The sequence below is a fragment of the Sphaerisporangium sp. NPDC004334 genome, assembly GCF_053602655.1.
On the sequence record NZ_JBSGDZ010000034.1, the window covers coordinates 1 to 57,671 of the forward strand.

Consider the following 57,671-nt stretch of genomic DNA (forward strand, 5'->3'; position numbering starts at 1 on the left):
CCGCGGCTCTGCCGCCCGCGGGACCGGGGCCGTGGCTCTGCCGCCCGCGGGACCAGGGCCGTGGGCGTGCGCGTTCACCCGTCCGTCGTGGCGGCGGCCATCGGCTTGACCTCGCGGTAGTAGCGGACGGCGCCGGGGTGCAGCGGAGCGGGCGCGGTGTAGACGGCGGTGCGCTGGTGCAGGTGCCGTGCCTCGGCGTGCGCCGCGGCGAACTCCACGCGCGCCTCGAACAGCACGCGGGTCAGCCAGTACGCGTCCGCCTGGGGCATGCGGTCGTTGACGACCAGCAGGTTGTGGATCCCGGCGGTGGGGACGCTGCCCTGGCTGAGGTGGTAGGTCACCGACGGGATCGTCTTGCGGACGTAGACGCCCTGGTAGCGCCGTTGCAGGATCTCGACGTGGTCGCCGAGCGGGATGATGTGGATGGGCCGCAGGTCGGCCAGCCCGGCGATGGCCGGCGTGGGCAGGCCGCCGGAGAAGAAGAACGCCTGGATCTGCCCGCCCAGCAGCGCCTGCACCGAGTCGGCGACGCCCAGACGGGCCAGGCTCGGGCGCGGGAAGCCGCCGACGGCCAGCACCCGCTCGGCGACCAGCTCGGTCCCCGAGCCCGGGGCCCCGGCGCTGACATGGTGCCCGGCCAGGTCGGAAAGGTGGTCGACGGAGGTGCCGCGCAGGCTGATGAGCTGCACGTAGTCGTCGTAGATCTGCGCGAGCGCGGAGATCTTCATCGGCCGCTGGAACGGCGGCAGCCCGAGGAGCGCGAGGGCGACCGAGTCCAGGCTGGCGAAGGCGACGTCGGCCGCGCCGTCGGCGACCAGCCGCAGGTTCTCCACCGACGCGGCGGTGGCGCGGACCTCGGTCTGGCAGCCCCACTGGTCGTGCAGGTGGTGCGCCAGCGCCCGGCCCAGTTCGTAGTACACGCCGCCCTGGCCGCCGGTCGCCACCACGACCCGCCGCAGCGGTGGCCTCCCGTCGGAGCAGCCGTAGAGCGGCAGGACCAGCGGCAGCGCCAGGGCGCTGCGCCGGGCTAGAAGCGGGGTGAGCCGCATGGCCTCTCCTCAGGAAGACGCGTCGCCGCTCGGCAGCGGCAGGCGGACGCGGGCGTCGACGCCGGACGGCTCCGCCCCGCGCAGCTCGAACCGTCCTCCCATGCGGGAGACCAGCGTGGCGCAGATGGCGAGGCCGAGACCGGAGCCGGGCCTGCTCTCGCTGCCGGGTCCCCGCCAGAAGGGGTCGGTGGCGCGGGTGATCGCCTCGGGCGGCATGCCCTCGCCGTCGTCAGTGACCCGGATGACCACCCACCCCCGCTCGCCCGCCTCGGCGCCGCCTCCGCACGGCCCGCGTTCCACCGAGCCGCCGGGGTCGGCGGGCTCCGCCGTCGGCTCGAGGTCCACCTGAACGGTCACGGTCGTCCCGTGCCCGCAGAACTTGATGGCGTTCTCGATGAGCGCGTCCAGGACGTGGATGAGCATGCCGCTGCTGGACACCGCCCGCGCCGACGGCTCTCCGGTGCGGCGCAGGCGCACGCACCGCCGCGCCGCCACCGCCTCCCAGGTGACCACGCGCTCGGTGGCGATCGCGCCCACGTCCTCCACGCAGGTGGTGACCGTGTCGGACTCGGCCCGGCCGAGCGCGAGCAGGCCGTCGCAGATGCCGGTCAGCCGGTCCACCTCCTCCAGCGTCTCCACCAGGCGCGCCTCGCGGGAGGAGTACTCCTCGCACAGGCCCTCGAGCTGGAGCCGCAGCACCGCCAGCGGGGTGCGCAACTGGTGGCTGGTGTAGGAGATGAAGGCGCGCTGCTTGTCGATGAGCAGCTCGATCGTCTTGGCCATCGTGTTGAACGACGTGGCCAGGTTGCGCAGCTCCGGCGGCCCGGTGGAGGCGTCGGTGCGGCGGGTCAGCTCCCCGGCGGTGATCGCGTTCGCCGCCTGGTCGAGCTGGCTGACCGGGCGCAGGATCCAGCGGACCATGGGCTCCACGACCAGCCGCGCCAGCCCGAGCAGCACCAGCCCGCCCATGAGCAGGAGCGTCCACCAGCTCAGCGTCTCCATGCGGGCGTGGCCGGTGGGGGAGATCGTGGCGGCCGCGCCGACGGTCTCGCCGTCCACGACGATGGGCACGGCGACGACCAGGGAGGACACGTCCCAGGGCCAGATGAGCTGGGGTGAGCTGGCCCGCTCGCCCGACAGGGCCGTCTCGATGTCGTCGCGCACGTCGTCTCCGAGCCCGGTGCCGCGCCGGGTGTCGGCCTCGATGCGGTTCTCCCTGGAGACCAGCACCGCGCGCACGCCGTACAGCAACTGGTAGCGGTCCAGGTCGGCGGTGATGTCGGTCATCGGCCGGGTGGCGGAGGCCGGCTGGGCGAGGTGGGCGAAGCGCTCGGTGTCGCTCTGCCTGTCCAGCACCATGGTCTGGGTGTCGGTCTGGGCCGTCATCATCGCCGCCGGGATCTCCAGGCAGAACAACGTGAGCACGATGCAGGAGAGGAAGATCACCACCAGGCGTTTTCGCACGGCTCGCCCGATCTCGAATCCTTGGCCGCGCGCGTGGGCTCGGGAACGGAGGGCACGATGACGCGGTAGCCCACCCCGCGGACGGTCTGGATCACGTTGGGCGCGCCCAGCTTGGCGCGCAGGTTGGTGATGTGCACGTCCAGGGTCCGCCGCGCCGCCTGGCCGGTGTCGTTCCAGATCTCCCGCAGCAGGTGGTCGCGGCTGACGATCTCGCCGGGGCTCGCGATCAGGCGGGAGAGCACCGCGAACTCCTTGCGGGTGAGGGCCACCGGGTGCCCGGCGCGGTGGACGGCGTGCGCGACGTGGTCCACCGCGACGTCACCGACCGTGACGGCGCCGACCATGCCGGTCCTCGGCCTGCGCATGACCGCCTGCATCCGGGCCTCGAGTTCGGCCATGCTGAAGGGCTTCACCAGGTAGTCGTCGGCCCCGGTGCGCAGGCCGAGGATCCGGTCGTGCTCGGTGCCGCGGGCCGAGAGCATGATGATCGGCACATCGCTGAACTCGCGGATGGAACGGCACACCTCTAGGCCGTCCTCATCGGGAAGACCCAGGTCGAGGAGCATCAGGTCGTACCCGAACGCCTGCCGCGCCGCCGCGCCGGACGCGGCGTGCACGACTTCGTGGCTATGGTTCCTCAACAACGAGCCGAGGGCTTTTGCCATGCGTTCGTCGTCCTCAATCAGAAGAACCCGCATGTCGCCCCCAGTTATGAATGCGAACTCATCATCCCATACTGGTATATGTTCCTGTCCAAGACCATGATCTTACGCCTTAACTGATCGTCAGATCACAACGTCAACCGAATGGTCTTCGGTTGAAGGGCGCGCCGCCCGTACGCCCGATGCCGCCCCCGGTCGCGAAGTACCTGGCCAGCGGTCCGGCGGCCGGCTCGCCGCCACCGGCCCGCGCGCGCCGCCGCACTCTGGGGTGCGCGGCCCGTACCGGCCGGTCGTCAAGACGGCGTCAGATCACCGTTGTCCGTTTTGTCGGCCAGCAGATATACGAGGCGCGCTCAAAATACCGCCGCTTCCAGGCGCGCGTGACACGGCCGTGACCAACCAGTCCACATATCTGGAAAGGTCGGTATATCGGATGCCACACACCGTTAAACCACCGCCACCGATCACACATGACGTCCCCCGTGCAATACCTCTCGGCGAGATGAGGCGAATCAAAAAGATTGTCGGTGACCGCGCGAAGCGATCGCTGCACGTTTCATCGGGCACGACGGCACGGGCACGCCCGAAGCAGCGCGTCCGCCGTCCGCGACGTCCCGCCCGGCGAACCGGCGTTGACCATCCGGCGACGCGCGGTGACAATCAGGCGCCACCCCGCACCGCACCCACCCGCCGTCCCCCGCGAGTTTCCGTATCCGGCACCTCCACCCCGGCGACCTCGCACCTGGGTCGGCGCAGGAACCGGATCCCCATGACACGGCGCTCCGTTACATCGCACCCGTGACACGCGCCCCGTGACACCGCAATCCGCGACACGCACACCGCACCTCGGTGACACCGCACCTCTGTGATCGACCATCGCTCTCGCACTGGAGGTCCACCATGCAGGCCGAAACGCAGGCCCGTTCCGTTCCGACGCGCCGCCGACGCCGGGAGGTCCTCCTGGCCCTCGCGCTCGCCGCGTCCGGTGTCACCGCCACGACCCTGACCGCGACAGGACCGGCCTCCGCCGCGGCCGGATGCCGGGTCGACTACATCGTCGCCAACCAGTGGCGCGGCGGGTTCACCGCGAACGTCACGATCACCAACCTGGGTGACGCCCTGACGAGCTGGCGGCTGACCTGGTCCTTCACCGCCGGGCAGACCATCGCCTACAAGTGGAACGCCGTCTACACCCAGACCGGCGGCGATGTGACCGCCTCCAATGTCTCCTACAACGGCTCGCTCGCCACGGGCGCGAGCACCTTGATCGGCTTCATCGCCGACTCGCCCGGCGCCAACCCTGTGCCGTCCTCCTTCTCCCTCAACGGCGTGGTGTGCGCCGGCCCGCCCGTGCCCACCCCGTCGCCGACCGGCGACCCGGTCCCGCCCCTCCCCACGCCTTCGCGCACCCCCATCGGCGACCCGGTGCCGCCCACTCCGCGGGGTCTCGCGTGACCACGACCGACGTCATCGTGGTCCGGCGCGGAACGCCCGGCGGTAGGCGCCGGGCGTCGTGCCAAGGGTGGTGAGGAACCGCCTGCGCAGATTGGTGGCCGAAGAGAGGCCGACGCGGCGGGCGATGGCCTCCACAGCCAGGTCGGAGGACTCCAGCAGGTCGCGTGCCGCGGCGATGCGCCGCGCGAGCAGCCACCGTCCCGGGCTTTCGCCGAGCTGATCGGCGAACCGCCGGGCGAGGGTGCGCGTCGAGACGCCCGCGTGCGCGGCCATGCTCTCGATGGTCAGCGGTTCGCCGAGTCGCCCGGTGATCCACTCCAGCAGCGGCGCGAGCGTGCCGTCGATCTGCGCGGGGTGTGGCGGCGCCGCGTACTGCGACTGCCCGCCCTCGCGGTGGGGCGGCATGACCATGGTGCGTGCGATATGGGCGGCGTACCGGGCGCCCTGGTCGCCGCGGACCAGGTGCATGCACAGGTCGAAGCCGGCCCCGGCGCCGGCGCTGGTGGCCACGTCACCGTGGTCGACGTACAGAACGCCGGGGTCGACCCGGACCCGCGGGAACCGCGCGGACAACTCCGCCGCCAGCGCCCAGTGGGTGGTCGCCCGCCGCCCGTCCAGCAGACCGGCGTGCGCCAGCGCGAAGGCGCCGGAGCAGATGCTCGCCACCCGCGCTCCACGGGAGTGCGCGCGGCGCAGCGCCCGGACGACCTCGGCCGAGGGCGGCTCATCGGCGGGCAGCCAGCCCGGGACGACCACGGTGTCCGCCCGGTCGAGCGCCTCCAGCCCATCGGTGACGAGCATGTCGTACCCGGCGCAGGTCGCGACCGGGCCGGGGTGCTCGGTGCACATGCCGAAGGCGTACCGCACCGGCAGCCCCGGCCGGTCGATCCCGAACACCTGGGCCGCGCACGCGAGTTCGAAGGTGGACTGCGGTGCGCGGACGAGCGCCACCACGCGATGCATGGCAGGAAAGTACCGCAGGATGTCTTTCCTGACACTCGGCAGGGACGGCCGCCCGCCGCCAGGCTGGCGGCATGACGACAGAACGGAACACACCCGGCTACGTGTGGTCGGCCGTCCAGGACGCCCCGGTCCGCGAACTGTTCCCCGGCATCCGCGCGCGTCCGCTGTGGACCGGGGACGACGGCGCGAAGGCCGCCGTGCTGGAGATGGACGCCGGCACCTGCTGGCGCGGGGTGGACGTCCACGAACCGGGTCCCGAGGAGGTCTTCGTGGTCTCAGGCGTCTTCAACGACGGCGACCGGGACTACCCGGCCGGTTCCTTCATCCACGCCCCCGCGGGTTCCGCGCACGTCCCGCAGACGAGGACAGGCTGCACCCTGTTCCTCTTCTACCCGGAAGGGTAGATCATCCGACCATTCGCGAACCAGAGCACGCCCCCCGGCGGCGGCCACGTCGAATCCCACTCCGCACCTGCCGGAGCATCGAGGCCGCGGCGCCGCGCGACCGGGCCGCCGGCCCGGCACCGACTTCGGGCCGCCGCCGCGCGGGGACGGGGCTCAGCGCGGGAGGGAGCGGGCGAGGCGGAAGCCGACGTCGTCGATGCGCAGCGTCGGGTGGCTGCGGCGCCGCACCGAGGCGCGGCAGCTCCAGTGCTCGTCGAACCATCCGCCCCCGCGCAGCACCCGGTAGGTGCCGTAGACCTCGGGGTCATAGAGATCCCAGCACCACTCCCAGACGTTGCCCAGCATGTCGTGCAGGCCCCACGCGTTGGGACGCCTGCCGCCCACGTCGTGCGGTCGCTCGCCGGAGTTGCCGCGATGCCAGGCGATCTCGTCCAGCGTCCCGTACCGGGCGCCCGTCGTGCCGGCACGGCACGCGTGCTCCCACTCGGCCTCGGTCGCGAGCCGGTAACCTCCGGCGGACGGCTCCCACTCGGCGCCCTCCTCATCGCCATGGAGGCGGTAGGGCGGCGCCAGTCCCTCGCTCTCGGACAGGGCGTTGCAGAACCGGAGCGCGTCCCACCACGACACGCTCTCGACGGGCGACCGGTCGCCTCGCGCGGCGCCCGGCCGCCGGCCGGTGACCCGCGCGTACAGCGCCTGGGTGACCGGGACCGCCGCGAGTTCGAAGGGCGCCACCTCGACCGTCCAGTCGCGCCGCGTGCGCCGGTCCGACAGGGTGACCCGCCCCGGCGGGACGGCGACCATCCCGGTCCGCTCGCTCACGTCCATGGGCCCGCTCTCCCGTCACCGCCGGCCCCCGGCGGCGTGCGGGAAGGGCGTTCTCCCGGCGCCCGGCCGGGCCGGCGTGCCGGGTTCCGCCGGGGACGGGCGCTCATCCGAGGAACCCGGCGGTGGTCGCCACGAAGCTGCCGGGGTCGTCGAGCCACGGGAAGTGCCCGCTCGCGCGCTGGACGACCAGCGTGGCGCCGGGGAACAGCGCGGCGACCTCGGCCATGGCGGACGGCGGGGCGGCCACGTCCGCCTCCCCCGCGAGCAGCAGGACCGGCGCCTGGAACCCGGCGAGCGCCGCGCGCGTGGCGTCAGGATCGAAGGCGCCCTCGGCGGCGTAGACGCCGGCGGCCTCGTCGTTGCGCTGCCCGTCCTCGGCGGCGTGGTGGTCCTTCGCCTCCGCGTCCCACCTGCCGTACCAGAAGGGCACGATGGCCCCCCAGTCGTCGGCGGTGGCCTTGCCCTCGGTGACCCTTTCCAGGGCCGCGAAGGCCTCGGGGAACCACGGCTCGCCGGCGCGGAGCCGCGCGGCCTCGCGGCGGTCGTGGCCGGTCACGGCGACGCCGACGGCCATGGTGCTCGGGGTGATCAGGGCGAGCCCGCTGACGCGCCCGGGGTGGCGGGCCGCGTAGAGCACCGCGAGGTTGGCGCCGGCGGAGTGGGCGAGCAGGTCCACCTGGTCGAGCCCGAGATGCTCGCGCAGGGCCTCGACGTCGTCGACCAGGCGGTCGCAGCGGTAGGTGGCGGGGTCGGCGGGCGTCGCCGACCCGCCGGTGCCCCGGAGGTTCACCATGACCAGCCGCCGGTGGGCGGACAGGCCGCCGAGGTCGCCAAGGTAGGCCGGGTCCTGCATGGGACCGCCGGGCAGGCAGATCACCGGAGGTCCATCGCCGTGAACCTGGAAGGCGACATCGAGACCGTCGTATGCGGCGAAGGTGAGCATGGCCGAATCCTCCCAGCCCCCGGCGGAAGGATGATCAGGCGGGTGCGCCGGAGGTCAGGGCCCCGGAAGGCGGCCGCCTCTGGCGATCGCGCCGTACACGTGGGCGCTCGGCTTGACCGTGCGGCCGAAGGTGGCCCGGTCCACGGCGATGAGGCCGAAGGTCGGCCGGTGGCCGAGGAGCCATTCGAAGCTGTCCAGCAGGCTCCAGTGGAAGTAGCCGCGGACGTCGGCGCCGTCGTCCATGGCGGCCTTCAGCGCCCGCAGGGCCCGCGTGAGGTGCTCGCGTTCGTGGCAGCCCTCCACGACGCACCGGTAGTGGTCGATGGCCGCCCGGGAGAACCGCCCCTCCTCCGGCTCGACGCGGCTCCATTCGAGGCTGAAGCGGTAGGCGTTGAGCCCGATGCCCGCCAGCAGGCCGACGTCCTCGCGCCAGCGGTGGTACCCGTCGCAGGCGTCGCCGCTCGGCTCGGCGAAGACGGTGCCGGGGGCGTGCTCCATCTCCCAGAAGTCACTGGCGAGGTTGCCGCCCTCGATCTGGTGGCCGACCGACGACGCGCCCCACAGGAAGTCCCGCAGGAAGGCGCTCAGGTTGGGCATACCTGGTGCTTAGACGCGCCCCGGACGGCTGTCACCCCGGAAGCGCCGGCAGTTGGAGGACGGCGCGGCCTTCGGCGGGCTTGCGGGGGCGGCCGGGGCGGCGGTGCCAGCGGGCGGCGAAGGCGGCGATGTCCGCCCGGGCCCACAGCTTGCCGGCGGCCAGGACGCAGAGCGGCGCGGGGAAGTCCGGCCGTTCGGCGAGCTGGTGGACGCGGGCCCGGGAGACGCCGAGGATCTCCCCGGCCTCGACGGCGCCGACGAGGTCGCGGCGGCCCGGGTCGCGGCGGGCCAGCTCGGCGAGCGCCGCCAGGAGCAGTTCGGCGGTCTGCCAGTCGCGGCGGCCGTCCTGGCCGAGTTCGACGGCGAGTTCGGTGACCTCGGCGGCGGTGTGGCCGAGGGCGACGGCGACGGCCCTGGCGGCGATGAGCAGGTCACGGCCGCGCGGTGTGTTCGTGGCGTCCACCCTCGCAGCGTCTCAAAACCATAGAAACATCGCAAGGTTTGATCTCTCGCCGACGGCGGACACAGGGGTGCGGCCTGCCCGGACCCGGGGTTGAGGGCTGGCGCGTCCGGCGCCGGACGCCTCCTCGGGCAGGGGCGCGGGCGGCCCGTTCGGGGTGGGGCGCCGGGGTGTCGTTGACAGGGCCGGGGGCCGGAGACCAGACTTTGGGGCACTATAATGAACATCTGTTCGCCAGGCGAACACGATCATCCGACAGCGCGTCGAGGGGCCGAGGCCGCGCCGACGCGAGGACGAGGGACATTGGCTGACATCCGTACGCTCCCGGAAGCGGTGGCGGAGCTGATCCACGACGGCGACGCGGTCGCGATGGAGGGCTTCACCCACCTCATCCCCTTCGCCGCGGCCCACGAGGTCATCCGGCAGGGGATCACCGACCTGACGCTGATCCGGATGACCCCCGATGTGATCTACGACCAGCTCATCGGCGCCGGGCTCGTCAGGAAACTGGTGTTCTCCTGGGGCGGCAACCCGGGCGTCGGCTCGCTGCACCGGTTCCGGGACGCGGTGGAGAACGGCTGGCCCCGCCCGCTGGAGGTGGACGAGCACAGCCACGCGGGCATGGCCAACCGGTACGTCGCCGGGGCCTCGGGGCTCCCCTTCGCCGTGCTGCGCGGCTACCGCGGCACCGACCTCGCGGGCCGCACCGACACCGTCGCCACCGTGACCTGCCCGTTCACCGGCGAAGAGCTGGCGGCCGTCGCGGCGCTCAACCCCGACGTCACCGTCATCCACGCCCAGCGGGCCGACCGGGAGGGCAACGTCCAGCTCTGGGGGCTCACCGGGGTGCAGAAGGAGGCCGCGCTCGCCGCCCGCCGGGTGCTGGTCACCGTCGAGGAGATCGTCGAGGAGCTGCGGCCGCGCCCCGGCGCCGTCGTCCTGCCCGGCTGGGCGATCACCGCGGTCGCGCCCGCGCCCGGCGGCGCCCACCCCTCCTACGCGGCGGGCTACTCGGTCCGTGACAATGACTTCTACCAGGCGTGGGACCCGATCTCCCGCGACCGCGAGAGGTTCGCCACATGGCTCAGGGAGAACATCACGCACGACGCGCCGGCTCCCGCGAGCCAGGACGCCCCCACCCGATGACGGCCCGCGCGATCTCCGGCGGCACGGCCGCGCGGCGGAGCAGCCCGCGCCCGATGACGGCCCGCACGACCCGGAGCGGCACGGCCGCGCAGAGCGAAGGAGCCCGCGCCCGATGAGCGACTGGACGCCGGACGAGGTGATGACCGTCAACGCTGCCCGTGCCCTGGCCGGGGCGCGCACCTGCTTCGTCGGCATCGGCCTGCCGAGCACGGCCGCCAACCTCGCCCGCCGCACCTGCCGCCCCGACCTCGTCCTGATCTACGAGTCCGGCGCGCTCGGGTCCAAGCCCGGCCGGCTGCCGCTGTCCATCGGGGACGGCGAGCTGGCCGACACGGCCGACGCGGTGGTCTCGGTCCCCGAGGTGTTCAACTACTGGCTGCAGGCGGGGCGCATCGACGTCGGGTTCCTCGGCGCCGCCCAGCTCGACCGGTTCGCCAACATCAACACCACCGTCATCGACCGCGGCCCCGGCCGGCCCGAGGGACGGCTCCCCGGCGCGGGCGGGGCACCGGAGATCGCGGCCAGCTGCCGCGAGGTGTTCATCGTGCTGCGCCACTCGACCCGCAACTTCGTCGACCGGCTCGACTTCACCACCTCGGTGGGCCACGGGAGGGGGCGCGGCGACCGCGAACGGCTCGGCCTGCGCGGCGGGGGGCCGATGGCCGTCATCACCGACCTCGGCGTCCTGCGCCCGGACCCGCGGACCGCCGAGCTGGTCCTGACCGAGCTGCACGCCGGGGTGACGGTCGAGCAGGCCCGCGCCGCCACCGGCTGGCCACTGAAGACGGCCGACCACGTCGCCACCACCCCGCCCCCCACCGACGCCGAGCTCACGGCCCTGCGCACCCTCAAGGCCGCCTGAGATGCCGGCCGCGCCCGGCGCCAGGCGTTCCCGGCCGTCGGTTCCACCCGGCTTCGCAGGAGGGCCGCGCATGAGTCTCTTGACCACCGGCAACAGGACGGTGCACCAGTGAGCGAGGTGTACATCGTCGACGCCGTCCGCACCCCGTTCGGCAAGTACGGCGGCGCGTTGTCGAAGGTCCGCCCCGACGACCTGGCCGCCCACGTCGTCCGGGCGATCGCCGGCCGCAGCCCGGACCTCGACCCCGCCCGCATCGACGATGTGTTCTTCGGCAACGCCAACGGGGCCGGCGAGGAGAACCGCGACGTCGCCCGCATGGCCGTCCTGCTGGCCGGGCTCCCGGTCACCGTCCCGGGCACGACGGTCAACCGGCTGTGCGGCTCGGGGATGGAGGCCGTCGTCCAGGCGGCCCGCGCCGTCGCCGCCGGGGACGCCTCCGTCGTCGTGGCCGGCGGGGTGGAGTCCATGTCGCGCGCGCCCTACGTCCTGCCCAAGCCCGAGCGGGCGTTCCCTGCGGGGCACCAGGAGATGTACTCCACCACGCTCGGCTGGCGCATGGTGAACCCGCGCATGCCCGCCGAGTGGACGGTCGCGCTCGGCGAGGGCGCCGAGCTGATCGCCGGCAAGTACGGGATCAGCCGCGAGCGGCAGGACGCCTTCGCCCTGGCCAGCCACCAGAAGGCGGCCCGCGCCTGGCGGGAGGGCGCCTACGCCGGCGAGGTCGTCCCCGTGGAGGGCGTGGAGCAGCCGCGCGACGAGTCGATCCGCGACGACACCTCGATGGAGTCCCTGGCCAGGCTCGCGCCGGCCTTCCGCCCCGACGGCGGCACCGTCACCGCCGGGAACTCCTCGCCGCTCAACGACGGCGCGGCGGCGCTGCTGCTGTGCGACGAGGAGGGGTTGCGGGCCGTCGGGCGCGAGCCGCTCGCCCGCGTCCGCGCCTCCGCCGTCACCGGCGTCGAGCCGCAGTACTACGGCCTGGGCCCCGTCGAGGCGGTCCGGCGGGCGCTGGCCCGGGCGGGCAAGGGGTTCGGGGACCTGTCGGTCTTCGAGCTCAACGAGGCGTTCGCCGCGCAGGCCCTCGGATGCCTGGCCGAGTGGCCGGGCCTGGACCCGGCCGTCGTCAACCCCCGCGGCGGCGCCATCGCCATCGGCCACCCGCTCGGCGCCTCCGGGGCCCGCCTGGCCGGGGCGGTCGCCCACCAGCTCGCCGCCGCGGGCTCCGGCACCGGGCTCGCGGCGTTGTGCATCGGCGTGGGACAGGGCATCGCCCTGGTCCTGGAAAGGTAGCGACAGACACATGCCCACCACCCCCGAGCCGTCTCCCGCCGTCCCCGCACCGGCCGGCAACGCGCGCGAGGCCGGCCCGCCGGCCGGCGGCGCCGCCGCGCCGGTCACCCAGGAGATCATCAGCGCGGAGATCACGCAGGCGCGGCAGGACTACGTCAAGGCCGTCGAGGGCGGCGCGGCCCGCCGGGACCACCCGGCGCGGGGCTATCCGCCCTACCGCAGCAGCCTGCTGCGTCACCCGCGCCACGACCTGGTGGCGGTCGGCGATCCCGAGGCGGTGGAACTGAGCGGCCCGGTGTTCGGCGTCACCGACGTCACCGACCTGGACGCCGACCTCACCGGTCAGCATCACGGGGAGCCGCTGGGCGAGCGCATCCACCTCACCGGACGGGTGCTCGACGGGGACGGCCGGCCGGTGCGCGGGCAGCTCGTCGAGATCTGGCAGGCCAACGCCTCCGGGCGCTACGCCCACCAGCGCGACCGGCATCCGGCGCCGCTGGACCCGAACTTCACCGGCGTCGGCCGCTGCCTGACCGACGACGAGGGCCGGTACGCCTTCACGACGATCAGGCCGGGCGCCTACCCGTGGCGTAATCACGACAACGCCTGGCGGCCCGCGCACATCCACTTCTCGGTCTTCGGCTCCGCCTTCACGCAGCGGCTGGTCACGCAGATGTACTTCCCGGGCGACCCGCTGTTCGCGTTCGACCCGATCATGCAGTCGGTGACCGACGACGCGGCCCGCGAGCGCCTCGTGGCCCGGTACGACCACGACCTGTCGACCCCGGAATGGTCGCTCGGATACCGCTGGGACATCGTCCTGTCCGGCCCGGCCGCGACCTGGACCGAACCGGCGCGATGACCCGCCCGCACTCGCTCTTCCGCTCAGGCCCCCGCCGTTCACGGCCCGGCGCCCACCTGCCCCCTCTGCCCGCACCCCCGTCCATCGTCCGGCCCATCGAGGAGGCCCCATGACGCGGCAGCCCACCCCGTCGCAGACCGTCGGCCCCTTCTACGGCTACGCTCTGCCGTTCGCCAAGGGCGAGGACATGGCCCCCACCGGGCATCCCGGCACGGTCACCGTCCACGGCCGGGTGTTCGACGGAGCCGGGTCGCCCGTCCCGGACGCGATGCTGGAGTTCTGGCAGCCCGCCGCCGACGGGTCGCGGGCGGGAGCTCCCGGGTCGCTGCGCCGCGACCAGGTCACCGGCGCCGTCATCGGCCGCACCGGGGTCGACTTCACCGGGTTCGGGCGCGTCGCCACCGACGCCGACGGGCACTACGCGGTGCGCACGCTGCCGCCGGGCGGCGTGCCGTACATCTCGGTGTGCGTCTTCGCCCGCGGCCTGCTGCACCACCTGTTCACCCGCGTCTACCTGCCCGACCTCGCCGATCCCGCCACCGAGCCGCTGCTGGCCTCGTTGCCGCCGGAGCGGCGGGCCACGTTGCTCGCCGTGGCCGAACGCGAGAAGGTCTACGGGTTCGACATCCGCCTGCAGCACGACGGTGTCCACGAGGAGACGGTGTTCCTTGCCTTCGACTGACCGGCCAGGCCCGGACGAACCGGCGGCCCGCCCGGCTCCGGGCGCCGCCGCCTCCGCGAAGACACCCGAACCCGCCGACCCGGCCGCTGACCGGCCAGGCCCCGGGGAACCGGCGACCCGCCCGACCCCGGACGCCGCCGCCTCCGCGAAGACCCCGTCCGATCCGGCCGGCCCGTCCGCGACCACCGGGTCCGATTGGGCGGATGTGGGGTTGCTCGCACCGGTCTGGGCGGGTTCGCAGGTCGAGGCGGCGACCGGGGACGCCGCGTTCGTCCGGGGCATGCTGGACGCCGAGGCGGCGCTCGCCCGCGCCCAGGCGACGGTCGGGCTCGCCCCCGCCGCCGCGGCGGCCGCGGTGACGGCCGCGGCGGCCGAGACGGCGCGGTACGACGTCAGGGACCTGGCGTGGCGGGCCCGCTCCGGCGGCAATCCGGTCATCCCGCTGGTGGCAGACCTCACCGCCGCGGTCGCGGCGCGCGACTCGGAGGCCGCCCCGTACGTCCACCGCGGCGCCACCAGCCAGGACATCTGGGACACCGCGCTGATGCTCGTCGCGAGCCGCGCCCTCGAAACGGTGCTGGCCGACCTCGGGCGGACGGTGCGGGCGCTGGCGGAGCTGGCCGCCGCGCACCGCGACACCCCGATGGCGGGCCGCACGCTCACCCAGCACGCGGTGCCGACCACGTTCGGCCTCAAGGCCGCCGGCTGGCTGACCCTGGCCGCCGGCGCCCGCGACCGGCTGGCCACCGTGCGCGCCAGCCTGCCCGCCCAGCTCGGCGGCGCCGCCGGCACCCTGGCCGCCTTCCACGCCTACGCGAGCGGGCGGGCCGGAGCCGCCCATCGGGAGGGTGACGTCGGGATGCGGCTGCTGGCCGCCTTCGCGGCCGAGACCGGGCTGACCGAGCCCGTGCTCCCGTGGCACACCTTGCGGGCGCCGATCGCCGACCTCGCGGGGGCGCTGGCGTTCACCGCGGGCGCGCTCGGCAAGATGGCGGCCGACGTGCTCGTCCTGTCGCGCACCGAGGCCGGCGAGGTGGCGGAGGGCCAGGGCGGCGGGTCCTCGGCGATGCCGCACAAGTCCAACCCGGTGCGCGCGGTGCTCATCGCCGCCGCGGCGCGGCAGGTCCCCGCGCTGACCGGCGTGCTGCACGGCTCGCTGGCCGCCGAGGACGAGCGTCCGGCCGGCGCCTGGCACGCCGAGTGGCAGCCGGCGCGCGAGGCGGTGCGCCTGGTCGGCGGGGCCGCCCGGGAAGCCGCGGAGCTGGCCGAGGGGCTCCGGGTGCATCCCCGGCGCATGAGCGACAACCTCGGCATGACCGGCGGCCTGGTGGCGGCCGAGCACCTGAGCATCGCCCTGGCCGCCTCGATCGGCAGGGACCGCGCGAAGCGGGCGGTGACCCGCGCCTCCCGCCGCGCCGCCGAGGAGGGCATCGACCTGGCCGACGCCCTCGCCGCGGAACCGGACGTGGCCGCCCTCCTGTCCCGCCATGACGCCCTCGCCGCCGAACCGCACGGGGCGGCCGCCCTGTCCCACCAGGACACCGCCGCCTCCGGGCGGGACGCGGCGCCTCCAGGAGATGACACCGGGTCGTCCAAGCAGAACACCGGGGCACCTGGGGAAGACGACGGACCGTCCGACAAGAACACCAGGACACCCGCGGAACACGACGGACCCTCCGGCAAGAACACCGGGGTGTCGTGGGAGGAGTTGCGGGCGCTCGCCGACCCGGCGCGGTACCTGGGCTCCGCCGGGGCCCTGGTCGACCGGGCCCTCCGCACCATCGAGAGGACGTCATGACCGCCGCCGCGCCGCGCCCGCCGGCCCACCGGGTGGACGGGGCGGACTCGGCGCCGCCGCTGGTCCTCGGTCCCTCGCTGGGCACGAGCCTCGCCGTCTGGGACCCGCAGGTGCCGGTGCTGACCCGCCACCACCGGGTCGTGCGCTGGGATCTGCCCGGGCACGGCCGCTCCCCCGCCGATCTGCTGCCCAGCACCGCGCCGGGCGCCACCACCGTCGCCGACCTCGCCCGCCTGGTCCTGGACCTGGCCGACGCGCTCGGCCTGGACGCCTTCGCCTACGCCGGAGTCTCGCTTGGCGGGGCCGTCGGCGCGTGGCTGGCCGTCCACCACCCCGAGCGGGTCACCTCGCTCGCCCTGGTGTGCTCCTCGGCCCGGTTCGGCGAACCGGAGAGCTGGCGCGAACGCGGCGCGCTGGTGCGGGCCGAGGGCACCGGCCCGGTGGCCGACGTCGCCGCCGCGCGGTGGTTCACCCCGGCGTTCGCGCGGGCGCCGGTGGCCCGGGCGCTGACCGAGGACCTTCGCGCCGCCGACCCGGAGGGCTACGCGGCCTGCTGCGACGCGCTGGCCGCCTACGACCTGCGCGCCGATCTGCCGCGCGTGACCGCGCCCACGCTGGTCGTCGCGGGCCGTGACGACCCCGCCACTCCGCCGCGCCACGCCCGCGAGCTGGCCGACGGCATCCCGGGAGCCTCGCTCACGGAGGTGAGCCACGCCGCCCACCTGGCCGGCGTCGAGCGCCCCGGCCCCGTCCTGGCCGCCCTGCTCGCCCACCTGTCCCCCGCCCCTGACACGAATTTCGCCCTGGAAATCGCCTCCGTCCTGGAGACCGCTTCCGCCCCGGCCACCGATTACGCCCCGAAGGTCGCTTCGGCCCCGGAGGTCGCGTCCGCTCCGGACATCGCTTCCGCCCCGGAGGCCGCTTCCGCGCCCGTCCCTGCGACCGCGCCCGCCGGACCCACCGCCCGGAGCGTCGCCGCGCCCGGGGAGCATGCCGGCCCCGCGGACGCCGGGGCGCGGTACGCCGAGGGGATGGCCGCGCGGCGTGCGGTCCTGGGAGACGAGCATGTCGACCGGGCGATCGCCCGCACGACGGACTTCACGTCGCCGTTCCAGGACTTCATCACCCGCTACGCCTGGGGGGAGATCTGGACCCGCCCCGGGCTCGACCGGCGTGCCCGCAGCTGCGTGACGCTCACGGCTCTGGTGGCGCGCGGCCACCTGGAGGAACTGGCCATGCACGTGCGCGCGGCGCTGCGCAACGGCCTCAGCCCCGAGGAGATCCGGGAGGTCCTGCTCCAGACGGCCGTCTACTGCGGCGTCCCCGCCGCCAACAGCGCCTTCGCCGTCGCCGACCGGGTGCTCGGCGAAGAGGCGGGACAGCCTCCGCCTCCCACCGGCTGACCAGGCTGGCCGGCCGGTCCGAGGGAACGCCGGCCCGAGGGTCCGCTCCAAAGTCCACCGAAGGCGTGCGGAGCGGATCCAGGCGCACGCGCCGACCGTACGTCTCGCCGGTCGGCGGCCGGGACCGGTGTCCCGCTGGTCGACGGCCGGGACCGGTGTCCCGCTGGTCGACGGCCGGGATTAGTGTCCCGCCGGTCGAGCGGCACTGGAACAGCTGCCGGGACCGGTGTCCCGCCGGCCGACGGCCGGGACCGGTGTCCCGCTGGTGGGCGGCCGGGACGGGGGTCGTGCGCGGACGTCCCAGTTATGGGGATATAAAGCCCTTCATCCGATATACCGTGCAAATGGCCCGTCGGCGCCATACCCCTTTTGCCGTATTAACCGGCAGTCGCCATAGTTGGCCCCATTAATCATCTGTGTTGCCGCCGCAATATGGGGGTAGTTCAGCTATGTGCCGCCATTATGGTGATACAAAGCGCAATTCGCTGCCTTAACTAATTGGGGGGTAGTTAGGTGATTATCTCACCTGAGAACAGGCGGTCCTTGATGCGAAGGATCAACGGCCGGTCCCTGTCCGTGTACATCGGCGCGGCGATGACGGCCGGGGTGCTCATGGCGCCGGCGCTTCCCGCGCAGGCCGACTCGCACCCCGGCACCTCCGAGGACGGCTCCCAGGTCGACTTCGCGTTCCCGTCGGCGCCCGAGGGCGGAGGCGGAGGCGAGGTTCCCGAGAAGAAGCCCAGAAAGGAAGCCCGCAAGCACTACGTCAAGCGCCCGCACAAGCACTACAAGCATCACGCCTACAAGCCCGAGCACGGCAAGACCGACGTCTACGACGTGTACGGCGGGGGCGGCGGCGGAGGCGGCGGCCGCGGGCACCACGGCCACCACCGGCACTACCACAACGGTCATTTCGCCGATGACATCTACCACACGCGGCACATGCGCCGGTTCCACAGCTTCAACGAGGCCCGCGAGTCACTCCGGCGGGACGCGAGGGACTGGTTCCGCCACAAGCCGGAGAAGGCGCACTCGCACGAGGTCCACGTCAAGCACGAGAAGCCCGTCGCCAAGAAAGACGCCGCGCGGAGGGTCGAATAGGGTCCACAGGGACAAGCCCGGGGACGCGCCCGGCATCCGGGAACCGGCCGGGCCCACGAGGCCCGGCCGGGCCCCGGCCACCGCGCGGCCGAGGGTCCGGGCGCGGGGCACCGTGAGGGTCTCGTCGCCCACGGCCGGGCGGGCGTCACGTCGCGACCGCGTTCACGTCGCGACCGCCTTCATGTCCCGGCCTGCACGTCCCGGCACCGTCCACGTCGCGGCGCCGTCCACGTCGGGCACCGTCCACGTCGCGGCCTTCACGTCCCGGCACCGTTCACGTCCCGGCCGGTCCGCCATGGTGGACCGGCCGCGGGCCGGGCCGGGCGCCGGGGCGTCACGTTCCCATGCCGGGGTCATGGTGACGGCGGCGGGTGACCGGACAGGACATCCGGGTCAGTGACCCAGGTGGGAGATGCGGTCCTTGAACAGGGTCGTGGCGATGGCCGCCTTGTTGGGCTGGCCGCGCAGGAACGCCTGGGCGAACTTCTTGGCCTGCTGGTAGTCCACCTTGCCGGGCATGGGCGGCTCGTTGGGATCGACGTCGACGTCGAGCAGCGCCGGCCCTGGGTGGGCGAGCGCCTCGGCCACCGCGCCGGCGAGCTCGCCGGGGTCGGTGACCTTGCGGCCGTATCCGCCGCACGAGCGCGCCCACCCTGAGAAGTCCGAGGCCGGGGCGCCGAAGCGGACGCCGTGCTCGGGGAACCCAAGAACCATCTGCTCCCACAGGATCTGCCCCAGCGAGCCGTTGTTGTTGACCACGACGGTGATCGGCAGCCCGTACCGCGCGGCGGTGAGGAACTCGGCCATGAGCATCGCGAAGCCGCCGTCGCCCACGAAGGCGATCACCTGCCTGTCCGGGTGGGCGTGCTGCATCGCGATGGCGTACGGCAGCCCGGGGGCCATCGAGGCGAGATTGCCCGACAGGTAGAAGCCGCGGTCGCCGCGAATGGTCCAGTGCCGCGCCGCCCAGGTGGCGATGGTGCCCGAGTCGCAGGTCAGGATGGCGTCGTCGGACGCGGCGCGGTCGACGCACGCCACGAGGTACTGCGGGGCTATCGGGTCGCGGCGGGGGGACTCCAGGTCCGCCATCCGCCGCCGCCAGCCGTCCATGGCTTTCTGGTACTTCTCCAGGTGGCCGCGGTCGTGCTTGCGGGTCAGCAGGGGCAGCAGCGCGGCGAGCCCCTCCTTGGCGTCCCCGATCATCGGCACCTCGGTGGGCAGCCGCGCGCCGGCCCGCGCCGGGTCGGCCTCCAGCTGCACCACGCGCACCTTGCCGGGTTCGGGAAGGTGCTTGGTGTAGGGGAAGTTCGTCCCGACCATGAGCAGGGTGTCGCAGTCCTCGACGAGGTCCTCGCCGGGCCGCGTGCCGAGCAGCCCGATGCCGCCGACCGCGTACGGGGAGTCGTCGGGGATGACGGCCTTGCCGGGCAGGGTTTTGATCACCGGCGCGCCGAGGACGTCGGCGACGGCCAGCACCTCCCGGCGGGCGTGCAGGGCCCCCGCCCCGGCCAGGATCGCCACCCGCTCCCCCGCGTCGAGCACCTCGGCCGCGGCCCGCAGGTCCTCGGCGCGGGGCACGCCCGGAGGGGCGAGGTAGATCGGCGCGGTGCGGGGCGGGGCGCCCGGGCCCATGTGCTGGTAGGGGTCGGCGTCGGCGTCGGCGACCTGGACGTCGTTGGGCACGGTCAGGTGGGCGACCCCGCGCCGGGCGTAGGCGGTGCGGATCGCGAGGTCCACCACCCCTGGGAGCTGGGCGGGGTTGTCGACGACGAGGTTGTACTCGGCGACGTCGGCGAACACCTGGTCCAGGCGCACCTCCTGCTGGTAGGCGGTGCCGAGGACGCTGGTCTCCTGCATGCCGGTGATGGCCAGGACCGGCTGGTGGTCCAGCTTGGCGTCGTACAGTCCGTTGAGCAGGTGGATGCCGCCGGGCCCGGAGGTCGCCAGGCACACCCCGATGCGGCCGGTGGACTTGGCATGGCCGACCGCCATGAACGCGGCCGCCTCCTCGTGGTGGACCAGGACGAACTTGATCCGGTCGGCATGCCGGCGCAGCCCTTCCATGATCCCGTTGATGCCGTCGCCGGGCAGGCCGTACACCGTGTCGACTCCCCAGGCGATCAGCCGTTGGATGAGTACTTCCGAGGCGATCTGCGTCATACCTCGCGGGATGCCCACTATGGGGGCGCTAAACGATGCGGCGCCATTTCATGACCCACGTTTCACCCCGGCGTCAGGGAGAGGTCGAAGGTCACCGGGGTGAGCAGGACTTCGTGCCGGCCGGGGAGCGCGGGGCCGCACGACGCCGAGCCGATGCCCCGCTGTGCCAGGTCGACGTGCAGGTACAGCACGTCCTCCGGCTCCAGGGACCCCTGGTGCGCGGTGCCCGCCAGACGCCGCGGCGAAAAGCGGGTCGCGGTGAACCCGAAGCGCGGCTCTCCCGACACCCGGATCCCGCCCTCGGGGCCGCTGGGCTCCACCCAGGCGACGTCGAGCCGCTGCCCGTTCTCCTGGGGCCGGGCGTAGGGGGTGTGCAGGTCGGCGACCGCGGCGGTGTACCTGCCGAACCGGGAGGCCGCCCGGGTGTCGGCGTACGCCTCGCCGGGCCCGCCGCCGAGCCAGGTCACCGAGTCCAGCGCGGCGGGCAACTCAAAGGTCCAGCCCAGCCGGGCGACCGGGAACGCCCACGCGCCCTGCGGGGCGAGGCTGATCGAGGCGGCGAGCGTGTCCCCGGCGGCGCGCCACCGGTAGCGGGTCAGGACCCCGTCGCGGAGCCCGGCCGCCGCGGTCCTGACGGTGAAGACGACGCCGCCGGGTTCCTCCTGGGCGGAGACGAGCCGGTGGGTGAGCCGGTGCAGGCCGAGCGCCTCCCACATGGCCGCGGTGGTCACCCCCTCGGGCCGGTGGCCGAGCCGGTCGTTGTCGGTGGGCGCGCGCCACAGCTCCAGCCGGGGGCCGGCGACGGGCATGCCCGCCAGTTCGCGCAGCTCGCCCCGGGTCAGGTCGAAGACGGCGGACCCGAGCCGCAGCAGCCCGCCGGCCTCCCGGACGGGCCGCGCGCCGGCGGGGGTCACGGCGGCCGGGCCGGTGGGGACGGGCTCGGGCGAGGGGGCGGAGGCGGGAAGCGGGATCTGGGCGCGGGCGACCACATGGCCGGCGGGGGCCCAGGAGGTGGCGGCGGACAGCCGGGCGGTCACCGTCAGGAAGCGGTCATCCGAGCCCGCGAGGGCCGCCGCCTCCTCGGGCACGTCGAGTTCGGCGCTCTCCCACGGCGCGAGGTCGGGCACGGCGAGCGTCCCCTTGCCCGCCTCGACGCCGCCGGCCTCGGCCGTCCAGCCGAACTCCAGGTGGGACAGGCCGATGTGGTCCTGGACGTTGCGCACCCGCAGCCGTCCCGGCCCGGCGGCCTCCACGCGCACGGGCTCGATGACCTTGGCGTACTCCACCATGCCCGGCGAGGGCGTCCGGTCGGCGAACATCAGCCCGTCGCACACGAAGTTGCCGTCGTGGGGCGACTCGCCGAAGTCCCCGCCGTAGGCGAAGATCGGCCTCCCCCGGTCGTCGGCGGCGGCCAGGCCGTGGTCGATGTACTCCCACACGAACCCGCCCATGCACCGGTCACTGGACTCCATCAGCTCGCGGTACGAGAGCAGCCCGCCCGGGCCGTTGCCCATGGCGTGCGCGTACTCGCACAACAGGTACGGCTTGCCGCGCCGGGCGGCGTCCTGGGCGGGGTCGGGCAGCGGCGGCTCGGACCGGGCGGCGACGGCGGCGACCGCCTCGGTGGCGGGGTACATCTGCGACCACACGTCGCTGCAGCGGGTCTCCTGGTCCCCCTCGTAGTGGACGGGCCTCGACGGGTCGGCCCGCTTGGCGAAGTCGTACATCGCGGCCAGGCCGGCGCCCGTCCCGGCCTCGTTGCCGAGCGACCACATGACGACGCTCGGGTGGTTCCGGTCGCGGGCCACCATGCGGCGCATGCGGTCGACCAGGGCGTCCCGCCACATCGGCTCGGCCGACGGGTTGCCCTGCCATCCCCCGGCCTCAAAGCCGTGGGTCTCCAGGTCGCACTCGTCGATCACGTACAGCCCGTGGCGGTCGCACAGGTCCAGGAAGTGCGGATGCGGCGGATAGTGCGAGGTGCGCACGGCGTTGACGTTGTGCCTTTTGAGGATGAGCACGTCGTCGAGCATGTCCTGGAAGGTGAGCGCGCGCCCGCGCTCGGGGTGGAACTCGTGCCGGTTGACCCCGCGCAGCAGCACCTCGCGGCCGTTCACCGTGAAGACCCCGCCGTCGACGCCGACGCGGCGGAAGCCGGCCGCGACCGCCACCCGCCCGGTCTCGGTGGCGACCACCGCCTCGTACAGCCGCGGCGCCTCGGCGCTCCACGGTTCGACGGGGCCGGCCGGAAGGTCCTCGCCGGTGCGGCCGGACAGGCCGAGTTCGGCGATCTCCACCGTGGCGGGCACGTCGCACTCCACGCGCAGCAGCCCGTGGCCGGTGCCCGGCTCGTAGTCGGCGTGCACCACGACGTCCGACGGAGCCCCGGCGGGCAGCAGTTCGAGGGCGACCGAGCGGAAGATGCCGGAAAGCCACCACATGTCCTGGTCTTCCAGGTAGCTGGCCGCCGACCACTGGTGCACGCGCACGGCCACGACGTTGTCGCCCTCCCGGACGTGGGCGGTGACGTCGAACTCCGCGGGCAGCCGGGACCCGACGACCAGGCCCAGCGGGCCGCCGTTCAGCCACACCGCGGCCGTGGAGTCGACGCCCTCGAAGCGCAGCACGACCCGCCCGCCGGCGGCGACGGCGCCGAGCCAGTCCGCGCCGAGCCGGAACCGCCGCCGGTAGGAGCCGGTGGGGTTGTCGCCGGGCACGTGCGGCGGGTCCACGGGGAAGGGGTACTGGATGTTGGTGTACCAGGGGCGGCCGTAGCCGTGGAGCTGCCAGTGGGCGGGCACGGGCAACTCGTCCCAGCCGCCGTCGTCGAAACCCGGATCGGCGAACCCGGACGGCGCCTCGCCGGGCCGTGCGGCCCAGTGGAACCGCCAGGGGCCGTCGAGGTCCAGGCGCGGGCCCGGGCAGGCCGGCGCGGTGCGCGGGACCCGGGTGCCGACCGGCGGCCCGGTCCAGGTCAGGTAGGGGGGCGTGCCCTCGGGTGACAGATCATCGGAGATCAGGGCGGGCAGGTCGCTCGTCACTGTTGGTCCTCTGGTCGTCGGTCGTCAGCGTGGATGAACCGGTGCACCACGACGCTAACGCCCCGCCTCTCCCCCGCGACACCACCCCGACGGCATGATCACCCGTCAGCCGGGCTCGGGAGTGAGGTGGGCGAGGGCCGTCTCGGCCTGGCGCAGGAACAGCACCGCGCCCTGGGCGCCGGCCACGACCATCGCCTGGCGCAGCGGCCGCGACGCCTCTTCCACGGGGCGGCCGCAGGCGTGGAGCGCCAGTGCCCGCAGGTGCAGGTTCCTGGCCTGGAAGGCGCGCTCCCCGGTCTCGGCGGCGATCTCCTCGGCCTGGTCGAGCCGCGCCAGCGCGTCGGCGGCACGCCCGCGCCGCAGTTCCTGCTGGGCCAGCATGCCGAGGAAGCAGGGCCGGTTGAGCGCGGTGCCGGTGCGCGACAGCTCGTCCAGGCCGTACTTCAGCCGCGTGATGCCCTCCTCGGCGTCCGCGGGTTCGGCGAGCTCGGCCTCGGCCCAGCCGGCCAGGATGGTCCCCATCACGCTGATCGGGGTGATGGAGTACCGGCTGACCCGGTCGAGGGCGGCGGTGGCGTGCCGCCAGGTCAGGTGGGCGTCCCCGCGCAGCCAGGCGAGCCGCGCGGCGAAGATCGAAGTGAGGCCCTCGGGCACCGGGCTGTCCAGGGCGGCGGCCCGCTCGCGCGCCTCCTGGTCCAGGAGGTCGGCCTCGGCGTCGTCCCCGCGCAGCGCGGCCGACAGCGCGGCGATGGACCGGCCGTGAACGCGCGGGTCGTTGAACCGCAGGACGGCCGCCACCTCCCCCGCGCGGTCGGCCAGGCCGACGCTGGAGGCCAGCAGCTTGCTCGCCAGGTGCTGGTCCCCGCGGAAGAAGGTGATCATGCCCCGGCCGTGCACGGCGGCGAGCGCGGCCAGCGCGTCCTCGGTGTGCTCGGCGAGGCTCAGGGCGACGCGTTCGGCCTCGTCCAGCCGGCCGCCGTTGATCGCCGCCACGCACAGTCCCCAGGCGGCCGGAACCCACTGCGCGCTCGGCAGCGCGCTGCGCGCCGTCAGGTCGCGGGCGCGCAGGAACGCCGCGCGGGCCGGCTCGCTGGCGTACCCGTGCCGCCGGGCGAGCAGCGCACCGAGGCGCACCTGGATGCGCAGTTCCTGGTCGACGCGCTCCTGCTCGCCGGGCAGCGCCCGCGCCAGCAGCAGGGCGCGTTGCAGCAGCGTCTCGGCGTGCTCGTGGGCGAGGGAGCTCTGCGCGCGCCGCGCCGCGGCGAAGACGTGCGGGAGCGCGACCGCGGGGCCGGTCACCGGCCACGCCTCCCACAGGTGGTGGGCGATCTCGTCGACGTCGGCGCCGGACCGCAGCAGCGCGAGCCCGATCTTCTCGTGCAGCCGCGCCCGCCTCACCTGGCCGAGCTCGGCGTACACGGTCTCCCTGACCAGAGGGTGGGCGAAGCGGTAACGGCCGACGGCGGAGGGGTCCTCCACGAGCAGGCCGGTGACGACGGCGCTCTCCAGGCTCTCCAGCAGGCGCTCCTCGTCCAGCCCGGTGACGGTGGCCAGCGGCGCCATGCCGAACTCCTGCCCGGCGACGGCGGCGATCGACAGCGTCTCCCGCGCGGAGTCGGGCAGCCGGTGCCGGCGGCGGCGGATGACGTCCCGCACCCCCGCCGGGATCTCGCGCTCCAGCCGGGTGCGGATGTCCTGGTCGCTGAGGGCGCGTTCGCTCCGCAGCATGCGGGTGAGCTCGGTGACGAAGAACGGGTTGCCGCCGGTGCGCTCGTGCAGGACGGCCGGCAGCTCGGAGGGGACGGCGCCCTCGGTGCAGTTCTTCACCAGCATGGCGACGTCGTCCACGTCCAGCGGGCCGAGCTGCAGCCTGCGCGTGCGCCGCTCCCTGACCAGGGACGCCAGCAGGTCGGCGACCGGCGGGTCGTGCCGGTCGTCGCGCAGCGTGACGACCAGCAGCACCGGCGAGCGCCACAGCTCGGCGGCGAGGTAGGCGGTGAGCTGGATCGAGGGCGGGTCGGCCCAGTGCAGGTCCTCGAACACCAGCGTGAGCGGCCGCAGGGCGGCCAGCCGGACCACGACGCGGGCGATGGCGTCGTAGATGGGGACGCGGATGTGCTCGGCGGAAAGGGCCCGCAGGTGCGGGTCGGCGGGGACGGGCGCCTCCAGCAGCGCCGGGATCAGCGGGGCGAGCAGCGTGGCGTGCGGGCGGGCCGCCTCGGCGAACGCCTCGGGCAGCTCCTCCGCCAGCCGTCTGAGCAGTTGCACCCCCAGCCAGTACGGGGGCGTCGCCGCGTCCTCGACGGCGCGGCTCCACACGACGAGGGATCCGTGGGTGTCCGCCCGTTCGGCGACCGCCTCGGCCAGCCGGGTCTTGCCGATGCCCGGCTCGCCGACCAGCAGCAGCGTGCGCCCCTCCCCGTCGAGCGCGGCCTTGAGGTCGGACTCGGCGAGGCTGAGCTCCAGGCCGCGGCCGATGAGCTGTTCCGCGGGCGGGGCGGGGACGCGTTCGGGCAGGGTCACCGGGGCGAGGACGGGGGCCTCGGGGTCCAGGGAGGCGGACTGGCTGAGGATCTCGTCGAACCGGCGGCGCAGCGCCGGGCCGGGATCGATGCCGAACTGGTCCGCCAACGCCAGCCGCACCTGGTGGAAGGCGTCCAGGGCCTCCGACTGGCGCCCGGCCCGGTAGAGGGCGAGCATGCGCAGGGCCACGAGGCTCTCGCGCAGCGGGTGGTCGGCGGTCAGCCTCTCCAGGGCCTCCAGCACCTCGTGGTGCAGCCCGAGGGCCAGCAGGCTCTCGGCGTGGGTCTCCATCGCGATCAGGCGCAGGTCGCCCAGCCGCTCGCCCTCCTGGCGGGCGAAGGCGTACTCGGCGAGGTTCTCGTACGGCGTGCCCCGCCACAGGGCGAGCGCCCCTTCCAGGACGGTGCGGGCGTCCCAGGGCCGGCTCCTGCCCAGCAGCTTCCTGCCCTGCCTGACGGCGTCCTCGAAGACCAGCGCGTCGACCTGTTCGCGGGCGACGGCCAGCATGTACCCGGGCGGCTGGGTGACGATGACGCGGGGAGGCTCGCGGGGCCCCCTGGACGGCTCGACGATGGTGCGCAGGTTGGACACGTACGCCTGCACGGTGCCGGTCGCGGTCGGAGGCGGCGAGCATTCCCACAGCTCTTCGATGATGCGGTCGAGGGACATCACCTGGCCCGCGCGGGTGAGGAGCACCGCGAGGACGGCCCGCTGTTTCCGGGGGCCGAGCGGCACCGGCCGGCCCTCCTCGGAGACCTCGAGCTGTCCAAGGACACGGAACTCCATCGAACCCCCTTGACCGGCCTTATCCGTTCACGTCATGCATAGGCCGTCCGCGCCGCCGGGACAAGCGGATATACGGTCATCGATCCGGCACGGCTCCGTTCATGGCATCACGGCCTCCATGGCACCACGATCCCGACGAACGGCACTAATCACTTACTAAAAATTTCAAGCGTCCTACAAGGCCCGCCCAGCAGGCTCGGGAGCCGGCGCACCAAGCGCCCCTCGGGGGGAACACGGGGATGACCGACACTACGGAGGAAGGCTGTGAGCGGGGCACAGATGCAGATGACCCGGATCGCGGGGGGCGAACCGGAGTCGTCGCTGCGAGCCGGGGAAAGCTCGTTGCACACCGACGGCGACCTGCGCACCGGCCGCCGATGGTTCGAGGCGGCCTACCGGGCCGCGCAACGCCGCGGCGACGGGGACGCGATGGCCCGCGCCGCGCTCGGGCTCGGCGGCCTCTGGGTGCACGAGCACCGCACGGCCGCCGACGCGGCGAACGTCCGGGTGCGCCAGCGGCACGCGCTGGCGCTCGCCGACCCGGCCTCCTCTCCCGCGCTGCGGCTGCGGGCCAGGCTGACCGGCGAGGACGACTACCGCACCGGCGGGCACGCCGCGATCCTCACCGTCGTCGCGCAGGCCAGGCAGGCGGGCGACCCGGTGGCGCTCGCCGAGGCGCTGAGCCTGGCCCACCACTGCGTCCTCGGCCCCGGCCACGAGGCGCTGCGGCGGCGCCTGGCCCAGGAACTGATCGAGGTCGCCTCGGTCACCGGCCGGCACGGGGACCTGCTGATGGGACTGCTGTGGCGCACGGTCGACGCCTTCGCCGAGGCCGACCCGCACGTCGAGCGCCGCCTGCGGGAGCTGCGGGCCCTGCTCGAACAGCACGACCACCTGGCCGTCTCGTTCGTGGTCAGGGCGATGGAGGTGATGCTGAGCATCCGCGCCGGCCGGTTCGCCGAGGCCGAGACCCTCGCCGCCGCGTGCGCGGCCCGGGGCGCCGAGGCCGGCGACATCGACGCGCTCGGCTGGCACCGGGCGCAGCTCGGCACCATCCGCTGGTACCAGGGCAGGGCGTCCGAGCTGGTCGGGGTGCTGACGGACCTGGCCGGCTCGCCCGAGCTAAGCGCGATGGACAACTCCACGTTCGCGGGCCTCGCGGTCGCGGCCGCCTCGGCGGGCGACCGGCACCTCGCGGCCGCCATGCTCGCCCGCCTGTGCGGCCAGGACCTGGCCGACCTGCCGCGCTCCAGCAGCTGGCTGATGGCCATGTACGGGGTCGTCGAGGCGGCGCACCTGCTCGCCGACACCCGGCTGTCCGCCCAGGCGTACACCCTGCTCGCCCCGTTCGCCCACCTGCCGGTGGTCGTCAGCCTGGGAGCGGCCTGCCTGGGGTCGGTGCACCACTGCCTCGGAGTCGCCTCGCTCACCGTCGGCGACCTCGACCGGGCCGTGGAGCACCTGCGGGCCGCCGTCCAGGGCAACCTGGCCATCGGGCACCGGCCGGCGGTCGTGCTGTCCCGGGCGCGGCTCGGGCAGGCGCTCGCGCTGCGCCACGGGCCCCGTGACGAGGCCGCGCGCCGGCAGCTCGCCCTGGCCGCCCAGGAAGCGGCCGTGCTCGGCATGAGCGTGCCCGGCGGCGGGCCCGGCACGGGCGCCCGTCCCTCCGCCGGCGGGCGGCGCGCGACGGGCGCCGTGTGCCGGCGGCGCGGCGAGCAGTGGCTGGTCGAGCTCGGCGGCCGGACCGCGGTCGTGGACCACGGCGTCGGCATGAGTCACCTGGCCGTCCTGATCGCCAACCCGGGCTACGAGGTCCCCGCCGTCGACCTGGCCGCGGGCCCCCGCTCCCGGGACGCCGGCACGGCCTGGTCGTCCGGCCAGCCGGTGCTGGACGAGGCGGCCAGGCGCACCTACAAGGAGCGCCTGTCACGCCTCGAGGCGGAGATCGAGGAGCACGAGGCGATGAACGACCACGAACGCGCCGCCGCCTCGCGCGCCGAGCGCGACTGGCTGGTCGCCGAGCTCGCCTCCGCGGCCGGCCTGGCCGGCCGCGCCCGCGAGTTCGCCGGCGGCGAGGAACGCGCCCGGATCGCCGTCGGCAAGGCCATCCGCCGCGCCCTCAACCGCATCACCGAGGCCGATCCCGTCCTCGGCGGCCAGCTCCGCGCCACCGTCCACACCGGCCTTCTCTGCTCCTACAACCCCGCATAGCCGGGCGTCCGCGCACGCCACAGGGCCGGTCCCCTCTAGGGACCGGCCCTTTCCCGCGCCTTGCCCCCTCCCCCCGCCCGCCGTCTGGTGGCGGGCGGGGGGACGGGGCGACGGTCAGCGGGTGAGGAGGGCCGAGGGCTCGGCGCGCAGGGAGCGCGGGCCCAGCCGGAGCGCGGCGGTGAACGCCTCGCCCACGGCGCGGGCCGCGGCCGCCGGGACCTGGTCCGGCCGGTGGGCCAGGCGCACCTCGCAGCCGCCGCCGTCGTCCGGCCACACCCCGGTGACCAGGTCGCAGGTGGCGTCCACGGCCTCGGGACGGCGGAACTCCGCGGCGCACCCGGCCAGCCGCAGCCTCGGCTGCCGGTCGTGCAGGCTGAACATGACCCGGTACAGCGGGTTCGACATGCCTTCCCGCACCGGGTTGACCAGGTCCACGACCTCGCTGAACGGCACGTCGGCCGCGGCGAGCGCCGCCCCCGCGGCGTCCCTGGCCTGCCCGATCAGCGCGTCCGCGTCGCCGGCGAGACCGGGACGCAGCCGCACGCAGACCGTGTCGATCAGGCAGGTCAGGGCGTCCTTGAGCACCGGCCCGCCGCGCCGCGCCACCGGGGTGCCGACCGTCAGATCGCCCTCGCCGGTGACCCGGTACAGGACGTCGGCGTACGCGGCGAGCAGCACCGCGAACCTGGTGGTGCCGTGGGCGCGGGCGGCACGGTCCCACACGGCCAGTTCCTCGGCGGTGACCCGCCAGGACAGCCCGCCCGTCGCCGGGCGCTCGTCCGCGAGCAGGTCGAAGGCCACCGGGACCCGCGGCACCGCCGGCCTGGGCAGGCCGCGCAGGGCCGAGCGCCAGTACTCGCGCTGGACGGCCAGGTCCGACTGCCGGAGCTGCCGCCGGTACTCGGTGACCACCTCCGCCAGCGTCGGAGCGGCGCCCAGCCCGCAAGGCCGGTCCACGCCGGACCGCCCGTCCCCGGGCCGGGCGCCCTGAGACGGTTCTACGTCGGCGTGCCCGTTCCGTGAGCGGCCGGCCTCGGACGGGTCCGCGCCGGGCCGTCCGTGCTCGCCGAGCCGGGAGCGGTAGGCGGCCGACAGGTCGGCGCACAGGACCTCCTGCGACCATTCGTCGAAGGCGACGTGGTGCACCGCCAGCCCGAACAGCGTGCGCCCGGAGCCGGCGGCGCGCACCAGCCCCGCGCGCCACACCTCGCCCTCCGCCAGGTCCAGAGGGCGGGAGAGCGCCGCGTCCAGCGCCCGCCAGGCCGCCTCCTCGTACAGCTCGTCGGGCAGCACCCGCCACTCCGTGGAAGCTCCGCCGGTCACGACCGCCACCGCGTCGTCGTCGAAGACGTACCGCGCCCGCAGCGCCTCGTGCCGTGCGGTCACGTCCCGCACCGCGCCCGCGAGCGCCCGCTCGTCCACCGGCCCGTCCAGCCACCACGCCATCCGGCACAGGCCGGACACGTCGCCGGGGTCGATGAGGTGCCTGAGCAGGAAGCCGACCTGCATCGGCATCAGCGGCACGCGCGCCGGGTCCACCGCCTCCTCGGGGACGTCCTCGGCCGCCGCGGCGACGGGCCGCTCCAGCCACCCGGCGAGCGCGTCCACCTCGGGGGTGCGGAACAGCTGCGATATCGGCACGGCCGTGCCGAACCGGGCCTCCACCCGCGTGCACAGCCGCATCGCGTCCAGCGAGTCGCCGCCCAGGGCGAAGAACGGGACGTCCCCCGGCACGTGCGCGACCCCGAGCACCTCGGCGTACACGGCGGCCAGCTCGGCACGCAGGGACCCCTGCCCGGCGACGCCCGCCGCCGCCTCCAGCGCGCCGCCCCCGGCCGGCGGGCCCGGGCGGGGGACGGCGGAGGTCATGGCCAGCAGGGCCGGCTGGTCCAGCTTGCCGGTCGGGGTGAGCGGGATGTGCCGCACCTCGCGCACCTCGTCCGGCACCAGGTAGCCGGGCAGCCGGCGGCGCAGCAGCGCCGTCAGGCCCGCTGGGTCGACGCCCGCGCCGGCGGCGGAGCGGTAGAACAGGACCAGGCGGCGGAAGGTCCCGTCCTCCTCGACCGGCACGGCGGCGCACCAGCCCACCCCGGTCACCTCGCCGGCGGCGCGCTCGATCTCGCCCGGCTCGATCCGGTTCCCGCGGATCTTCACCTGGCGGTCCGCGCGGCCGGCGAAGTGCAGCAGGCCCGTGTCGGACCAGTGGCCGAGGTCGCCGGTGCGGTAGACCCGCGTGGGGACGCCGTCGAGATCCACGGTGGTGAACTTCCGCGAGGTCAGGCCGGGATCGCCGAGGTACTCCACCGCCAGGCCGTCGCCGGCGATGCAGATCTCCCCCCGCTCCCCCACCGCGCAGGGACGGTCGTCGCCGGAAAGGACGTGCACCGCGGTGTTGGCCACCGGACGGCCGATCGGCACCTGCGCGTGCGCGCCGAGGTCGTCCAGGGTGATCGGGTGCGTCGTGGCGAAGATCGTGCTCTCGACCGGCCCGTACGCGTTGACCAGCCGGATCCCGGGATGGCGCGTGAGGAAGCGCCGGACGTGCGAGACCGACAGGCGCTCCCCGCCGGTCATCACCTGCCGCACTCCCTCGAACGCCGCCGGGTCCTCATCGACGTACAGGTTGAACAGCGAGGCGGTCAGCCACAGGGTGTCGACGCCGTGGCGGGCGACCATCTCGCGCAGCCGCCCGGGCAGCAGGTGCTCGCCGTGGACGAGCACCGAGGTCCCGCCGTTCATCAGCGTGCTCCACAGTTCCAGGTTGAAGGCGTCCCACGGCAGCGGGGCCGCCTGGGGCATCACCGTGTGCGCGCCGAAGTCGGCGAACGCGCAGTCCTGGAACAGGCGGACGGTGCCGCAGTGCGGTGACACGACGCCTTTGGGGGCGCCGGTCGTGCCGGAGGTGAAGAAGATGGACGCGGGCGCGTCCCCGGCCACGGCGACCGGCTCGTGCGCCCGCGCCGTGGCGGCCACCTCCGCCAGGTCGGCCGCCGGGGGCGCCCACACCGGCACCGGCCAGCCTTCGGCGCCACCGTCCCTGGTGCCGCCGTCCTGAGAGCCGCCGTCCCCGGTGCCGTTCGCCCGAGAGCCGCCGTCCCCGGCGCCCTCGGCACGGGAGCCGCCGGCCCCGCCGCCGTCCGGGCCCGCCGGGCCCGTCGGGTCCGTCGGGTCCGGACGGTCGGTGACGACGATGGAGCCGCACTGCCGGGCCAGGGCGGTGAGGCGGGCGGCCGGCCAGCGGGGATCCAGCGCGGCGTACGCGGCGCCGCGCTTGAGGACGGCCAGCAGCACCGCCACCAGCCGCGCCGACCGGGGGAGCACGACCGGGACCGTCATCCCCGGCCCCACCCCCGCCTCGGCCAGGCGCACGGCGTACTCCTCCGACGCCGCGTCCAGCGCGCCGTAGGTCACCCGCACCTCGCCGTCGACCAGCGCGACCGCGTCAGGCCGCCGGGCCGCCTGTTCCCGGACGAGTTCGTGGATGGTGTCCACGCGGTACGGCAGCGCCGTCGCGTTCCATCGTGGATCCGGCCTCATGTCAGCACCCCCATCCTTCCTGGCAGGTGCCGAGCAGCGTGCGCAGCCGCTCGGCGAGCACGGCGACGGCCGGGGGCCGCATGACCGAGTGGTGGTCGCCGGGGACGAGTTCGACGCTGAGCCGCGCACCGGCGAGCCCGGTCCAGCCGAACGCGGCGTCCTGCCCGGCGTCGAGCTCGCGCACCGGCCGGTAGAGCACCACGGGATGGTCGAGGGTCTCTCCGGGGGTGAAGGCGCGCAGGTAGTCGTGCACCGCCAGGATGTTGTTCTTGTAGACCCGCAGCAGCCAGCCCAGTTGCTCCGGCCCGGCGTCGGCCGGCAGCACGTCGTGGCGCCGGGCGAGGTCGAGCAGGTGCACGAGCCGCTGCTCCTCGGTCAGCTCGGCCAGGTCGGCGCGGGTGTCCTCGATGCCGAAGTGCCAGGCGAAGCGCTTGAGCAGCGTCGTGTCGTCCAGGTCCGCGCCCGGGCCGCCGGCCGCCTCCTCCGCGCGCAGGCCCGCGGCGGCGGTGGCCGGGGACTCGCTGTCGATGAGCACCAGCACGCCGGTGCGCTGACCCTGGGCGCGCAGCACGCGGGTCATCTCGAAGGCGATGATCCCGCCCAGGCACCACCCGCCGATCAGGTACGGCCCCTCCGGCTGGATCCGGCGCATGCACTCGACGTACCGGGTGGCCATCTCCGTCAGGGTCGGCAGGGGCTCCTGGACCCCGTCCAGGCCGAGCGACTGCATGCCGTGGAACGGCTGGTCGGCGCCCAGGTTGCGGGCCAGGTCCAGGTAGCCCAGCGTGGTGCCGCCGCCCGCGTGGACGCAGAAGAACGGCCTGCGCGCGCCGAGCGCCTGGATCGGCACGGCGATCGGGTCCCGGGTGACCGGGCCGGCGCCGCCATCGCCGTCCCCGGCGATCCCGGCGTCCTGCCCGGCCGTACGGATGAGGCGGGCCATCGCCGCCACCGTGCCGTCGGTGAACAGGGACGCGAGCGGAAGGTTGTGCCCGGTCCGCCGGCGGATCTGCGCGATGAGCCGCACGGCCAGCAACGAGTTGCCGCCCGCCTCGAAGAAGTCGTCGGTCACGCCGAGCGGGCGGGTGCGCAGCGTGTCCCGCCAGATGGCGAGCAGGCGCGCCTCCTCCTCGTCCCGGGGCTCCACGACCTGCCGTTCCCGCGCACCGGCCACGGGCGCCCTGGCGAGCAGGGCCGCCCGGTCGACCTTGCCGTTCGGGGTGAGCGGCAGCGCGTCCATCGTCTCCACCGTGGCGGGGACCATGTGGTCGGGCAGGCGTTCGAGCAGGAACTCCCGAAGGCCCGGTACCTCGCCGGGGCCGTCGGCGCCGCAGGCGCGGCGGACGACGACGTAGGCGGCGAGCTGCCGGTCGCCCGCGGCGTCCTCGCGGGCCAGCACGGCGACGTCGCGGACCCGCGGATGCGTGCGGACCACGGCCTCGACCTCGGCCGGCTCCACGCGGAACCCGCGCACCTTGACCTGGTCGTCGACCCGGCCGAGGAACTCGTGCGCGCCGCCGGGCAGCCGCCGCACCCGGTCGCCCGTGCGGTACATCCGCCCGTCCGGGTCTGCGCCGGAGTGGTCGGGCAGGAAACGTTCGGCGGTGAGGCCGGGCCGGTTGAGGTAGCCGCGCGCCACCTGCGGCCCGGCGATGTACGCCTCGCCCGGCACCCAGTCGGGGACCGGGGTGAGCGACGGGTCGAGCACCAGCACCCTGGTCCGGCCGAGGGGACGGCCGATGGGCACGGTCCGGCACCGCGGGTCCATGCCGTCCGCGGTGACGGCGTGCGTGGTCGCGCCGACGGTCGTCTCGGTCGGGCCGTAGTGGTTGACCACCGCGCAGGACGGCGCGAGCGACTCCACGCGGTCGACCAGGTCCGGCTGGCAGGGCTCGCCGCCGAGCACCAGCGCCGCGCGGGGCAGCAGGTCGCTCGGCCGGGTCGCCGCGTCCAGCAGGGCGCGCAGGTGGGACGGGACGATCTTCATGCGGTCGACCGGCTCGCGCCGCAGGTAGGCGGCCAGTCCGTCGGGATCCGAGGCGCGGTCCTTGGTGATCAGGTGGAGCGTCCCGCCGTTGCAGAGGGCGTGGAACAGCGCCGTGTTGCCGAGGTCGGAGGCCAGCGACGAGACCATGGCGAAGCCGCCTGCCACGGGCGCTCCGAGCGCGGCGGTCAGCCCGGCCACGTAGTGCGCGAGCTGGTCGTGCTCGATGACCACGCCCTTGGGCGTCCCCGTCGTCCCCGAGGTGTAGATCACGTACGCGGGCGCGTGCCGCTCGGGCCGCGGCCGGGAACGGTCCGGAGCCGCCGCGCCCGGGGCGTGCGGTGGGTCCAGGTGGACGGCGCGGGCGCCCGCGGGGAGCCGGGAGGCCAGGTGGGCCTGGGTGAGCACCGGTCCCGCGCCGATGTCGTCGAGCAGGAAGGCCAGCCGCTTGGCCGGCGTGACCGGCTCGACGGGCACGTACGCGGCACCCGCGAGCAGGACGCCGAGCACGCCGGCGATGGCGTCAAGGCCCCGGTCGGCGAACAGCGGCACCAGGTCGCCGGGCCGCACACCGGCGTCCGCGAGCCGGGCGGCGACCCGCCGGGCGTGGTCGCGCAGCTCGGCGTAGGTGAGGCGCTCCTCCTCGCAGACCACGGCGACGGCGTCCGGCCTGGTGGCGGCGTGCCGCTCGAACAGCTCGTGCACCAGCTCGGGGTCACCAGCGGTGCCGGTCGCGATGCCGGTCGCGATGCCGGTCGCGGTGCCGGTCGCGGTGCCGGTGGCCTCGCCGGCCAGGCGCAGCAGGCCGACGGGGGTCCCGGGCTCCGCGCTCGCGTGGGCGATGAGGGCGGTGAGGGCCGCCCCGAGCCCGGCGACGTCCGCGCGGTCGTACCGCCGCGGGCAGTGGCGCAGGGTCAGGCGCACGGTCCCGGCCAGCTCCACACAGCGGAGCTCCAGCGGGTGACGCCCGGGCCCCTGGTCGATCGCCGCGATCGTGAAACCGGGCTCTCCGGCGGGCGGCGCCGTGACGGCCTGGTAGGCGAACCCCACGGGGTGGGCCGGGGACGCCGTCTCACCGGCCGGCCCCGCGGGGTCGGTCCCCCCGCCCGCGCGCCCGGCCGTCCCTGTGAGCCCGCCCACCGGCGCCGGCGTCCCGGCAGGGCCGTCCGCCGGAGCGGCCTGTCCTGACGGCGTGGCGCCCGAGAGGCCGGACGGGCGTGGCGCGGCGTCCAGACGGGCGGTCTCGCGGGCCAGATCCGAGAACGCGAGGGTCTCCGGCACCTCCAGGCTCAGGGGCGCGTCGTGGGTCAGCGGCCCGACCACGTCGCGCGCCTCGGTGGCGTCGCGGCCGTCCGCGGCCACGGTCAGGACCATCGACTGCTGCCGCGTGTAGCGGTAGAGGGTCGCGGCCCAGGAGGCGGCGAGCAGCGCCCGCACGGGGACCTCCAGCCGCTCGGCGGCCAGGCGCGCCCGGCTCCACGCCGCCGCGCCGATCTCCACGGCCACCTCGCCGGTCCCGGGAGCGCCCACGGGGTCCGGGACCGCCACCGTCCGCAGGAAAGGCAGCCGGGGCGGGCCCGCCGCCGCGGGAGCGGCGCCGGCCTCGGGAGGCGAAGGCAGGTCGTTCAGCCACTCCGACAGGTCCGCGTACTGCCAGCGGTCGGCGGCGTCGGAGAGGGGCTCGCCGCGGTACAGAGCGGCGAGCTCGTGGACCAGACGCTCCATGGCGGGGCCGTCGGCGCACAGGAGCGGTAATCGCAGCAGCAACGTGTGCCGCCGCGCGCTCTCCCGGCGCACGGCCACCGACAGCAGACCGCCGGCCGTCAGGTCGAGCGGCCGCCCCGCCCAGCGGGCCACGGGGTCGTCCCCGTCCGTCACGGTCCCCGCCCACGGGGCCGAGGGGTCATCGTCTCCGCCCGGCGCGGTCCCGGACCGGAGCGCTCTGGCGTCGTCGTGTCCGTCCGGATCGGGTGCGGCCGGGGGGAGGTCCTCCAGCGGGACGCCGGCCGTGGCGCTGATCACCTGTACCGGCAGGGTCAGCCCGGGAACGGCGTGGAACCCGGTCCGCAGGATCTCGTGCCGGCGTACGAGCTCGGCGATCGCCCGGCGCAGGACGCCGCGGTCGAGGTCGCCGTCGATCCGCACGGCGCAGACGATCGACGGCGCGGGCGCGCCCTCGCCGCCCGCCCGTACCCAGGTGTCGCGCTGCTGCGGCGACAGCGGGAAGCCCTCCAGCGCCTCGAACGCCTCGGACGCCTCGAATGACGTGGTCACTTTGTCTCCTCCTGCACAACCGGGCCGATGAAGTCGAATGCGGGGTACGACGCGGTCACTTGCTCTCCTCGTGCTCGCCGCCGGCGGCGGGGGACCCGGGCACGGGGTTGGGGTCGGTCATGGCGACCAGCACCTTGCGCGGCCCCTCGTAGGGGCGGCGGCCGTGGGACATCAGCACGTTGTCGATCAGCAGGACCTCGCCGGCGCTCCACGGCTCGGCCACGATCTCGGCGGCGAACGCCGCCCTGACCTCCTCAAGCGCGGACTCCTCGATCGGCGTGCCGTCGCCGTACAGCGCGTTGCGGGGCAGGTCCTCCTCGCCCGAGGAGGCGAGCAGCGACTCGCGCACCTCGGCGGGCAGGCTGGAGGGATGGAACAGGTGGGCCTGGTTGAACCAGGCGGCCTCGCCGGTCACCGGGTGGGACACCACGGCCTGGCAGACCTGCCAGGTGCGCAGCCGGCCCCCGTCGAACCACTCATAGGAGATCCCGAGATCGCGGAAGCTCCGCTCGGCCTCCTCGCGGTCGTCGGTCTCGAAGGCGCGCTGCCACGACAGGTCCAGCCCGCCGCCGTAGTTGCGCACGTACCGCACCCCACGCTCGGCGAAGCGCGCCCGCAGGACCGGGTCGATGCGGCGCAGGACGCGGCGGCTGTCGGCCAGCGGCGTCTCACCGCCGGCGGCCGCCGGGTACTGGCAGTAGAACCAGAGCTTCATCGGCCACCGGGTGGAGTAGGCCATCTCGTTGTGCTGAGGGATGGTCTGGTCCGGCGGGTACTCCGTGGAGGTGTAGACGCCGCCCTTCTCGCGGCTGCGCGGGGTCGAGCCGTACACGTAGTTCAGCAGCTCGGGCGACAGGGCGCTGGAGACCGACTCGAACGCGGCGGCGGTGGTGACGTCGAACCCCTGGAAGCGGATCGCGCCCCGCTCGCCGAGCAGCCGTTCGACCCGTTCGTGGTTGTCCTTGAGCCAGCGTGCCAGGTCCACGCCGGGGACGCGGGGGCGGACCAGGACCGACAGGCCCCCCTCGGTGTCGATGGTGACCAGGTCCAGTTCGGAGAGCCGGATCGCGCGGCGGCGCGGCGCCCGGGTGGGCGCGCTCTCGCTCGGGGCGGTCAGGCCGGTCGTCTCAGTGGTCATTGTTGCCTCCGGGAATAGTGATGGGTGAGGGCCGGTCGGATGCCGCCATGGACGGCGGCAGGTGCGATCTCAGCCGCGCGAGCGGGGAGACCAGGACGATGACGACGGGGACGGCCAGGCCGGCTCCCGCCACCAGGACGGCCGTGCGCAGCCCGGCATGGTCGCCGAGCAGGCCGCCGGCGAGCGCGCCGAGCGGCATCGTGCCGAAGACCAGGAAACGCATGGTCGCGTTGGCCCGCCCGAGGATGCGGGGCGGGGTGATGAGCTGGCGCAGGGTGACCACCGCGACGTCGAAGAGCGGGACGCCGCCGAGGAGCAGCATCAGGGCCGCCACCGCCCAGGCCACGCGCAGCGCGTACGGCCCGTCCACCGGGGCCAGCAGCAGGCCGCCGGCGGCGGTCACCGCCAGGCCCGCGGTGAGGGTGGGCCCGTAGCCGGCGCGCCGGATCAGCCGCTGCGCGACCGCGGCGCCCAGCACCGCGCCGAGGCTGCCGAGGCCGAGGACGAGCCCGATGACGGCCGGGGCCAGCCGGAGCTCGGTGAGGACGTACAGCACGAGGATGGCCAGCAGGATGTTGCCGAAGAAGTTGGCCACCGCCGCCGCGAGCACGTTCCACCGCAGCAGGGGGTGGCCGAGGACGAACCGCAGCCCCTCCCGCATCTCCCCCGCGACCGACCCCGCGACCGACCGACCTGCGACCGACCCCGCGACCGACTCCGGCCCGGCCCCCGGGCCGGTCGTGGCCGCCGTCCCCGCGCCGGTCCCTGACGCGGCGTGCGCGCCGCCCGGGCCCGTGCGCTCGTCCACCTTGAGGCGGCCGAGCAGCGTCGCCGAGAGCAGGAAGGACACCACGTCGGCGACGATCGCGACCGGCGCGGTCACCGCCTGCACCAGCACGCCGCCGAGGCCCGGGCCGACGGCCTCGGCCGACGCCCTGCTGACCTCCAGCTTGCCGTTGCCGTCGGCCAGTTGCGCGGCCGCGGCCAGGCTCGGCATGAACGACTGGGCGGCGACCTCGGACAGCACGGTCATCGTGCCGACGACGAAGGTGACGGCGTAGAGCTGCCCGACCGTGAGGACGCCGAGCCAGGCGGCCACCGGGATCCAGGCCAGGACCGCCGCCCGTACCAGGTCGGCCGCGACCAGCAGCGGACGGCGCCGGGCCCGGTCGGCCAGCGCCCCGGCGAGCAGCCCGAACAGCAGCCACGGCGCGCGGCCGAGCGCGGCGAGCAGGCCCACCTCGAACGGTCCGGCGTCCAGCGTGAGGACGGCCAGCAGCGGGAGCGCGACGAGGCTGACCTGGCTGCCGATCAGCGAGATCGTCTGGCCGGTCCAGAACTGCCGGAAGCCCGCCTCCCGCAGGACACCACGCACGGGGAGCGACGCCTCCACCGTGGCCGCGGTGTGGACTCCCTCCCCCCGTCCCCTCTCGCCGGCGATCACGCCTTGGTCCGGTTCCGCGATGCCCATCGCTCCGCCTCTCCCCTCGATGCCGGTGATCTGTGGCGTGCGGGAGCGCCGGGCACGCCGTTCGCGTGGTGACGCGCGCGGCCCCGTCCACCCCCGTGAGGCGCCCTTGGCCGCCTCTCTCATGGAGGCGTTCCACCGCGTTCCACCGCGTTCCAGGACTCGGCTAATCGCCCCGGTAAGTCAGGGTTTGAGGTCCTTTGCGGATATTTCTAGAACTGTAAATTTTCAGTTTGAAATAGTTCATTGACATGAACTAGTGGCCAAGGTGAGGATGTGGCGCGATCTTGACGAGCTCCTTACGCGAAGAGAGATGACCGATGTCCAGGTGTCCCGGGCCGCGAGGTTGGCGCACGCTCGCCGTCGTCGCCGTGGTGGGTGCGTTCGTGGGGGCGGGAACGCCTTGGGCCGCGGTGGCGGACGGCGGGCCGGCCGGCTCCCGCGCCGGCCGGCCCGCCGAGTGGCGGCAGGCGTCGGCGCGGGCCGCCGAGACCGGAGAGCAGGTCGAGGTGACCGGCGCCCGGACCGAGTTCTCCACCACGTACGCCAACCCCGACGGGGAGTCCTTCCGGCTCGAACAGTCGACGGTGCCCGTGCGGGTCAAGGGGGCGGGGGGCGCGTGGGTGACGCCGGACGCCACGCTTCAGCGCCGCGCCGACGGCACCGTGGCCCCGGTGGCCGCCGCCGTCCGGCTGAGCTTCTCCGGGGGCGGCGCCGCCCGGCTGGTCGGCATCACCCGTGACGGCCGCACCCTCGAGCTCGGATGGCCGGCCCCCCTGCCGGCGCCGGTGCTGGACGGCCCGAACGCCACCTACCGCGACGTGCTGCCGGACGTCGACCTCAGGATGACCGCGACGACCGAGGGCTTCAGCCAGGTCCTGGTCGTCAAGACCCCGCAGGCCGCCGCGAACCCCGCGCTCGAGCGCGTCGAGTACGCGGTCACCTCCTCCGGCCTGAAGGTCGAGCAGACCGAGGACGGCGGCATGTCCGCGACCGACGGCAACGCCACCGAGATCTTCTCCTCCCCGCCCGCCGCCATGTGGGACTCCACCGGCGACCCGGCCGCCGGCCGGTCCGCCGCGACGAGCGGGCCGGCCGCGTCGCTCAGCGGGCGCGCGCCCGCCTCCGCCACGCCGGAGGACGGAACGGCCCTCGCCGCGGAACCGGACGGCGCCGACGGCGCCGACGGCCCCGCCCCCGGCGCACGCCAGGCTCAGCTGCCCATCGAGGTCGGCGGCGGCACGCTCGCGGTCGTGCCCGACACCGGCCTGCTCCGGCAGAAGGACCAGGGCGCCTACCCCGTCTACATCGACCCGAGCGTCACCTGGGGCGAGAGCGACCGGACGCTGCTGCGCTCGGACGGGTACGAGTCCTACAACTGGAGCAACGGCGACGACAACGAGGGCAAGGGCGTCGGCCACTGCGGCACCTGGAGCGGCTACTACTGCGGCCCCGGCTACACCCAGCGCCTGTACTTCCAGTTCTCGCCCGCGAGCCTCAAGGGCAAGCAGGTGCTGGGCGCGGCCTTCCGCGTCACCGAGCCGTGGGCGTTCCAGTGCTCCCCCCGATGGGTCGACCTGGTCCGCACCAACAACATCTCCTCCGCCACGACCTGGGCGAGCCGGCCCAAGGAGCTCGACTGGATGGTCGACCGCAACGTCTCGGCGGGCCGCGGCTCGGCGTGCGACCCCGACGAGCCGGCCGCGCCGATCGAGTTCCGCGACAACCCCGAGGAGACCAACGAGAACCTCACCCCCACCGTGAAGGACTTCGCGGCCGGCAAATTCTCCAAGCTGACCCTGGAGCTGCGGGCGCACGACGAGAGCGACACCTCCGCCTGGAAACGTTTCCGGAACGACGCCGTGCTGGTCGTCGACTACGTGGGGATGCCCGGCGTGCCGACCGGCGTCGGCCTGGTCACCGGCTCGGGAACGGTCTGCGAGACCAAGGAGTCGGCGCCCGCGATCGTCTCCGACCCCACGCCGGCCATGGCGACGGTCCCGCAGACCCTGGCGGGCGGTGAGTCCGGCGCGATGCTGCGGGGGGCCTTCTACGTCCAGAAGAAGAACTCCGACGGCACCTGGACGCAGGCGTTCTCCACCATCGAGCGGCCGGCGAGCGGACACGTCGGCGACAACGTGAAGGTGACCGCGGACGCGCCGACGCTGACCGAAGGAGTGCTCTACCGCTACGACTCCTGGACACGCTCGTACTACGGCGACTACACCAAGTGGCTGGCCGGGACCAGCAGCTACCTGAGCGCGGGCTGGTGCTACTTCAAGGTCGACCCGACCGCGCCGAAGGCGCCGGTGGTCACCCCCGGCGCCCCGTACACCGCGTGCACCACCACCGCGTGCACGGCGGCCGGCGGCCCGGGGCTGGGCGCGGCGTTCACCTTCGCGCCGGCCTCCGGCGACGCCGGCAACGTGGCCTACCAGTACCGCCTGTCCACCACGCCCACCTGGTCGGCGGACGTCAAGGGCGCCACGGTCAAGCCGGTGATCACGCCGGGGGCCTCGGGCACCTTCAGCCTGTACGTCCGCGCCAAGGACAACGTGGGCCGGTACGGCGCCACCACCGTCCTGGACTTCCTGGTCGCCGCGGGCGCGGGCCCGGTCGGCAGGTGGCACTTCGGCGAGGACGCGGGCGTCGCCGCCGACTCCTCCACCGGCGCGGCCCGGCACGACGCCACCCTCAGCGGCGGCGCGGTGCGGGACGGCCGGGGACGCCGCGGCGAGCTGTGGTACGACGACGACGGCACCGCGCTGACCACCCCGAAGACCGACAAGGGCCTGAGCCTGAACGGCACGTCGGCCTACGCCGCCACCTCCGGGCCGGTGCTGGAGACGCGTTCGGCCTACTCGGTCGCCGCCTGGGTGCGGATGGACCAGACCACCACGCCGGGCACCGTCCTGTCGCAGGACGGCGCCGGAGGCTACAGCCCCTTCAACCTCTGGTACGACGTGGGCCGGGTGTCCTACTGCTTCGGCGTCAAGGACGCTGACGCGGCGACGGGCAAGGCGTATTTCGGGGTCTGCGCGAAGAACAACACCGCCCAGGTGAACGCCTGGACCCACCTGGCGGGCACCTACGACCCGGCGACGCAGAAGCTCGCCTTCTATGTCAACGGCCTGCCACAGGGCACCGCGACCGTCGCGGGCGCGTGGTCGGCCACCGGACCGTTCGAGATCGGCCGCTACACCTGGGCCGGCCTGTTCCAGCACTACCTGGCCGGCTCCGTCGACGAGGTCGCCGCCTGGCAGCGCGTCCTGACCCCCGAGGAGGTCGCGTCGCAGGCGCGGTCGGAGTCCCCGGCGTCGGGGCGCGATGACATGGAGCTGGTGGCCGACTGGGATCCGGCGGGTGCCGCCGGGACGGCGCTGCCCGACCCGCTGTCCGGCTACGGCCGCTCGCTGACCCTGGCCGGCGGCGCGACGCTGGACGGCGAGGGCCTGGTGCTGGACGGCGTGGACGACGCGGCCACCGCCCCGGGGCCGGTCGTCGACGACACCGGCTCGTTCACCGTGACGGCGAAGATCCAGCTCGACCAGGACAAGGCCCTCGCGATGCCGATCGGCTCGCTCGGCCAGGTGGCCGGGCAGCGTACCGCCGACGGCTCCTCGTGGGGCCTCTGGTTCGAGCTGACCGGCAAAGAGACGAGGCTGGACGACGACGGCAACGAGGTGGCCGTGCCGGTCGGCTTCTGGCGCTTCGGCCGGGTCGGCAAGGACGGCGCCAAGAGCTGGGTGAGCTCCGAGGACACGGCGAGCCCGGACAGCCCCGTGCGGCTGACCGGCGTCTACGACGCCCTGGCCCCGGGCGGCCCGGTGGTGCGGCTCTACGTCGGCCACGAGCAGAACGACCTCGACCTGGCCTACACCGCGGCCGCCGGGTCCGGCGAGTTCGCGGTCGGCAAGGGCTTCAGCGCCACCGCCTGGAGCCACTTCCTGGCCGCCGAGCTCACCGACCTGCGCCTGTGGGCGGGCGCCCTGTCCGACTCCGACCAGCTCGACGCCGTCGTCGGCGACTGACGGCGTGCGGAGACCGGCACCCCGGTCCCCGCACGCCCTCACCCCCGGTTGATCCCGGTTCTCTGTTCCTCTCGAGGAGGTTGGGTCATGCGTCGGCCCGTAATGCGCGCTGTCTTGGCGACCGCGATGGCAGTGATGGTGACACTGGCGCTGGGGGTGATGCCCGCCGCCTCCGCCGCGGCGGGCCCACCCGGCGCGCCCCCCGTACCGCAGCAGCGGTCCAGCAAGGTCAGGGCCATGAACGCGACCGGCGCCGGGAAGGCGCGCGAGCAGGTCGCGGCCTCCCAGGCGCGCAACGACGCCTGGGCCGCCCGGGCGGCCGGGGAGCGCAGGGCCGCCTGGCCCAAGGCCGGCACGGCGCAGGTCCCGCTCGGCGCCGCGAGCGTCACCGTGGGAGACCTGCCCGTCACCCTGACCCCGGCGCCCGGAAAGGACGCCGGCGCGACGGCGGCGACGTCCCCCGGCACCGCGGCAGGCACCGCGGCAGGCGCGGCGGCAGGCGCGGCGGCCGGTACGGTGGCGAGCGTGCGGGTGCTCGACCGCGCCGCCGCCGAGGCGGCCGGGGTGGACGGCGTGCTGCTGACCGCCTCGGCGCCGGCCTCCGGCGAGGCCCGGCTGAGCGTCGGCTACGCCTCCTTCGCCTCGGCGTACGGCGGCGGATGGGGCGGCCGGCTGCGCCTGGTGGGACTTCCCGCCTGTGCGCTGACGACGCCCGCGCTGGAGGAGTGCCGCACGCGCACCCCGCTCGCCTCGGTCAACTCCTCCGCCACGCTCACCGTGTCGGCGCCGGTCACCCTCGGGGCCGCTCCGGCCGTGTTCGCCGCGGAGGCCCTGGCCCCGGCCGGCGAGGCGCCCGACGGCGGCGGCGACTACTCGGCCACACCGCTCGGCGCGTCGTCCACCTGGGAGGCGGGCGGCGGCTCCGGCGCGTTCACCTGGTCCTACCCGATGGCGCCGGTGGAGCCCCCCGCCGGGCCCTCCCCCTCGCTGGACCTGTCCTACGACTCCGGCGGCATCGACGGGCGCACGGCCGCCGGCAACAACCAGGGCACCTCGGTCGGCGAGGGATTCGAGACGGCCGCCGCCTCCTACATCGACCGCCAGTACGGCCCCTGTGACGAGGACGGTCACGACGAGCAGTACGACCTGTGCTGGAAGTACGAGAACGCCTCGCTCGTGCTGAACGGCAGGTCCACCGAACTGGTCAAGGACGACACCGGCCACGCCTGGCGGCTGAAGAACGACGACGCCTCCACCGTCACCTGGTCCACCGGCGCCGCCAACGGCGACGACGACGGCGAGTACTGGATCGTCACCACCGGCGACGGCACCAAGTACTACTTCGGCCTGGACAAGCTGACCGGCGCGGGCGCCGAGCGCACCAACTCGGTGTGGACGGTCCCGGTGTACGGCGACGACTCCGGCGAACCCGGCTACACCAAGGGCGACGCCTTCGCCGACCGGGCTGTCACCCAGGCGTGGCGCTGGAACCTGGACTACGTCGAGGACACCCACGGCAACGCCATGTCGTACTGGTACACCAAGGAGACCAACTACTACCGCAAGAACAAGGCCGGCACCGCCACCACCCTCTACACCCGCGGCGGCTACCTGGACCGCATCCTGTACGGGCAGCGGTCCGACACGCTGTTCACCGCGACCGCCCCCGACAAGGTGTCCTTCTCCTACAGCGAGCGCTGCACGGACGGCGACTGCTCCAGCCTGACAAAGGACACCGCCGAGCGCTGGCCCGACGTCCCCTTCGACGCGATCTGCGCCAAGGACGCGAGCAAGGACGACTGCCACACCGAGAGCCCCGACTTCTTCTCCCGCAAGCGGCTGGTGAAGGTGGAGACCTCCGTCCTGTCCGGCACGGCGTACAAGCCGGTCGACTCCTGGGCGTTCACCCAGAGGTACCTGGACGGCGGCGACATCGGCACCTCCGCCGACCAGACGCTGTCGCTGACGTCGATCGTGCGCACCGGGTCGCCCACGGACGGGCCCGTGACGCTCGACCCGGTCTCATTCACCTACGCGATGCGGCCCAACCGGGTCGCCGGCGGCACCCAGCCCGGCGGCGGCGACATCCTGCCGCTCACCAGGCCGCGCCTGGAGACGATCACCTCGGAGACCGGGGCGCTCACGACGGTCAGCTACAACGAGCCCGAGTGCGTGCGCGGCTCGGCGATGCCGGCGGCCGAGGACGCCGGCAACGGCTCGTGCTACCCGCAGTTCTGGCACGTCAACGGGGCCTCCGACGCCTCGGTCGACTGGTTCCACAAGTACCGCGTGCTGGCGGTGAACATCGCCGACCCGGCCGGGGACAACCCGCTCACCGAGTACTCCTACGCCTACGACAAGCCGGCCTGGCACTACAACGACAGCCCGTTCATCCCCGCCGGCGAGCGCACCTGGTCGCTGTGGCGCGGCTTCCAGAAGGTCACCGCCTTCACCGGCTCCGCCGGCGGCACCCAGACCAAGACCGTCTCGGTCTTCCTGCAGGGCATGAACGGCGACCGGCTGCTGAAGTCGGCGAGCCCCCGGGTCGTCGACCCCGACCGGCGGCGCGCCGCCTCGGTGCCCGGCCTGGACGCGACCGGCCTCGACGTGGCCGACCTCGCCGACGCCGAGCAGTACGCGGGCTACACCCGCGAGGAGGTCACCTACGACGGCGCCGTCCCGATCGAGGTGACGGTGAACGACCCCTGGTCGTCGCGGACCGCCACCCAGCACAAGTCCTACGCCGACACCGAGGCGTACTACCTGCGCACCGGCAGGTCGTACGAGCACACCTACCTCACGGTCCCGAAGACCTGGCGCACCGTCTCCACCGCCACCACCTACGACGGCTACGGCATGCCGGTCACGCAGGACGCCACCGGGGACACCGCCAAGAGCGGCGACGAGACCTGCACCCGCACCTGGTACGCGCGCGACGACGCCAAGGGCATCAACACGCTGGTCTCCCGCACCCGCCAGGTCGGGCGGCCCTGCTCGGTGAAGGAGGCCGACCTGTCGCTGCCCGCCGACGGCGCCACCGCCGGCGACGTGCTGTCCGACACCGCCACCGTCTACGACGACGCCTCGGCGACGGGCTGGTCCGCGGGCCAGAAGCCGGCCAAGGGCGAGGAGAGCTGGACCGGCCGCGCCACCGGCTACCCGGTGGCGGTCACCGGCGGCGACCGGCCGCCGACCGGCTGGCAGCGCACGGCGAAGACGACCTTCGACACGCTGGGCAGGCCCCTGGTCGTCACCGACGCGGGCGGCAACCCCACCACCACCGCCTACACCCCCACCGGCGCCGGCGTGCCCACCAAGACGGTGGTCACCAACGCCAAGCAGCAGAAGACCACCGTCTTCCTCGACGGGACGCGGGGGCAGCCGCTGCGCACCTACGACCCCAACGACGCCAAGACCGAGCAGACCTACGACGGCCTCGGCAGGCTGACCGGGGTGTGGCTGCCCGACCGCGGCAAGGGCGGCGGCGAGACCCCCAGCATGGCCTACTCCTATGTGTTCGAACGGGGCAAGGCACCCGCGATCGGCACCTCCACCGTCCGGTCGTCCACCACGGCGAACTGGACGTACCAGATCTTCGACTCGCTGCTGCGGCCCATGCAGACCCAGCAGCCGACGCCGAACGGCGGCCGGCTGCTGACCGACACCCGCTACGACTCGCGCGGCCTGGCCTACGAGACCTACGCCGACATCTTCGACGCCGGGCACACGCCGAACGCCACCTACAGCCGGGAGGAGTACGGCGAGGCGCCCAAGCAGACCAACCGCGTGTTCGACGGCGCCGGACGCCCGACCAGCAGCACCTTCCTCACCTACGGCGTGCCGAAGTGGACGACCACCACCGCCTACACCGGTGACTCCACCGCCACCAGCGCCGTGACCGGCGGCAAGGCGACCCGCACCATCATCGACGCGCTGGGACGCACCGTCGAGAGCCGCGAGTACGGCTCGCCATCGCCGGCCGACACCCAGTACGGCTCCATGACCTCGGGCGGGTACGCCTCCACCTCCTTCGCCTACACCCCCGGCGGCCGGCAGCGGACCGTCACCGGCCCCGACGGCGCCCAGTGGTCCTACACCTACGACCTGTTCGGGCGGCAGGCGGGCATCACCGACCCCGACAAGGGCGCCGGCACCCTGCGCTACACCGCGCTCGACCAGCCGGACACCGTCACCGGCGCGAACGGCTCGGTGCTGCTGTACGGCTACGACGAGCTCGGCCGCAGGACCGGGCTGTGGTCGGGGTCGCGCACCGACGCCGGCAAGCTGGCCACCTGGACCTACGACACCGTGGTCCAGGGGCGGCTCGCGTCGGCGACCAGCTACGAGGGCGGCGCCGTCGCCACCGGCAGGGCCTACACCCGCAAGGTCCTGAGCTACGACGCGCTGTACCGCGCGACGAGCACCGAGATCGACCTCGACCAGAAGGACCCGATGGTCGTCTCCGGCGCGGCCAGGACCTCCTACACCTTCGGCGGCGCCTACAACCCGGACGCCACCCTGAAGAGCTCGACCGAGCCGGCGGCCGGGGGTCTGGCCGCGGAGACCGTCAGCCTGACCTACACGGCGACCGGCCAGGTCGTGAAGGTCACCGGCACCCAGGACTACCTCCAGGCGGCCGACTACAACCCGCTCGGCCGGCCCCAGCAGCTCACCCTGGCCCTGTCGGGGGACGCCGCCGCCAAGAAGACCTACATCAGCAACACCTACGAGGAGGGCACCGACCGGCTGAAGAGGTCCTTCGTCACCACCCAGTCCACGCCGGTCAAGCCGCAGGACCTGACCTACCACTACGACGACGCGGGAAACGTCACCGAGATCGCCGACACCCCGGCCCAGGACGGCGCGGGCGCGAGCGACTTCCAGTGCTTCGCCTACGACGGGCAGCGCCGCCTGACCGAGGCGTGGACGCCGGCCACCGACGACTGCACCAGCAGGACGCTGGGCGGGGCCGCGCCGTACCGCACCGGGTACACCTACAACAGCGCGGGCATGCGCAGCACGGAGACCGGCTACACCGGCAGAGCGGCCGCCACCTCGACGTACTGCTACGGCGACACCGCCAGGCGGCACGCTCTCACCGCGGTCACCTCCGCCGCGTCCTGCACGGGCGTGACGCCGACCTACTCCTACGACAAGTCCGGCAACACGACCGGGCGGGGCGGCCAGACGCTGACCTGGGACGCGCAGGGCCGGGTCTCCACCGTGACGCAGGGCGCGCAGAAGGCCACCTACGTGTACGACGCCGACGGCGAGGTGCTGCTCCGCCGCGCGGAGGGCGACGGCGAGAGCGTCCTGTACCTCGGCGCCACCGAGATCCACCAAAGCAGGACCGGCACCGCCGTCAAGAACTGGGCCGTCCGTTCCTACACGGCCGGCGACCAGGTCATCGCGGTGCGCAGCACGGAAACGGGGACGAACACGGTCACGTTCGTCGCCGGAGACCAGCACGGCACCTCCTCGCTCGCGGTCGACGCGAGCAGCCAGGCGATCGCCAAGCGGTACACGACCCCGTTCGGCGCGCCGCGCGGCGCCCCGTCCGGCCGGCCATGGCCCGACGACAAGGGCTTCCTCGGCAAGACCGCCGACGAGGACACCGGGCTCACCTACGTCGGCGCCCGCCTGTACGACCCGCTGACCGGCAGGTTCCTGAGCGTGGACCCGGTGCTGTCCACCGACCAGAGCCAGTCGCTGAACGGCTACTCCTACGGCAACCAGAACCCGGCCACCTTCAGCGACCCGACGGGCGAGGAGATCGGGTCCAGGCCCAACTCCTGCCAGTACGACCTGAAGTACTGCGACCAGGCGACGCAGGACGCCGTCGGCTACGACCCCAAGACCGGCACCGCCGACCCGGCGCGGAAGAAAAAGAAGAAGAAGCGGCCGACGCCCTCCCCGAGCCCGGGCCCGGCGCCCAAGGCCCCGCCCGGCGGGTGCTTCTGCAAGGGCAACGGGGTCGACCTCAGCACGGCGCTGCTGCTCCACCCGTTCCACTGGGGCAACAACACCAACGGCGCGAACGAGATGGCCTGGCTCTACCACAAGGGGAAGATGCACGACGGCATCTGCGAACGCCATTCGCTGCAGTACGTCTGCTACAGCAGTTCCCCCGGCGGCGACCAGCCGATGACCATCGGCGACGTGCTGTTCTACCCGTACTCCAAGCAGGCCTACCGGCAGCAGATGCAGGAGGAGAAGCAGCGCCGCGAGGACATCGCCAAGACCAGCAAGGTCTCCGGGCGCGCGCAGGCCGACGCCTACGGGCCGAACCTGGAGAAGCACGAGGCGGTGCACTCCCGGCAGTGGGCGGCCTCCGCCACCGCCGTCGACTTCGTCGCCCGGTACGCCGCCGCCGCGGCCTACTCCCAGCACAAGGTCGGTGACCCGGCGTCCATGAACAAGTACGAGATGGAGGCCAACCTGTGGTGGGGAAGCTACTGGACCTGGCGGCCTCTCGAATACCGGATGCCGGGGACCTAGAGAGGAAGATGGAACGGTGATTCGCAGAAGGGGGCCCGGGCTCACGCGCGCGGCCGCCGCACTGACCGCCCTGGCCGCCCTGGTCTGCTTCGGCGCGGGATGCACGCCCGCGCCGAAGGGCATCCTCGCCGTCGAACGGGCCGCGGACGGCGGCGCGCGGCTGCTGCTGGCCGACTGCCCCGGCTACCTGGCCAAGGACTTCTCCGTCCTGGCCGACACCGGCGCCGACGGCGACACCGGCGGCGGCGGGCCGGTGGCCTGGAGCGTGCACAACGGCGGCTGGACCTCCTCGGTGCGCGCCATCCGGCTCTTCCAGGACCCGCCCGCCGGCTGGCGCGCCACGGGGAGCGAGCTGACCGCGCTCCGCGAGGGCGTCCCCTATGTCGCCACCGTCAGCGGCGCCATGGGCGACAGGAGCCTCAAGGGACGGGTGCCGTTCACCGCCGCCGACCTGGCCGGTCTGGGGAACGGTGAGGTGCTGGCCTGGGACGGAGGGGACGGCAACGCCACGATGCACCGGGACGACTTCCTGCGCGGCGACCCGGACCGCTGCCGGCCATGAGCGGCGACGCCTCCCCCACCCAGGGGGACGTCGTCTCCTCACTTCCAGGGCGGCGACGCCTCCCCACTCCCAGGGCGGCGACGCCTCCCTATTCCAGAGGCGACGCCGCCTTCTTACTCCGGCGGCGCCGCCTCCCCGCTCGGGGGGCGACGCCGCGGTTCGTCCGACGGCGATCCGGCCGGGGGGTGGTCCCTCCGGGCCTGGTTCCCGCGGGTCATCTCCTCGTGCAGGCGGCGCCGTTGAGGGTGAAGGCCGCCGGGACCGCGTTCGCGCCGGTGTAGGCGGCCTGGAAGCCGAAGGCCGCCGTGCCGCCGTTGGCGCCGATCGTGCCGTTCCAGGCGGCGTTCCGCACCGTCACCTGCGCTCCTGACTGGGTGACGGTCGCGTTCCACGCACTGGTGACCCGCTGGGAGCCGCCGAAGGCGAAGGCCAGGGTCCAGCCGTTGACGGCGGCGGTCCCGTTGTTGGTGATGGTGACGTCCGCGGTGAACCCGTTCCCCCAGTCGTTCACGCTGTAGCCGACCGAGCACCCGCCGGGCGTGGGGGTCGGCGTGGGAGTCGGCGTCCGGGTCGGCGTGGGAGTCGGGGTCGGCGTGGGAGTGGGAGTCCGGGTCGGCGTCGGGGTGGGGGTCGGCGTCCGGGTCGGAGTGGGCGTCGGGGTCGGCGTGGGCGTCGGGGTCGGGGTGGGCGTTCCGCCGCCCTTGGCCGCCATCCGGGCCGAGTGCGCCCGGAAGACCGCGAGCGCCGGGTCGCCGCTCTTCACGCTGTGCTGGTCGCCGCCGCCGTTCTTGTCCGGGTACCACCAGAACGCCGACCCGTCGCCGTTCCTGGCCTCGAAGTCGGCGTAGAGCGCCGTCCACCACGTGACCCGGTCGGCGTTGCCCTCGGTGTTGAACTCGCCCATGAAGAACGGCTTGCCCACCACGTCGTGCGAGTCGGAGATCCATCTGCCGATCAGCGTCTTGGTCTGGTCCAGGGTCAGGTTCGCCCAGCCCGCGTTCGGATACGGGTGCGCCGAGGTGAAGTCGACGTAGGGCGACTGGTGGATGTAGACGAACGGGTTGCCCTCGTCGCCGCCGAACCCGTAGCGGGACTCGTGGCCCTCCAGTCCGGCGCCGACCATGTGGTTGGCGTCGATGCTCTTGACGTAGGAGGCCATCTCGTCCACCCACTTGCGCAGGGTCGCGCCGCTCTTGTTCTCCTCGGCGCCGACGTCCTGGTAGCGCGGCTCGTTCATCAGCTCCCAGGCGAACACGGCCGGCTCGTCCTTGTACTTGACGCCGCTGTAGTGGTTGGTCCGGTTGAGGGCGTAGGTGAGGTAGTTCTTGTACTGGGTGAAGCAGCCCGGGCACTTGGTCTTGTCGAAGAACACCGCCCGGCCAGGGTGCCCGCCGTTCAGCCCCTCCCACTTGAGCCGGGTGTCGATGCCGCCGTAGGCCTCCCAGTAGTTCTCGAACACCGGGATCAGCCGGATGTCGTGCGCCTTGGCCGACTCGATGACGTAGTCGAACAGGGCGAACTGCTGGTCGTTGTACTGCCCCTTGGACGGCTCGAAGCCGTGCCAGCTCTCGTGGCTGAACATCCAGAGACGGACCACGCTGACCTTGTCGGCCTGCATTTCGGCCATGTGGGCGTCGATGCGCGCCTTGTCCATGTACTGCGTCTCGGTGTCTCCGTAGCTGCCGCCGTAGGTGAAGATGTCGTAGGTGTTGGCGCCGGCGAAGTAGTACGTCCTGCCGTTGAGGCAGAAGTGGACGCCGCAGCGCTGCACGAAGCCCGAGGCGGCCGCGCCGGCCACCGGGAAGGCCGTCGGCGCCACGCCGGCCATGATCGCCAGGGCCAGCGCCAGCAGCAGGTGGAGCGGCCTGATCCGTCTTGCCATGGTGGTGTTCCTTGCGGGGACGAGAGGATGGGGGCGCTGCCAAACAACCCCGTCCCGCAGCGCGCCGCAACCGCCCGGCGCCCGACCGGGCAGCGCATCGCCTCGACATGCGGCCCCACCTGCCCTTAACCGGTTCGGGCCCCGCCGATCCCCCGCTCTCCGCCTGAAAGCTTCACCGGCGCCGGCGGAGAACTCACCGGCGTCGCCCGATGCGAACCGGTCGGGCCGGTCGGGCCGGTCGGGCCGGTCGGGCCGGTCAGGCCATGACCGCGACGAAACGCCAGTCCAGGACCGCGGCCGGCTCGGCGCCGGACACCGCTTCCACGACCGAGCGCAGGTGGACCAGCCCGCCGCCACCGGGGAGTTCCTCCCGTCTCTCGACGGTGATCTCGCTGGTCAGGGTGTCGCCCTCGTGCACGGGGCCGAGATGGTCGCAGCCGTGCCAGGCCACGACCGTGACCAGGTTCGGCAGCGCGCGGGCCGCCTGGTGCAGCGCCAGGCCGATGGTGTGCCCGCCGTACACCAGCCGCGGCCCGCCCGCCTCCCGCGTGTCGTGGTGCACCTGCGCGATATTGACGGTCAGCCTGGCCAGCTCCGGGGCCGCGGACACCACGTCTCCCCCGCCGACCTGCCACCTGTCGCCCTCGGTCACGTCCGCGAAGTGCCGTCCGGGGACGTGACCTCTGAACCGGTCAAGCCGCCAGCCGTCGAGCAGTCCGGCGGCCCGGCCGGCGAGGTCCGCGCCGGTCGCGGACGCGCCCACCGCCTCCAGGTCGGCGTCGTGGCCGGTGCGCGCCCCGTGGTCCCGCAGCGGGATCATCGCGCAGCGCCAGAAGTCGAGCACCGGCCGCCCGTCGTGGTCGGCGGTCGTGATGCGCAGCACCGCCAGCCCGGTCGGGCGGCGCCCCGGCCGGGGCCGGTTCTGGCGCAGCGCGACCACCTCGGTGCGGGTGCGCAGCGTGTCGCCGATCAGCGGCAGCCGGCGGAAGGCGAGACCCCGGTAGAACAGGTTGGCCTTGACGTGGTGGGTGACCAGGGTGGACTGGCCGATCGCCACGTCCCAGACCAGCGCCGGATGGGCGAGAGTGCCGCCGCCGAGGACCTCGCGGGACAGGTGCGCGTCGAGCGGCAGCCGGAGCCGGTCGCCCACGACCGCCTGGTGCGCCGCGGCCATGCCCTCGGTGAGCGTCACCCCGGGCGCGCCGTCGAACACCCGCCCCACCGCCAGCTCCTCGAAGTACGGCCCTTCACTGATTCCCGCCATCGGCCCTCTCCCGCCCGAACGTCCGTGCCCCCGTCGCCGCGATCACCCGCCGACCGGTCCCGCCGATCATAGAATCCGGCCTCCCGCCTCCCCCGGACACCGTCCGCAACCGGTCGACCGACACACACTCGGGGCCGCCCCGGGAACCCGCGCGTTTCCGCTGGGGGCTTTCGCATATGCGACATGGCATAAATGCGTCAGAGCTCAATCGGCCAGGAACCCCGGACATTTGACCACAATCTAGGGATCTCGCTGCACTCCTAGCTTTGGGGTTTCCCTTGCCATTCCCTCCCTCCCGGGGGCGCGGGCTCGTCGCGCTGGCCGCCGCGCTCGCGGCGCTCGCGGCCGTCCCACCGGCCGACGCCTCCACCGCCCCGGCCGCTGACGGCGTCACCGCCTCCGGTGCGAGCACCGCGCCCGGACGGACCGTCACGCTGCTCACCGGGGACAAGGTGACCGTCGGCACCGCGCCGGACGGCACCCAGACCCGCACGGTCGTGAGCCCGGACGGCCGTCCCGCCGACGCCGTCACCCACGCCGAGAAGGGCCAGACCTACGTCTACCCGCGGTCGGCGCTGCGGTACCTCGCCGCCGGGCTGCTGGACCGGGACCTGTTCAACGTGACCCGGCTGCTCGCCGACGGCTACGACGACGCGCACAGCGCCCGCCTGCCGCTCATCGTCACCTACACCGACGCCGCCGCCCGCGCCCGCACCGCCGCCCCGCCTCAGGGCGCGCGCCAGGTGCGTCCCCTGACCAGCGTCCAGGGGGCGGCGCTGGACGCCGACCGCTCGGCCGGCTTCTGGTCCGCGCTGACCAAGGGCGCCACCCTCCCCGCCCCCTCCCAGCGCGGCGCGCAGGGCTCCCTTGCGGGCGGCATCGAGAAGGTGTGGCTGGACGGCAAGGTGAAGGCGAGCCTCGCCGACAGCACCGCCCAGATCGGCGCGCCCACGGTGTGGCAGAGCGGGAACACCGGCAAGGACGTCGAGGTGGCCGTCCTGGACTCCGGTGTCGACACCGGCCACCCGGACCTGGCGGGCCAGGTCGTCGCCGGCCGCAGCTTCGTGCCGGAGCAGGAGAGCATCGAGGACGGCCACGGGCACGGCACGCACGTCGCCTCGACCATCGCCGGCACCGGCGCCGCCTCCGGCGGCAAGGAGAGGGGCGTCGCCCCCGGCGCCCGGCTGCACATCGGCAAGGTGCTGGACGACAGCGGCGGCGGCCAGGAGTCGTGGGTGCTGGCCGGAATGGAGTGGGCCGCCCGCGACCAGCACGCCAAGATCATCAGTATGAGCCTGGGCGCCGGCGCCTCCGACGGCACCGACCCGATGAGCGTGGCCGTCAACGAGCTGAGCGCCGAGACCGGCGCGCTGTTCGTCATCGCCGCGGGCAACGACGGCCCGGGCGAGTTCACCGTCGCCACCCCCGCCGCCGCCGACGCCGCGCTGGCCGTCGGCGCGGTGGACGCCTCCGACGCCCTCGCCGACTTCTCCAGCCGCGGGCCCCGCCCCGGCGACCGCGGGCTCAAGCCCGAGCTCACCGCCCCCGGGGTCGGCATCCTCGCCGCGCGCTCGCAGTACGCGACCGAGGGCGAGGGCTACTACCAGACCATGAGCGGCACCTCCATGGCCACCCCGCACGTCGCCGGGGCCGCCGCGCTGCTGGCCGCCCAGCACCCCGGCTGGAGCGGCCAGCGGCTGAAGGACGCGCTGGTCAGCACCACCAAGCCGACCCCCGACCACAGCATCGCCCAAGCGGGCAGCGGGCGGCTGGACATCGCGGCGACCACCGCCGCGACCGTGTTCGCCACCGGTTCGGCCTTCGCCGGATTCCACGCCTACCCGGCCCCGGCCGGCGCGACGAGCGCCAAGGAGATCACCTACACCAACACCGGCGACGCCCCGGTCACCCTCGACCTGACCACTCGCCTGACCGGCGCCCCGGCCGCCGCGTACACGCTGTCGGCCTCCCGCGTCACCGTCCCGGCGGGCGGCGCCGCCGCGGTGACGGTCACGGCCCACCTGGACCAGGTTCCCGGTGACACCACGGTCTCGGGCACGGTGGAGGCCGCCGACGCGAGCGGCGCCGTGCGCGCCCGCACCATGATCGGCGTCGCCAAGGAGGGCGAGCGCCACCAGCTCACCCTCACCGCCAAGGACCGCGCCGGCCGCCCGCTGAGCGGTGAGGTGATCCTCACCGCCGAGCACCTGTTCGCCCCGCTCTGGCTGGACGAGACCGGCACCCTGGACCTGCGCGTCCCGGCCGCCACCTACACCTTGTGGATGACCGCCGACCTCGAAGGCGCGCACGGGCCCCACTCGCTGGGCCTCGGCGTGCTCGCCGCCACCGACGTCCGGCTCGACCAGGACAGGACCGTCACCCTGGACGCGCGCAAGGCGCGGCGGGTCGCGGCGGTGACGCCCAAGGCGAGCACCCTGGCCGGGATGCGCATGGACGTCTACCGTGCCGTCGCCGACGACGACTACACCGCCTCCAGCCGCTGGCCGGCGATCGAGTACGACAGTGTGTGGACGCTGCCCACCGGCGCCAAGGTGCGCAAGGGGGAGTTCGAGATCGGCGCCCACTGGCGTCTGCAGCAGCCGGCGCTGACCCTCGCCTCCGGCGGCCGCGCCTTCGACGACGTGCTGGTCCACCGGGGCGCGACCCCGCTGCCGAAGGGCCGTCATACGCTCGCGGCGCTGTTCGCCGGCGACGGCGGCGCGGCCGGCTACCGGTCCAGGCCCGCGGCGGGCAAGGCCGTGGTCGTCAGGAACTCCGCCGCGGTCACCCGCGAGGAGCAGGCCGCCGCGGCGCTCGCCGCGGGCGCGAAGATGCTGGTGGTCGTCAACGACGGCCCCGGCCGCGCCGAGCCGTGGAACGACGCGCTGTACGGGCCGCCGAACCCGGCCCCGCTGCCGATGGTCGCGCTGGGTCAGGACGAGGGCGAGGAGCTGATCGCCCGCATCCAGGACGGCCGGCGCGCGACCACGCTGGAGGTGACCTCCAACCCGGTCACCGAGTACTCCTATGACCTGGTGCACTACTTCAAGGGCGCCGCGCCCGCCGACCCGGTCTACCGGCCGGACGAGAGCGAGCTGGCCCGGGTCAAGGTGTCCTTCCGCAACGACCGGCAGAACAAGGTGGTCGAGGACCGCGCCGACGTCTGGCGGTTCGGGTACTCCTCCGCCTCCGGCGCGAGCGGGTTCACCGCCCCGGCCATCGGCGAGCGCACCGACTACGTGACCGGCGGGATCACCTGGTACGAGCAGGTGAACATCGTTCGCGAGGTCGAGCAGCACACCGCCGACCTGGTGACCTACCGGGCGGGGACCACCACCGACGTCCGGTGGTTCGGCCCGATCCACCGGCCGCGCCTGGAGAAGGGCCTGTCACCGCTGCGGCTGGACGACACCCTCCAGGCGAGGGTGCCCGGCTGGGGCGACTCGGGCGCCGGGCACATCGGCGGCACCTACCTCAACGGCATGGTGTCCAACAGCCTGAAGGTGTACCAGGGCGACACCCTGCTCGGCCAGGCGCCCTACGACCAGATCGCCGTCTTCGGCGTGAAGCCGGAGCGGCTGCCGTACCGGCTGGTGTCGGAGAACTCCCGCGGCACGTGGGCCAACCCCTACTCCACGTCGACCCGCACCGAGTGGGGCTTCACCTCCGCGGCGGCCGCGCCCGGCGAGGTCGTGCGCCTGCCGCTGATCCAGCTCGACTACGCCGTGGACACCGACGTGGCCGGCAAGGCGCGCCATCACGACGCGCTCACCGTCACCCCCTCGCACCTGGACGGCGTGGAGCGGCCGGGCGCGATCGGTTCGGTGACGCTGGAGGTCTCCTACGACGACGGCGCCACCTGGCACAAGACCGGCCTGCGCAAGGACGGCCCCGGCTGGACCGCCCGGCTGGACGCCCCGGCCACGGCGTCGTTCGTCACCCTGCGTACCGCCGCGGCGGACGCGCGGGGCAACACGGTGACCCAGACGATCACCCGTGCCTTCGGCCTGAAGTAGGAGCCGCGCCGGGAGGCGCCCCCGTACTCCCGGCACGTGCCCCGCTGACGGCCCTTCCCCACGGCCACCCCCGGCGACGTCCCATCCCCGTCGCCGGGGGTGGCCGTCCCCTTTTCACCCGGGGGGTGCGCCCTCTACCCGCGGGCCTGCGCGAAACGGAGGGAAGGGTCGCGCTCCGCCAGGCCGAAGCCGAGCTGGAAGTACAGCTCCAGCTGGTCGAAGTACTCACGGTGCGCGGCGATCTTGCCGTGATCGACGAAGGTCGAGCAGGTGGCCCGGAAGACGACGTGGCGGCCGGTCCCCTCGACCTCGCGCCCGTCGGGCAGC

General features: G+C 74.1%; 33 protein-coding genes (1 of these 33 running past the window's edge). 15 read left to right on the forward strand and 18 right to left on the reverse strand.

Going from position 1 to position 57,671, the window contains the following annotated elements; genetic code table 11:
• Positions 1–74: 74 nt before the first annotated feature.
• The 3 genes from ACWEN6_RS34140 to ACWEN6_RS34150 are packed head-to-tail and all read right to left on the reverse strand — an operon-like array spanning position 75 to position 3,211.
• The gene (locus tag ACWEN6_RS34140) at positions 75–1,049 is read right to left on the reverse strand and encodes a TAXI family TRAP transporter solute-binding subunit (protein ID WP_452576087.1); all 975 of its coding nucleotides are present in this window, start codon (positions 1,047–1,049) and stop codon (positions 75–77) included.
• Between the two features lie 9 nt (positions 1,050–1,058).
• Positions 1,059–2,513: a sensor histidine kinase gene (locus tag ACWEN6_RS34145; RefSeq protein ID WP_452576089.1), complete on the reverse strand. Its 1,455-nt coding sequence runs from the start codon at positions 2,511–2,513 to the stop codon at positions 1,059–1,061.
• Positions 2,492–3,211: a response regulator transcription factor gene (locus tag ACWEN6_RS34150; protein ID WP_452576091.1), complete on the reverse strand. Its 720-nt coding sequence runs from the start codon at positions 3,209–3,211 to the stop codon at positions 2,492–2,494. The genes ACWEN6_RS34145 and ACWEN6_RS34150 overlap by 22 nt, the downstream gene beginning before the upstream one ends.
• Positions 3,212–4,075: 864 nt before the next feature.
• On the opposite strand from ACWEN6_RS34150, the gene ACWEN6_RS34155 reads away from it, so the two are divergent.
• On the forward strand, positions 4,076–4,630 hold the full coding sequence (locus ACWEN6_RS34155) for a cellulose binding domain-containing protein (RefSeq protein WP_452576093.1): 555 nt from the start codon (positions 4,076–4,078) through the stop codon (positions 4,628–4,630).
• Between the two features lie 12 nt (positions 4,631–4,642).
• On the opposite strand, the gene ACWEN6_RS34160 is transcribed toward ACWEN6_RS34155, so the two are convergent.
• Positions 4,643–5,593, reverse strand: coding sequence for a helix-turn-helix domain-containing protein (locus tag ACWEN6_RS34160; RefSeq protein WP_452576095.1), 951 nt, complete (start codon positions 5,591–5,593; stop codon positions 4,643–4,645).
• A 71-nt stretch (positions 5,594–5,664) separates the two neighbouring features.
• Here ACWEN6_RS34160 and ACWEN6_RS34165 point away from each other — a divergent pair, with 71 nt between their 5' ends.
• Positions 5,665–5,997 carry a cupin domain-containing protein gene (locus ACWEN6_RS34165; protein ID WP_354836435.1) on the forward strand — a complete coding sequence of 111 codons (333 nt, stop codon included), beginning with the start codon at positions 5,665–5,667 and terminating at the stop codon, positions 5,995–5,997.
• 153 nt (positions 5,998–6,150) lie between these two features.
• Here the strand turns inward: ACWEN6_RS34165 and ACWEN6_RS34170 are convergent, their stop codons facing one another.
• From ACWEN6_RS34170 to ACWEN6_RS34185, 4 genes are all read right to left on the reverse strand, one after another.
• Positions 6,151–6,801, reverse strand: coding sequence for a formylglycine-generating enzyme family protein (locus ACWEN6_RS34170; protein WP_452576199.1), 651 nt, complete (start codon positions 6,799–6,801; stop codon positions 6,151–6,153).
• A 127-nt stretch (positions 6,802–6,928) separates the two neighbouring features.
• Positions 6,929–7,768, reverse strand: coding sequence for an alpha/beta fold hydrolase (locus ACWEN6_RS34175; RefSeq protein WP_452576097.1), 840 nt, complete (start codon positions 7,766–7,768; stop codon positions 6,929–6,931).
• Positions 7,769–7,822: 54 nt separating this feature from the next.
• Positions 7,823–8,365: a family 1 glycosylhydrolase gene (locus ACWEN6_RS34180; RefSeq protein WP_452576099.1), complete on the reverse strand. Its 543-nt coding sequence runs from the start codon at positions 8,363–8,365 to the stop codon at positions 7,823–7,825.
• 31 nt (positions 8,366–8,396) lie between these two features.
• Positions 8,397–8,828, reverse strand: a complete 432-nt coding sequence (locus tag ACWEN6_RS34185) for a hypothetical protein (protein ID WP_354836441.1) — start codon at positions 8,826–8,828, stop codon at positions 8,397–8,399.
• 300 nt (positions 8,829–9,128) lie between these two features.
• Between ACWEN6_RS34185 and ACWEN6_RS34190 the strand changes: the two genes are divergently transcribed.
• The 8 genes from ACWEN6_RS34190 to ACWEN6_RS34225 all read left to right on the forward strand — a co-directional run bounded on the left by ACWEN6_RS34190 (position 9,129) and on the right by ACWEN6_RS34225 (position 17,969).
• The gene (locus ACWEN6_RS34190; RefSeq protein ID WP_452576101.1) at positions 9,129–9,971 is read left to right on the forward strand and encodes a CoA transferase subunit A; all 843 of its coding nucleotides are present in this window, start codon (positions 9,129–9,131) and stop codon (positions 9,969–9,971) included.
• Positions 9,972–10,083: 112 nt separating this feature from the next.
• Complete coding sequence (locus tag ACWEN6_RS34195; protein WP_452576103.1) at positions 10,084–10,833, forward strand: CoA-transferase subunit beta; 750 nt, start codon at positions 10,084–10,086, stop codon at positions 10,831–10,833.
• Positions 10,834–10,941: 108 nt separating this feature from the next.
• Entirely contained in the window at positions 10,942–12,123 is a 1,182-nt protein-coding gene (locus ACWEN6_RS34200; protein WP_452576105.1) for a thiolase family protein, read from the forward strand.
• Positions 12,124–12,133: 10 nt separating this feature from the next.
• Positions 12,134–12,985 (forward strand): protocatechuate 3,4-dioxygenase subunit beta, encoded by an 852-nt coding sequence (gene pcaH, locus ACWEN6_RS34205; protein ID WP_452576107.1) that lies wholly within the window; start codon positions 12,134–12,136, stop codon positions 12,983–12,985.
• A gap of 109 nt (positions 12,986–13,094) precedes the next feature.
• Positions 13,095–13,667: a protocatechuate 3,4-dioxygenase subunit alpha gene (gene pcaG, locus ACWEN6_RS34210; protein ID WP_354923842.1), complete on the forward strand. Its 573-nt coding sequence runs from the start codon at positions 13,095–13,097 to the stop codon at positions 13,665–13,667.
• A 205-nt stretch (positions 13,668–13,872) separates the two neighbouring features.
• Positions 13,873–15,465, forward strand: a complete 1,593-nt coding sequence (pcaB, locus tag ACWEN6_RS34215; protein WP_452576201.1) for a 3-carboxy-cis,cis-muconate cycloisomerase — start codon at positions 13,873–13,875, stop codon at positions 15,463–15,465.
• Positions 15,462–16,868: a bifunctional 3-oxoadipate enol-lactonase/4-carboxymuconolactone decarboxylase PcaDC gene (gene pcaDC / locus ACWEN6_RS34220; RefSeq protein WP_452576109.1), complete on the forward strand. Its 1,407-nt coding sequence runs from the start codon at positions 15,462–15,464 to the stop codon at positions 16,866–16,868. Before pcaB ends, pcaDC begins: the two co-directional genes overlap by 4 nt.
• 546 nt (positions 16,869–17,414) lie before the next feature.
• Positions 17,415–17,969 carry a hypothetical protein gene (locus tag ACWEN6_RS34225; protein WP_354923836.1) on the forward strand — a complete coding sequence of 185 codons (555 nt, stop codon included), beginning with the start codon at positions 17,415–17,417 and terminating at the stop codon, positions 17,967–17,969.
• Positions 17,970–18,362: 393 nt separating this feature from the next.
• Here ACWEN6_RS34225 and ACWEN6_RS34230 read toward each other — a convergent pair whose 3' ends face one another.
• The 3 genes from ACWEN6_RS34230 to ACWEN6_RS34240 form a co-directional block, all read right to left on the reverse strand.
• A complete protein-coding gene (locus ACWEN6_RS34230) occupies positions 18,363–20,129 on the reverse strand; it encodes a thiamine pyrophosphate-dependent enzyme (protein WP_452576111.1) in 1,767 nt (588 codons plus the stop codon).
• A 62-nt stretch (positions 20,130–20,191) separates the two neighbouring features.
• Positions 20,192–23,170, reverse strand: a complete 2,979-nt coding sequence (locus ACWEN6_RS34235) for a glycoside hydrolase family 2 TIM barrel-domain containing protein (protein ID WP_452576113.1) — start codon at positions 23,168–23,170, stop codon at positions 20,192–20,194.
• A 105-nt stretch (positions 23,171–23,275) separates the two neighbouring features.
• The gene (locus ACWEN6_RS34240) at positions 23,276–26,479 is read right to left on the reverse strand and encodes a BTAD domain-containing putative transcriptional regulator (protein ID WP_452576115.1); all 3,204 of its coding nucleotides are present in this window, start codon (positions 26,477–26,479) and stop codon (positions 23,276–23,278) included.
• 264 nt (positions 26,480–26,743) lie between these two features.
• On the opposite strand from ACWEN6_RS34240, the gene ACWEN6_RS34245 reads away from it, so the two are divergent.
• Positions 26,744–28,690, forward strand: coding sequence for a hypothetical protein (locus ACWEN6_RS34245; protein WP_452576117.1), 1,947 nt, complete (start codon positions 26,744–26,746; stop codon positions 28,688–28,690).
• 114 nt (positions 28,691–28,804) lie between these two features.
• On the opposite strand, the gene ACWEN6_RS34250 is transcribed toward ACWEN6_RS34245, so the two are convergent.
• The 4 genes from ACWEN6_RS34250 to ACWEN6_RS34265 are packed head-to-tail and all read right to left on the reverse strand — an operon-like array spanning position 28,805 to position 39,094.
• On the reverse strand, positions 28,805–32,227 hold the full coding sequence (locus tag ACWEN6_RS34250) for an AMP-binding protein (RefSeq protein ID WP_452576119.1): 3,423 nt from the start codon (positions 32,225–32,227) through the stop codon (positions 28,805–28,807).
• 1 nt (position 32,228) lies between these two features.
• Positions 32,229–36,485, reverse strand: coding sequence for a non-ribosomal peptide synthetase (locus ACWEN6_RS34255; protein WP_452576121.1), 4,257 nt, complete (start codon positions 36,483–36,485; stop codon positions 32,229–32,231).
• Between the two features lie 55 nt (positions 36,486–36,540).
• On the reverse strand, positions 36,541–37,623 hold the full coding sequence (locus ACWEN6_RS34260) for a TauD/TfdA family dioxygenase (protein ID WP_452576123.1): 1,083 nt from the start codon (positions 37,621–37,623) through the stop codon (positions 36,541–36,543).
• Positions 37,613–39,094, reverse strand: coding sequence for an MFS transporter (locus ACWEN6_RS34265; protein ID WP_452576125.1), 1,482 nt, complete (start codon positions 39,092–39,094; stop codon positions 37,613–37,615). The genes ACWEN6_RS34260 and ACWEN6_RS34265 overlap by 11 nt, the downstream gene beginning before the upstream one ends.
• Positions 39,095–39,411: 317 nt before the next feature.
• On the opposite strand from ACWEN6_RS34265, the gene ACWEN6_RS34270 reads away from it, so the two are divergent.
• The 3 genes from ACWEN6_RS34270 to ACWEN6_RS34280 all read left to right on the forward strand — a co-directional run bounded on the left by ACWEN6_RS34270 (position 39,412) and on the right by ACWEN6_RS34280 (position 50,182).
• Positions 39,412–43,122, forward strand: coding sequence for a LamG-like jellyroll fold domain-containing protein (locus ACWEN6_RS34270; protein WP_452576127.1), 3,711 nt, complete (start codon positions 39,412–39,414; stop codon positions 43,120–43,122).
• 126 nt (positions 43,123–43,248) lie between these two features.
• Positions 43,249–49,620, forward strand: coding sequence for an RHS repeat-associated core domain-containing protein (locus ACWEN6_RS34275; RefSeq protein ID WP_452576129.1), 6,372 nt, complete (start codon positions 43,249–43,251; stop codon positions 49,618–49,620).
• Between the two features lie 16 nt (positions 49,621–49,636).
• A complete protein-coding gene (locus ACWEN6_RS34280) occupies positions 49,637–50,182 on the forward strand; it encodes a hypothetical protein (protein WP_452576131.1) in 546 nt (181 codons plus the stop codon).
• Between the two features lie 214 nt (positions 50,183–50,396).
• On the opposite strand, the gene ACWEN6_RS34285 is transcribed toward ACWEN6_RS34280, so the two are convergent.
• Both ACWEN6_RS34285 and ACWEN6_RS34290 read right to left on the reverse strand, forming a co-directional pair.
• Positions 50,397–52,064, reverse strand: a complete 1,668-nt coding sequence (locus tag ACWEN6_RS34285; protein ID WP_452576133.1) for a cellulose binding domain-containing protein — start codon at positions 52,062–52,064, stop codon at positions 50,397–50,399.
• 256 nt (positions 52,065–52,320) lie between these two features.
• A complete protein-coding gene (locus tag ACWEN6_RS34290; protein WP_452576135.1) occupies positions 52,321–53,328 on the reverse strand; it encodes a MaoC family dehydratase in 1,008 nt (335 codons plus the stop codon).
• 278 nt (positions 53,329–53,606) lie between these two features.
• On the opposite strand from ACWEN6_RS34290, the gene ACWEN6_RS34295 reads away from it, so the two are divergent.
• On the forward strand, positions 53,607–57,344 hold the full coding sequence (locus ACWEN6_RS34295; RefSeq protein WP_452576137.1) for a S8 family peptidase: 3,738 nt from the start codon (positions 53,607–53,609) through the stop codon (positions 57,342–57,344).
• 134 nt (positions 57,345–57,478) lie between these two features.
• On the opposite strand, the gene ACWEN6_RS34300 is transcribed toward ACWEN6_RS34295, so the two are convergent.
• Positions 57,479–57,671, reverse strand: partial view of an ester cyclase gene (locus ACWEN6_RS34300; protein ID WP_452576139.1) — the final stretch only. Its footprint extends 269 nt past the window's final position; only the last 193 of its 462 coding nucleotides appear in the window; its start codon lies off the right edge, out of view — the gene reads right to left on this strand; its stop codon occupies positions 57,479–57,481.

Excerpts from the sequence above, each read along its gene's own strand:
- pcaG (WP_354923842.1), top strand. The coding sequence starts at position 13,095 with ATGACGCGGCAGCCCACCCCGTCGCAGACCGTCGGCCCCTTCTACGGC.
- pcaDC (WP_452576109.1), top strand. The coding sequence starts at position 15,462 with ATGACCGCCGCCGCGCCGCGCCCGCCGGCCCACCGGGTGGACGGGGCG.
- ACWEN6_RS34285 (WP_452576133.1), bottom strand. The coding sequence starts at position 52,064 with ATGGCAAGACGGATCAGGCCGCTCCACCTGCTGCTGGCGCTGGCCCTG.
- ACWEN6_RS34270 (WP_452576127.1), top strand. The coding sequence starts at position 39,412 with ATGTCCAGGTGTCCCGGGCCGCGAGGTTGGCGCACGCTCGCCGTCGTC.
- ACWEN6_RS34170 (WP_452576199.1), bottom strand. The coding sequence starts at position 6,801 with ATGGTCGCCGTCCCGCCGGGGCGGGTCACCCTGTCGGACCGGCGCACG.
- ACWEN6_RS34155 (WP_452576093.1), top strand. The coding sequence starts at position 4,076 with ATGCAGGCCGAAACGCAGGCCCGTTCCGTTCCGACGCGCCGCCGACGC.
- ACWEN6_RS34265 (WP_452576125.1), bottom strand. The coding sequence starts at position 39,094 with ATGGGCATCGCGGAACCGGACCAAGGCGTGATCGCCGGCGAGAGGGGA.
- ACWEN6_RS34160 (WP_452576095.1), bottom strand. The coding sequence starts at position 5,593 with ATGCATCGCGTGGTGGCGCTCGTCCGCGCACCGCAGTCCACCTTCGAA.
- pcaH (WP_452576107.1), top strand. The coding sequence starts at position 12,134 with ATGCCCACCACCCCCGAGCCGTCTCCCGCCGTCCCCGCACCGGCCGGC.
- ACWEN6_RS34175 (WP_452576097.1), bottom strand. The coding sequence starts at position 7,768 with ATGCTCACCTTCGCCGCATACGACGGTCTCGATGTCGCCTTCCAGGTT.
- ACWEN6_RS34275 (WP_452576129.1), top strand. The coding sequence starts at position 43,249 with ATGGCAGTGATGGTGACACTGGCGCTGGGGGTGATGCCCGCCGCCTCC.
- ACWEN6_RS34150 (WP_452576091.1), bottom strand. The coding sequence starts at position 3,211 with ATGCGGGTTCTTCTGATTGAGGACGACGAACGCATGGCAAAAGCCCTC.
- ACWEN6_RS34180 (WP_452576099.1), bottom strand. The coding sequence starts at position 8,365 with ATGCCCAACCTGAGCGCCTTCCTGCGGGACTTCCTGTGGGGCGCGTCG.
- ACWEN6_RS34195 (WP_452576103.1), top strand. The coding sequence starts at position 10,084 with ATGAGCGACTGGACGCCGGACGAGGTGATGACCGTCAACGCTGCCCGT.
- ACWEN6_RS34240 (WP_452576115.1), bottom strand. The coding sequence starts at position 26,479 with ATGGAGTTCCGTGTCCTTGGACAGCTCGAGGTCTCCGAGGAGGGCCGG.
- ACWEN6_RS34250 (WP_452576119.1), bottom strand. The coding sequence starts at position 32,227 with ATGAGGCCGGATCCACGATGGAACGCGACGGCGCTGCCGTACCGCGTG.
- ACWEN6_RS34230 (WP_452576111.1), bottom strand. The coding sequence starts at position 20,129 with ATGACGCAGATCGCCTCGGAAGTACTCATCCAACGGCTGATCGCCTGG.
- ACWEN6_RS34260 (WP_452576123.1), bottom strand. The coding sequence starts at position 37,623 with ATGACCACTGAGACGACCGGCCTGACCGCCCCGAGCGAGAGCGCGCCC.
- ACWEN6_RS34290 (WP_452576135.1), bottom strand. The coding sequence starts at position 53,328 with ATGGCGGGAATCAGTGAAGGGCCGTACTTCGAGGAGCTGGCGGTGGGG.
- ACWEN6_RS34165 (WP_354836435.1), top strand. The coding sequence starts at position 5,665 with ATGACGACAGAACGGAACACACCCGGCTACGTGTGGTCGGCCGTCCAG.
- ACWEN6_RS34225 (WP_354923836.1), top strand. The coding sequence starts at position 17,415 with ATGCGAAGGATCAACGGCCGGTCCCTGTCCGTGTACATCGGCGCGGCG.
- ACWEN6_RS34140 (WP_452576087.1), bottom strand. The coding sequence starts at position 1,049 with ATGCGGCTCACCCCGCTTCTAGCCCGGCGCAGCGCCCTGGCGCTGCCG.